52 protein-coding genes and 2 pseudogenes (2 of these 54 cut by a window edge) are annotated in these 57,671 nt (G+C 39.8%); 21 read left to right on the top strand and 33 right to left on the bottom strand.

The features are described 5' to 3' along the window. Positions 1 to 901, bottom strand: partial view of a dGTP triphosphohydrolase gene (gene dgt, locus HME9304_RS08460; protein ID WP_112378174.1) — the 5' portion only. The gene continues 458 nt to the left of window position 1, outside the view; 901 of the gene's 1,359 nt are visible here — the first part of the coding sequence; it begins with the start codon at positions 899 to 901; the stop codon falls past the left edge of the window. Positions 902 to 1,049: 148 nt separating this feature from the next. Here dgt and HME9304_RS08455 point away from each other — a divergent pair, with 148 nt between their 5' ends. Continuing rightward, complete coding sequence (locus HME9304_RS08455) at positions 1,050 to 3,329, top strand: inorganic phosphate transporter (protein ID WP_112379771.1); 2,280 nt, start codon at positions 1,050 to 1,052, stop codon at positions 3,327 to 3,329. Positions 3,330 to 3,374: 45 nt separating this feature from the next. After that, entirely contained in the window at positions 3,375 to 4,058 is a 684-nt protein-coding gene (locus tag HME9304_RS08450; protein WP_239023215.1) for a DUF6503 family protein, read from the top strand. Positions 4,059 to 4,072: 14 nt separating this feature from the next. Here HME9304_RS08450 and nadD read toward each other — a convergent pair whose 3' ends face one another. The 6 genes from nadD to HME9304_RS08420 all read right to left on the bottom strand — a co-directional run bounded on the left by nadD (position 4,073) and on the right by HME9304_RS08420 (position 8,747). Beyond that, complete coding sequence (gene nadD / locus HME9304_RS08445; protein WP_112378172.1) at positions 4,073 to 4,657, bottom strand: nicotinate (nicotinamide) nucleotide adenylyltransferase; 585 nt, start codon at positions 4,655 to 4,657, stop codon at positions 4,073 to 4,075. 3 nt (positions 4,658 to 4,660) lie between these two features. Next, positions 4,661 to 5,260, bottom strand: coding sequence for a guanylate kinase (gmk, locus tag HME9304_RS08440; protein WP_112378171.1), 600 nt, complete (start codon positions 5,258 to 5,260; stop codon positions 4,661 to 4,663). Further along, positions 5,257 to 6,114: a YicC/YloC family endoribonuclease gene (locus HME9304_RS08435; RefSeq protein WP_112378170.1), complete on the bottom strand. Its 858-nt coding sequence runs from the start codon at positions 6,112 to 6,114 to the stop codon at positions 5,257 to 5,259. The genes gmk and HME9304_RS08435 overlap by 4 nt, the downstream gene beginning before the upstream one ends. 83 nt (positions 6,115 to 6,197) lie before the next feature. Beyond that, positions 6,198 to 6,953 carry a 3-keto-disaccharide hydrolase gene (locus HME9304_RS08430; RefSeq protein ID WP_112378169.1) on the bottom strand — a complete coding sequence of 252 codons (756 nt, stop codon included), beginning with the start codon at positions 6,951 to 6,953 and terminating at the stop codon, positions 6,198 to 6,200. A 1-nt stretch (position 6,954) separates the two neighbouring features. Next, positions 6,955 to 7,698, bottom strand: coding sequence for a 3-keto-disaccharide hydrolase (locus HME9304_RS08425; RefSeq protein WP_112378168.1), 744 nt, complete (start codon positions 7,696 to 7,698; stop codon positions 6,955 to 6,957). Next, positions 7,695 to 8,747 carry a sugar phosphate isomerase/epimerase family protein gene (locus HME9304_RS08420; RefSeq protein WP_112378167.1) on the bottom strand — a complete coding sequence of 351 codons (1,053 nt, stop codon included), beginning with the start codon at positions 8,745 to 8,747 and terminating at the stop codon, positions 7,695 to 7,697. The genes HME9304_RS08425 and HME9304_RS08420 overlap by 4 nt, the downstream gene beginning before the upstream one ends. A gap of 247 nt (positions 8,748 to 8,994) precedes the next feature. On the opposite strand from HME9304_RS08420, the gene HME9304_RS08415 reads away from it, so the two are divergent. Beyond that, entirely contained in the window at positions 8,995 to 9,459 is a 465-nt protein-coding gene (locus tag HME9304_RS08415; protein ID WP_112378166.1) for an ASCH domain-containing protein, read from the top strand. Between the two features lie 6 nt (positions 9,460 to 9,465). Here HME9304_RS08415 and HME9304_RS08410 read toward each other — a convergent pair whose 3' ends face one another. The 4 genes from HME9304_RS08410 to HME9304_RS08395 are packed head-to-tail and all read right to left on the bottom strand — an operon-like array spanning position 9,466 to position 13,313. Then, positions 9,466 to 10,602, bottom strand: coding sequence for a Gfo/Idh/MocA family protein (locus HME9304_RS08410; protein WP_112378165.1), 1,137 nt, complete (start codon positions 10,600 to 10,602; stop codon positions 9,466 to 9,468). 5 nt (positions 10,603 to 10,607) lie between these two features. Then, positions 10,608 to 11,834, bottom strand: a complete 1,227-nt coding sequence (locus HME9304_RS08405) for a nucleoside permease (RefSeq protein ID WP_112378164.1) — start codon at positions 11,832 to 11,834, stop codon at positions 10,608 to 10,610. Positions 11,835 to 11,852: 18 nt separating this feature from the next. Continuing rightward, positions 11,853 to 12,296 (bottom strand): DinB family protein, encoded by a 444-nt coding sequence (locus tag HME9304_RS08400; protein WP_112378163.1) that lies wholly within the window; start codon positions 12,294 to 12,296, stop codon positions 11,853 to 11,855. Between the two features lie 12 nt (positions 12,297 to 12,308). Continuing rightward, positions 12,309 to 13,313, bottom strand: a complete 1,005-nt coding sequence (locus HME9304_RS08395) for a sugar phosphate isomerase/epimerase family protein (RefSeq protein WP_112378162.1) — start codon at positions 13,311 to 13,313, stop codon at positions 12,309 to 12,311. Positions 13,314 to 13,448: 135 nt separating this feature from the next. Between HME9304_RS08395 and HME9304_RS08390 the strand changes: the two genes are divergently transcribed. Together HME9304_RS08390 and HME9304_RS08385 are read left to right on the top strand one after the other, a co-directional pair. After that, positions 13,449 to 15,167, top strand: a complete 1,719-nt coding sequence (locus HME9304_RS08390) for a GMC oxidoreductase (protein ID WP_112378161.1) — start codon at positions 13,449 to 13,451, stop codon at positions 15,165 to 15,167. Next, positions 15,167 to 15,817, top strand: coding sequence for a gluconate 2-dehydrogenase subunit 3 family protein (locus HME9304_RS08385; protein WP_112378160.1), 651 nt, complete (start codon positions 15,167 to 15,169; stop codon positions 15,815 to 15,817). The genes HME9304_RS08390 and HME9304_RS08385 overlap by 1 nt, the downstream gene beginning before the upstream one ends. A gap of 255 nt (positions 15,818 to 16,072) precedes the next feature. On the opposite strand, the gene HME9304_RS08380 is transcribed toward HME9304_RS08385, so the two are convergent. The 5 genes and pseudogenes from HME9304_RS08380 to HME9304_RS08360 form a co-directional block, all read right to left on the bottom strand. Then, on the bottom strand, positions 16,073 to 17,179 hold the full coding sequence (locus HME9304_RS08380) for an Ig-like domain-containing protein (RefSeq protein ID WP_239023213.1): 1,107 nt from the start codon (positions 17,177 to 17,179) through the stop codon (positions 16,073 to 16,075). A 159-nt stretch (positions 17,180 to 17,338) separates the two neighbouring features. After that, positions 17,339 to 17,581, bottom strand: a pseudogene (locus tag HME9304_RS17295) (IPT/TIG domain-containing protein); the annotation flags it as partial. 1,029 nt (positions 17,582 to 18,610) lie between these two features. After that, positions 18,611 to 21,091, bottom strand: a complete 2,481-nt coding sequence (locus HME9304_RS08370; protein ID WP_112378157.1) for a ribonucleoside-diphosphate reductase subunit alpha — start codon at positions 21,089 to 21,091, stop codon at positions 18,611 to 18,613. A 166-nt stretch (positions 21,092 to 21,257) separates the two neighbouring features. Next, positions 21,258 to 21,485, bottom strand: a complete 228-nt coding sequence (locus tag HME9304_RS08365; protein WP_239023205.1) for a four helix bundle protein — start codon at positions 21,483 to 21,485, stop codon at positions 21,258 to 21,260. 187 nt (positions 21,486 to 21,672) lie between these two features. Then, positions 21,673 to 22,659 (bottom strand): ribonucleotide-diphosphate reductase subunit beta, encoded by a 987-nt coding sequence (locus HME9304_RS08360; RefSeq protein ID WP_112378156.1) that lies wholly within the window; start codon positions 22,657 to 22,659, stop codon positions 21,673 to 21,675. Between the two features lie 923 nt (positions 22,660 to 23,582). Here HME9304_RS08360 and HME9304_RS08350 point away from each other — a divergent pair. Next, on the top strand, positions 23,583 to 24,317 hold the full coding sequence (locus tag HME9304_RS08350; protein WP_112378154.1) for a LytR/AlgR family response regulator transcription factor: 735 nt from the start codon (positions 23,583 to 23,585) through the stop codon (positions 24,315 to 24,317). 15 nt (positions 24,318 to 24,332) lie between these two features. Further along, a complete protein-coding gene (locus HME9304_RS08345) occupies positions 24,333 to 26,291 on the top strand; it encodes a tetratricopeptide repeat-containing sensor histidine kinase (RefSeq protein WP_112378153.1) in 1,959 nt (652 codons plus the stop codon). On the opposite strand, the gene HME9304_RS08340 is transcribed toward HME9304_RS08345, so the two are convergent. Then, positions 26,284 to 26,853: a DUF3109 family protein gene (locus HME9304_RS08340; protein WP_112379770.1), complete on the bottom strand. Its 570-nt coding sequence runs from the start codon at positions 26,851 to 26,853 to the stop codon at positions 26,284 to 26,286. The two genes, HME9304_RS08345 and HME9304_RS08340, sit on opposite strands and share 8 nt — an antisense overlap. 118 nt (positions 26,854 to 26,971) lie before the next feature. On the opposite strand from HME9304_RS08340, the gene HME9304_RS08335 reads away from it, so the two are divergent. Together HME9304_RS08335 and HME9304_RS08330 are read left to right on the top strand one after the other, a co-directional pair. Continuing rightward, positions 26,972 to 27,550 carry a MarC family protein gene (locus tag HME9304_RS08335; protein WP_112378152.1) on the top strand — a complete coding sequence of 193 codons (579 nt, stop codon included), beginning with the start codon at positions 26,972 to 26,974 and terminating at the stop codon, positions 27,548 to 27,550. Positions 27,551 to 27,566: 16 nt separating this feature from the next. Beyond that, positions 27,567 to 27,770, top strand: a complete 204-nt coding sequence (locus HME9304_RS08330) for a hypothetical protein (RefSeq protein ID WP_112378151.1) — start codon at positions 27,567 to 27,569, stop codon at positions 27,768 to 27,770. Here the strand turns inward: HME9304_RS08330 and HME9304_RS08325 are convergent. The 4 genes from HME9304_RS08325 to HME9304_RS08310 all read right to left on the bottom strand — a co-directional run bounded on the left by HME9304_RS08325 (position 27,767) and on the right by HME9304_RS08310 (position 31,375). Next, on the bottom strand, positions 27,767 to 29,395 hold the full coding sequence (locus HME9304_RS08325; RefSeq protein ID WP_112378150.1) for a S41 family peptidase: 1,629 nt from the start codon (positions 29,393 to 29,395) through the stop codon (positions 27,767 to 27,769). The genes HME9304_RS08330 and HME9304_RS08325 overlap by 4 nt on opposite strands. Before the next feature lie 14 nt (positions 29,396 to 29,409). Next, the gene (locus tag HME9304_RS08320; protein ID WP_112378149.1) at positions 29,410 to 29,847 is read right to left on the bottom strand and encodes a deoxycytidylate deaminase; all 438 of its coding nucleotides are present in this window, start codon (positions 29,845 to 29,847) and stop codon (positions 29,410 to 29,412) included. 84 nt (positions 29,848 to 29,931) lie between these two features. Next, the gene (locus HME9304_RS08315; protein ID WP_112378148.1) at positions 29,932 to 30,516 is read right to left on the bottom strand and encodes a HupE/UreJ family protein; all 585 of its coding nucleotides are present in this window, start codon (positions 30,514 to 30,516) and stop codon (positions 29,932 to 29,934) included. 121 nt (positions 30,517 to 30,637) lie between these two features. Beyond that, on the bottom strand, positions 30,638 to 31,375 hold the full coding sequence (locus HME9304_RS08310) for a TerB family tellurite resistance protein (protein WP_112378147.1): 738 nt from the start codon (positions 31,373 to 31,375) through the stop codon (positions 30,638 to 30,640). 125 nt (positions 31,376 to 31,500) lie between these two features. Here HME9304_RS08310 and HME9304_RS08305 point away from each other — a divergent pair, with 125 nt between their 5' ends. The 3 genes from HME9304_RS08305 to HME9304_RS08295 all read left to right on the top strand — a co-directional run bounded on the left by HME9304_RS08305 (position 31,501) and on the right by HME9304_RS08295 (position 33,441). Then, positions 31,501 to 31,911 carry a BrxA/BrxB family bacilliredoxin gene (locus HME9304_RS08305; protein ID WP_112378146.1) on the top strand — a complete coding sequence of 137 codons (411 nt, stop codon included), beginning with the start codon at positions 31,501 to 31,503 and terminating at the stop codon, positions 31,909 to 31,911. A gap of 134 nt (positions 31,912 to 32,045) precedes the next feature. After that, positions 32,046 to 32,777: a lysophospholipid acyltransferase family protein gene (locus tag HME9304_RS08300; RefSeq protein ID WP_112378145.1), complete on the top strand. Its 732-nt coding sequence runs from the start codon at positions 32,046 to 32,048 to the stop codon at positions 32,775 to 32,777. Between the two features lies 1 nt (position 32,778). Beyond that, positions 32,779 to 33,441, top strand: a complete 663-nt coding sequence (locus tag HME9304_RS08295; protein ID WP_112378144.1) for an HD domain-containing protein — start codon at positions 32,779 to 32,781, stop codon at positions 33,439 to 33,441. Positions 33,442 to 33,488: 47 nt separating this feature from the next. Here the strand turns inward: HME9304_RS08295 and HME9304_RS08290 are convergent, their stop codons facing one another. After that, on the bottom strand, positions 33,489 to 34,904 hold the full coding sequence (locus HME9304_RS08290) for a glycosyltransferase family 2 protein (protein ID WP_112378143.1): 1,416 nt from the start codon (positions 34,902 to 34,904) through the stop codon (positions 33,489 to 33,491). A 239-nt stretch (positions 34,905 to 35,143) separates the two neighbouring features. On the opposite strand from HME9304_RS08290, the gene HME9304_RS08285 reads away from it, so the two are divergent. Beyond that, the gene (locus HME9304_RS08285; RefSeq protein WP_112378142.1) at positions 35,144 to 36,568 is read left to right on the top strand and encodes a Gfo/Idh/MocA family protein; all 1,425 of its coding nucleotides are present in this window, start codon (positions 35,144 to 35,146) and stop codon (positions 36,566 to 36,568) included. Between the two features lie 76 nt (positions 36,569 to 36,644). Continuing rightward, positions 36,645 to 37,103 (top strand): GNAT family N-acetyltransferase, encoded by a 459-nt coding sequence (locus tag HME9304_RS08280; protein ID WP_112378141.1) that lies wholly within the window; start codon positions 36,645 to 36,647, stop codon positions 37,101 to 37,103. Here the strand turns inward: HME9304_RS08280 and HME9304_RS08275 are convergent. From HME9304_RS08275 to HME9304_RS08235, 9 genes are all read right to left on the bottom strand, one after another. Beyond that, positions 37,070 to 38,350, bottom strand: coding sequence for an RNA polymerase sigma factor (locus HME9304_RS08275; RefSeq protein ID WP_112378140.1), 1,281 nt, complete (start codon positions 38,348 to 38,350; stop codon positions 37,070 to 37,072). The two genes, HME9304_RS08280 and HME9304_RS08275, sit on opposite strands and share 34 nt — an antisense overlap. A 49-nt stretch (positions 38,351 to 38,399) precedes the next feature. Next, entirely contained in the window at positions 38,400 to 38,759 is a 360-nt protein-coding gene (locus HME9304_RS08270; protein WP_112378139.1) for a YciI family protein, read from the bottom strand. Between the two features lie 100 nt (positions 38,760 to 38,859). Then, positions 38,860 to 39,933 carry a PA0069 family radical SAM protein gene (locus HME9304_RS08265; protein ID WP_112378138.1) on the bottom strand — a complete coding sequence of 358 codons (1,074 nt, stop codon included), beginning with the start codon at positions 39,931 to 39,933 and terminating at the stop codon, positions 38,860 to 38,862. Positions 39,934 to 40,079: 146 nt separating this feature from the next. Next, positions 40,080 to 40,772, bottom strand: coding sequence for a hypothetical protein (locus HME9304_RS08260; protein WP_112378137.1), 693 nt, complete (start codon positions 40,770 to 40,772; stop codon positions 40,080 to 40,082). Between the two features lie 321 nt (positions 40,773 to 41,093). After that, positions 41,094 to 42,647 carry a hypothetical protein gene (locus HME9304_RS08255; RefSeq protein WP_313790007.1) on the bottom strand — a complete coding sequence of 518 codons (1,554 nt, stop codon included), beginning with the start codon at positions 42,645 to 42,647 and terminating at the stop codon, positions 41,094 to 41,096. A 24-nt stretch (positions 42,648 to 42,671) separates the two neighbouring features. Next, entirely contained in the window at positions 42,672 to 43,454 is a 783-nt protein-coding gene (locus tag HME9304_RS08250) for an enoyl-CoA hydratase/isomerase family protein (RefSeq protein ID WP_112378135.1), read from the bottom strand. A 49-nt stretch (positions 43,455 to 43,503) separates the two neighbouring features. Beyond that, positions 43,504 to 44,910 carry a sensor histidine kinase gene (locus HME9304_RS08245; RefSeq protein ID WP_112378134.1) on the bottom strand — a complete coding sequence of 469 codons (1,407 nt, stop codon included), beginning with the start codon at positions 44,908 to 44,910 and terminating at the stop codon, positions 43,504 to 43,506. Between the two features lie 400 nt (positions 44,911 to 45,310). Further along, entirely contained in the window at positions 45,311 to 45,859 is a 549-nt protein-coding gene (locus HME9304_RS08240; RefSeq protein ID WP_112378133.1) for a CopD family protein, read from the bottom strand. A gap of 83 nt (positions 45,860 to 45,942) precedes the next feature. Then, on the bottom strand, positions 45,943 to 49,080 hold the full coding sequence (locus HME9304_RS08235; RefSeq protein WP_112378132.1) for a VPS10 domain-containing protein: 3,138 nt from the start codon (positions 49,078 to 49,080) through the stop codon (positions 45,943 to 45,945). A gap of 413 nt (positions 49,081 to 49,493) precedes the next feature. Between HME9304_RS08235 and HME9304_RS17290 the strand changes: the two are divergent. The 3 genes and pseudogenes from HME9304_RS17290 to HME9304_RS08225 all read left to right on the top strand — a co-directional run. Next, positions 49,494 to 49,784: pseudogene (locus HME9304_RS17290) on the top strand (IPT/TIG domain-containing protein); the annotation flags it as partial. A 159-nt stretch (positions 49,785 to 49,943) separates the two neighbouring features. After that, entirely contained in the window at positions 49,944 to 51,056 is a 1,113-nt protein-coding gene (locus HME9304_RS08230; protein ID WP_239023421.1) for an Ig-like domain-containing protein, read from the top strand. 394 nt (positions 51,057 to 51,450) lie between these two features. Then, positions 51,451 to 52,680: an FAD-dependent oxidoreductase gene (locus HME9304_RS08225; protein ID WP_112378130.1), complete on the top strand. Its 1,230-nt coding sequence runs from the start codon at positions 51,451 to 51,453 to the stop codon at positions 52,678 to 52,680. Here the strand turns inward: HME9304_RS08225 and HME9304_RS08220 are convergent. Beyond that, positions 52,677 to 53,063, bottom strand: coding sequence for a DUF2237 family protein (locus HME9304_RS08220; protein ID WP_112378129.1), 387 nt, complete (start codon positions 53,061 to 53,063; stop codon positions 52,677 to 52,679). The two genes, HME9304_RS08225 and HME9304_RS08220, sit on opposite strands and share 4 nt — an antisense overlap. Before the next feature lie 568 nt (positions 53,064 to 53,631). On the opposite strand from HME9304_RS08220, the gene HME9304_RS08210 reads away from it, so the two are divergent. The 3 genes from HME9304_RS08210 (at position 53,632) to HME9304_RS08200 (ending at position 56,401) form a co-directional block, all read left to right on the top strand. Next, positions 53,632 to 54,009, top strand: a complete 378-nt coding sequence (locus HME9304_RS08210; protein WP_112378127.1) for a DoxX family protein — start codon at positions 53,632 to 53,634, stop codon at positions 54,007 to 54,009. Positions 54,010 to 54,136: 127 nt separating this feature from the next. Next, entirely contained in the window at positions 54,137 to 55,276 is a 1,140-nt protein-coding gene (locus HME9304_RS08205) for an SPFH domain-containing protein (RefSeq protein WP_112378126.1), read from the top strand. 36 nt (positions 55,277 to 55,312) lie between these two features. After that, entirely contained in the window at positions 55,313 to 56,401 is a 1,089-nt protein-coding gene (locus HME9304_RS08200) for a TFIIB-type zinc ribbon-containing protein (RefSeq protein ID WP_112378125.1), read from the top strand. 48 nt (positions 56,402 to 56,449) lie between these two features. Here HME9304_RS08200 and HME9304_RS08195 read toward each other — a convergent pair whose 3' ends face one another. Further along, a complete protein-coding gene (locus HME9304_RS08195) occupies positions 56,450 to 57,526 on the bottom strand; it encodes a lactonase family protein (RefSeq protein WP_112378124.1) in 1,077 nt (358 codons plus the stop codon). A gap of 113 nt (positions 57,527 to 57,639) precedes the next feature. Here HME9304_RS08195 and HME9304_RS08190 point away from each other — a divergent pair, with 113 nt between their 5' ends. Further along, on the top strand, positions 57,640 to 57,671 hold the 5' end (the start) of the coding sequence (locus HME9304_RS08190) for a helix-turn-helix domain-containing protein (RefSeq protein ID WP_112378123.1). It continues 979 nt past the right edge of the window; 32 of the gene's 1,011 nt are visible here — the first part of the coding sequence; the start codon lies at positions 57,640 to 57,642; its stop codon lies off the right edge, out of view.

Here is a 57,671-nt window from a genome sequence, read left to right as displayed (position 1 = left end):
TGATTACATTGTATTTTTTGGTATTTATAGAGTGCTTTACCAAGTTTATGAGATATTCCAGAGCATATTCCTCGGGTATCAAGCCTAGATTGATGCCATCTTCAAAATCGATTATCGTATAACAGATATCATCCGCTGCCTCTACCAAATATGTTAGTGGATGTCTGTAGTATCCTGTCTGGGTATGATTAGGATTCACCGCAAGACCTATCTCATCTACAACCTCTTTAAAAAAATCTTTTTCCGATTGAAAAAAGCCAAATTTTTTATCAGCAATATGATTGGATGGTTTCTTTGGCAATGATGCTTTGGGATATTTGATGAATGCCCCCAAAGTTGCATAACTTAAGCGAAGACCGCCAGGAACGCCTTCTTTGGATTCAGTCAATAATTTGAATCCATTGGCATTTCCTTCAAAATCAACTAAATCCTGATACTCTGCACTAGAAAGAAAATCTTTATATTTTTTCCCTTTGCCCTGTTCAAAAAAACTCCCTATTGCTTTTTCTCCACTATGTCCAAAGGGCGGATTGCCTATATCGTGAGCTAATGCAGCGGCAGCCACTATAGCGCCAAAATCATTAAAATGGTAGCCGTGCACTTCGTTTAAATGTGGATTTTTATTTATGATTCTTTGACCGGCAATACGTCCCAAACTTCTGCCCACTACAGAAACTTCCAGACTGTGGGTAAGGCGCGTATGCACAAAATCCTTTTTGGAGCCCAGGCTAATAGGGAGTGGAATAACCTGTGTTTTATCTTGAAGACTCCTGAACGCTGATGAGAAAATTATCCGGTCATAATCCACCTCAAAACCCAAACGTGTTTCTTTTTGTTCTTTTCGTAGTCTTTTATGTGTGTCACCAAAACGTTTCAATGAAAGCAAACGTTCCCAATCCATAAGTATCTTGATTTTGGACGAAGATATGCCAAAAGATAAATTTCAGCTTCATGCCTTTAAAATAATCAAGATTTTCCAGTTGTATTTCGTAACATTTTATTAACCTTGGTACAGATTTATAATGGCATTTTTGCCATATTTCTTATACATGGGCGAGAACATCTATATTTTTATGGTTATTGCATTGGCAATTCTGGCAATAACAGATTTAGTGGTTGGGGTAAGCAATGATGCCGTAAACTTTTTAAACTCGGCAATCGGATCTAAGGCAATCTCTTTCAAAACCATAATGATTGTTGCAAGTGTGGGTATTGCTTTTGGTGCAGTTTCGTCTAGTGGCATGATGGAGGTTGCGCGTAAAGGCATTTTCAATCCTGGGGAATTTGTCTTTGAAGAAATCATGATCATCTTCATGGCCGTTATGATTACCGACATTTTATTGTTGGACTTTTTCAATACGCTGGGAATGCCCACATCTACCACAGTTTCTATAGTATTTGAACTTTTGGGCGCCTCTGTGGCAATTTCATTGGTAAAAATCAACAAAATGGATGGTGGATTCTCAGACTTGGCGAATTACATCAACACTGATAAAGCAACAGAAATAATCATTGGAATTTTACTATCGGTTTTTATCGCGTTTACCATTGGGGCCTTGGTCCAATTTTTTTCTAGGTTATGGATATCATTTAATTACAAAGCAAGGTCAAAATGGGTTGAAGCACTCTTTGGGGGCTTAGCGATTACTGCAATAGTTTATTTTATTCTAGTAAAGGGATTGAAAAGCGCAGAAATTTTTGGCGGTGCCTTAACTGATTTTATAGCTACACAGCCAGAACTTTTTGTGCTCATCGATATTGCTGTATGGACTTTGGTTTCATGGATTTTCGCAAAGTTTTTTAAATGGAACGTATATAGATTGGTAATTGCGTTCGGAACCTTTGCGCTGGCAATGGCATTTGCTGGTAATGATCTTGTCAATTTTATTGGAGTGCCCATTGCTGCTCTACAATCGTTCCAAGATTGGAGCGCTTCGGGTATAGCCGCTGCAGATTATAATATGAGCGGACTGTCTGCCGCCGTGCAGACCCCAACGTTACTATTATTGCTTTCTGGTGGAATTATGGTAATTACACTTTGGTTTTCATCAAAAGCAAAAAGCGTAGTAAAAACCAGTGTTGATTTGGCAAGACAGGATGAGGGCGATGAACGTTTTCAACCTAACTTTCTTTCAAGACAGGTTGTAAAGTTCAGTATTGCAACTTTTGAAAATCTCTCAAAAGTAATTCCCCCGTCCCTTCAAAGAAAAATAGACGAACGCTTTGCAGTTCCTTATACGTACATCCCTAAAAGCAAGGTTCAGGATATGCCCGCTTTTGATATGGTTAGAGCATCTGTCAACCTTATGGTGGCCAGTGTCCTTATATCGATAGCCACATCAATGAAATTGCCTTTATCGACAACTTATGTAACTTTTATGGTGACCATGGGTACATCATTGGCGGATAGGGCTTGGGGTGCGGAGAGTGCGGTTTATAGGGTTGCCGGTGTATTGAATGTAATCGGGGGCTGGTTTTTTACCGCTCTGAGTGCTTTTGTTGCAGCATCCATCATAGCATACATCCTATATCTTGGAGGATTTATTGGTTTGGTCGTATTGCTTATTGCCGCAGCGGCAATTCTTTTGCGCAATTACATGTCGCACAATAAAAAGACCAAGGTCAGTAAAGCAGAAGATAGTCTACGTAGGGCTGAAAGCAGTTCTATACAAGGAGTTATTGAAGAGAGTGCCGACAATATTGGCAACATGATCAAAAGAGGCAACAAAATCTACACCAATTGTGTAAATGGTCTGGCCAGACATGATATAGAAACATTACGAAAAAATAGAAAAGGCGTTAAAAAAATGTCTGCGGAAATCGATGATTTAAAAAACAATATTTTCTATTTTATTAAAAACCTGGATGAATCGAGTGTTGGCGGGGCCAGTAACTTTTACATAAGTCTTTTGGGCCACTTACAGGATTTTTCCCAGTCTTTGGAATACATCTCTACCCTAGGTTACAAGCATGTGCACAACAACCATAAAAAACTAAAATATACTCAAATTAAGGAGTTAAAAGAACTTGATGTCGCCCTTGAGCAACTCTTTAACGGTACGCAGGAAATTTTCCAGACCAGGACTTTTGAAAAAATCCAAACCATCTTAATACGAAGGGATGAACTTTTTGATTTGGTATCGGAGAAGATTGAAAAACAGGTAGCCCGCACCCGTACAGAAGAATCCAGCCCAAAAAACACTACCTTATACTTTTCATTTTTGACGGAAAGTAAAGATCTGGTCAAATCCACAATGAAATTATTGGAACTTTACTATTCTGAGCATGACAGTACCGTGGAACCAGCTCGGATAGAAAAACAAAATTAGTACGTTCAACCATATTCATTGCCGATGCGTTCTCTTCTTTTAATCATGATATTCTTTTCAGGAAAAGTCTTTTATGGCCAAAACATTTCTGCAAAGGAACTGTTGGATAGTACCATTGCTTTTCATGATTCCAATAATCAGTGGAATACGTTTAAAGGTAAATTTGAGGTAATTACGGAAAGACCGGAATCCAGTGAAAGATCAAGTATGATATCCATTGATAATCCCAAAGAGCAATTTAAACTAAAAGTAAAAAAAGACAAGGTGGTTTATAGTTATGGGTTTGATGGGGAAAATTGCGTGATAAGTCTAAACGGTTCGCCACAAATTACGGATGCAGACCGGAAAAAATATAAATTGACATGTGAGCGCGGCAATATGATGAAGGATTACTACACCTATCTGTACGGTCTTCCAATGAAATTAAAAGATGCCGGAACTATCCTGGATGAGAAGGTTGAGACGAAAATTTTCAAGGGGAAGGAATATTTGGTTTTAAAGGTAAATTATGAAGAAGGTGTTGGCGACGACGTTTGGTATTTCTACTTTGATCCGCAAACCTATGCCATGGAAGTTTATCAATTCTATCACGACGAGAGTAAAAATGATGGTGAATATATACTTTTAAAAGGGTTGGAGAATGTTGAAGGTATTCTTATGCCAAAAAATAGAGCCTGGTATTATAACAAGGACGACAAATACTTAGCTACCGATATTCTTAAAAGGTAAGTACGAAAATCTTTTTACCTATAAAAATTCATCTCATCCATATATTTCCAAACCGAATGGGGAAGCAAAGGCCTTATATTCTTGCCTTTTTTATGTTGATTACGTATAAATGTAGATGATATTTCCATGATAGGGGCGTTTACTTGGGTAATCTTAGGGTGATTTTTAAACTGGTTTTCCATACTGCCCTCTGAAATCCTTGGATAGACGTAAATACAGTAGTTTTCCAGAATTGCTTCGTAATTCTTCCATTTGTGAAAGCTTTTTAGATTGTCCTCACCCATAATCAACGAAAAACTAAGGTCGCTGCCATACTGCTCATCTAAATGCACTAAAGTGTCAATAGTGTAATTTGGCTTCGGAAGGTCAAACTCAATTTTATTGGGCTTCAATTTTGGGTATTCATGAACGGCTTCAGAGATCATCTGATATCTGTGATGGTTATCCAACAAGGATTGCTTCTTTTTAAATGGGCTCTGTGGCGTAATTACAAACCATACCTCATCCAAGTCCGAATACTCGACCATGTGGTTGGCAATCACTAAATGTCCTATATGAATAGGGTTAAAAGTGCCAAAGTAGAGTCCTACTTTTTTCATTTTCTATTCCTCTTCTTTATTGGAAACCTTTGCTCCAACATAATTGGCTACCAACTTATAGGATTCTGCTAAGGCTACCTCAAGGTCATAATTTTTAATGACCTTGTCAAATTGGGGTGCTGTGGCCAGTTCAACCGAAGCTTTTGCTACACGCATGTTTATTTTATCATCGCTTTCCGTACTTCGTTTTTTTAATCTGATTTTAAGCTCGTCCACGCTTGGTGGTTTTACAAATACGGCCAAAGTTTGATCTGGAAATTTCTTTTTTATCCGCAAGCCACCTACTACATCGATATCAAAAATTACGTTCTTCCCTTCTGCCCATAAACGTTCCACCTCACTTTTTAAAGTCCCATAGAAATTATCCCTGTATACTTCTTCCCATTCTAAAAAATCCCCATTCTTGATATGGTTTTTAAATGCTGAAATGGACATGAAATAATAATTGATCCCTTCTTTTTCCTTTCCCCTTCGTGGACGTGAAGTCGCTGATACAGAAAACGCCAAATTTAGTTCTGGCTGCTCCAAAAGATGCTTTACTATGGTAGTTTTACCGCTACCCGAAGGAGCTGAAAAAATGATGAGTTTCCCTCCCTTTTTCATAACACGTTTAGCATTTGCTCCTTTATCTTCTCCAACTCATCCTTCATTTGTACCACCAACTGCTGCATAGGTGCATAGTTGGCCTTTGATCCTATAGTATTGATTTCCCTACCAATTTCTTGTGCTATAAAGCCTAGTTTTTTACCATTGGAATCTTTGGATTGCAAGGTAGCTTCAAAATAATTTAAATGATTTGTCAAGCGTACCTTTTCTTCTGTAATATCATACTTCTCCAGATAGTAGATCAGTTCTTGTTCAAATCTATTGGCATCTAAATCCACTTTTAAGTCTGATACGGCTTTCTCCAAACGCTCCCTTACGGTATCCAATCGCTCGGGATCCATCTTATTTACTTCACCAAGAAGCGTTCTGAGATTTTTGAGACGGGTCATAAAATCCTTCTTCAAATCTTCACCTTCTTCATTGCGAAAAGCGATTATCTTGGTAAGTGCCTGTACCATTGCCCCTTTTATGGATTCATACTCCGTTTCGTCAATATCACCTTTATCCGTTTTCATGGTATCTGGCATACGCAATGCCATCTCCAGCAATTTTAAATCATCGCCACTGGCTATTTTGGCAAGTTGTTGCATGTATTGTTTAACAACGACTTGGTTGACCTCAGCAGTGGTTTCTTCACCGGTAATTTCTACATATAATCCAAAATCGACTTTGCCCCTCACCAAAACATTGGCTATCATTTTACGCAGTTCCAACTCTTTTTCCCTGTAAGATTGAGGTATTCTGGTATTGATATCAAGATTTTTACTATTAAGTGATTTAAGCTCGATAGTAATTTTTTTGGATGGGAGTTGCACTACATGCTTCCCAAAGCCTGTCATGGATTGAATCATACAGAATTATGAATTTTGGCAAAGGTAATTAAAATAGGTTTTTAGGGATGGTTTCCGATGATCGCAACCAAATACATGGTGATTTAATCCAGTTCCCTTACCCATATATTTCTAAAACTTACCCTACTATTATCTTTATGGTCCTGCAATACCAATGGAGCTTTCCCGTGGGCCTGATATTTGGGCCAACCAATGTATTTAATGGTCCCTTCAATCACAAAATGGTCTTGTATTAAAACACCATTGTGCAATACGGTAACCGTTGCCGGTTCAACAATATTTCCGCCCCTACTAAACTCTGGAGCATGGAAGATAATGTCATAAGTGTTCCATTCTCCCGTGGGTACAGAGGCCATGGCCAATGGTACACCTTGTTTATAGATTGAGCCCACTTGACCATTGGTATAGGTAGGGTTGTCATTGTTATCCAATACTTGAACCTCATAGCGTTGCTGGATAAATACACCACTATTTGCTCTGTTTTGCCCTTCACGTTGAACTTCTGCCGGGGATTTCCATTCAAGGTGGAGCTGCACACTGCCAAAATTCTTTTTGGTCTGAATATTCCCCGCTTTATCCTTAACCGTCATGCTACCATCTTCATTTAAGTGCCATTTTACTGCCATGCTGTCAACACTGCTTATCCATTGGTCAAAATCCTTCCCGTCAAAAAGAACGATGGCATCACTTGGGGGCGTCCCATTCGTGCCTGGAATAACCTTAGGTGGAACCGGTTCGTAAAACTCCGTGGCCTCGGGCGTTGTAGGCTCTTTTTCCTGACCAAAACCATTTGGTGCAATTACCACAAATAAGAGGAAGATTTTAATGTAATTTGGCATATTATAGTTCTTTTATTTTGATATTTCTGAAAGCGACGATGTCACCGTGATCCTGTAATCCTATTTTTCCTGTTTTGTAAATTCCAAAACCATCCCAATCTGCAAACTTGGAATCTGCAACCATTTTGTCCCATTCAGGCCCGTTAACGGGAAACTCTGCAATTTTTTTATCGTTCAAAATCACAATACCCTTATTTTCTCCATGGTTTACCATCAATTCAACCATATTCCATTCACCTACGGACTTTACCGCTTTTTCAGATGGAGCTACCATATCGTACAATGCTCCTGCTTGGTGTGTGGTGCCATTTTTTGCATCTGGGTGTTTTTCATCGTCCAAAACCTGTATCTCCGGCCCTGTTTCATAGGGCTGTCCAAATTCTTCACTTTCGTTGACTCCCCAAAATATACCACTGTTTCCACCTTCGGAAATCTTCCATTCCAATCTGAGCACAAAATTTTTATATTCTTTATCGGTAACGATATTATAACTCTCTCCTTTCGGTCTATTTTCCGGGGGATGGAAGACCATTGCTCCATTCTCTAATTTCCAAGGTTCTGCAACTGCTCCCCCCCTATAAAAATGCCAGCCATCAAAAGAAGACCCATCAAACAAAACAGTCCATTCATTGTTATCTTCTATTTGAGTCTCCCTTTCTTCTTTCATTTCGTTTTGGGTTTCCTTTGGTTTGTCCTTACAGGACATCACCGCTATCACAACTAAAAACAAAATCTTTTTTTTCATAGCCCAAGGATTTTTTTAAGCTTTTCTGTATCTGTTTCAGCACCCGCAAAATCATCAAAAGTTTTGGTAGTTGCTTCTATAATATGGTCTTGGATAAATTTAGCTCCTTCACGCGCACCCTGCTCCGGACTCTTAATACAGCATTCCCATTCCATCACTGCCCAAACATCACAACCGTATTGCGTCAACTTAGAGAAAATAGTTTTAAAATCAATCTGTCCGTCACCTAAAGAACGATACCTGCCGGCACGTTCACCCCAATCGTTGTACCCTCCAAAGGCACCTTTCTTTCCAGTAGGGTTAAATTCGGAATCCTTCACATGAAAGGATTTTATAAATTCATGATAATGGTCTATGTAAGCAATGTAATCCAGTTGTTGCAATACAAAATGACTGGGGTCATACAAAATATTGACCCTTTTATGATTTCCCGTGGCTTCCAGAAAACGTTCAAAGGTATCCCCATCGTGTAAATCTTCACCTGGATGAATTTCGTAGCAAACATCTACACCTTCCTTATCAAAGTGATTTAGAATGGGCATCCACCTTTTGGCCAATTCCTCAAAGCCCATTTCTACCAATCCCGGTGGCCTTTGCGGCCAAGGGTGTGCCGTATGCCATAACAATGCCCCGGAAAATGTGGCATGGGCATGTAAGCCCAATCGCCTGCTTGCCGTGGCAGCTTTTTTTACCGTTTCAATTGCCCACTCGGTACGCGCTTTTGGATTGTTCTTTACTTTTTCGGGGGCAAAATTATCAAACATGATATCATATGCAGGATTCACGGCAACCAACTGTCCCTGTAAATGGGTTGAAAGTTCCGTGATTTCCAATCCGTATGAATTGATCGTTCCTTTAAGTTCATCACAATAATCCTGGCTTGCCGCCGCTTCATCCAAATCTATCAAAAAAGATTCCCAAGTCGGTATTTGAATTCCTTTGTATCCCAAATTGGAAGCCCATTTGCATATTCCATCCAAGGAATTGAACGGCGCTTGACTATCAACAAATTGTGCAAGAAATACAGCCGGTCCTTTTATCGTTTTCATTTGATCAAAGTTTTAAAAATTGAAAAACCCTTATATCGTTTTGAGATTTATCCCCTATATTCAAGAAAAAGTGTCGTGTTTTTATTTTCCAAGTTAGAAAAACATAAATATAGGGATAAGCTAACAATTAAAATAAGATGTTGCTTAATGAAAATAGGGTTGGCGGTATCTATTTCTAACAGTGATCAATCGATATTTGAAAATACTTTTTACCATAAATCAATACAATTTTTCTTAATTTTCCCAAATGGAAAATGCTTCTGCCCGAAATCTATGGGGTGATTTTTTAGATGCGCACCTGGAATTTGCCTCTGAGGACGCTCCTAAAGTGATATACTTTTGCGATAATGAAAAAGATGCCAATATTTGTGCAAGTTTGGTCTGCAAGGATATTAAACGTGCTACGTCACATTCACTTTTGGGATTACAGCTACGGAAAGAGCCTTTGCCTAAAGTTGGCGATTTCGCGGTAGTGACAGATTGGTCCGGGAATGCCAAATGTATTGTAAGAACTTCTTCGGTAAAACTGGTTCCCTATTTTGCAATCCATGCTGACCATGCACGTTTGGAAGGCGAAGGGGACAAAAGTTTGGAATATTGGAAAAAGACACACTGGAATTATTATACCAGAGAGCTCTCAGAATTTGGCAAAGCCCCAAAAGAAAGCATGATCGTGGTATTTGAGCAATTTGAAAAAGTTTTTGAAAGGTAATCGCAATCAGTCCAAATTCACCCAAATATTTCCCTGCTTGTGCGATGCCACCGTACTTTCTATAAAATTTAGCCCACGAACCCCGTCCTGCATGGTTGGAAATTCACCATCATTGTATTTTTCTCCCCGAATAGCTCGTGCCATGCCCAAATAAATATTGGCCATAGCATCAAAAATACCTTCTGGGTGTCCTGGTGGCAGTTTGGTGCCATCCAAAGACAATGCTGAGTTATAAGCATGTCCCGGTCTATAGACTTGCAATGGTTCGGTATCGCTTAGTTTGTATAAAAAATTAGGTTTTTCCTGTTCCCACTTTAAAGCTCCCTTTTCACCGTAAATGGCAATGGACAGGCCATTTTCTTCCCCTGTGGCCACTTGGCTGGCGCGTATTACCCCTTTTACGTGCTTATCCATTCTAATCAGAACTGTACCATCCACATCCATTTGATTGTCCCCGTACAAATAGTTGAAATCGCATAGGAGGGATTTAATCTGCAGCCCCGTTGTGTATTCGATCATATTAAATGCATGTACCCCTATGTCGCCCATGCAGGAACTTATACCAGCTTTCTTTGGGTCCAATCGCCAAACGGAAGCGCGCTTTTTCTTGTCATGTATTATGGTATTTATCCAACCCTGATAGTATTGCGCATCCACTTTATGGATCTTTCCCAAGGCTCCTTCTTTAATCATTTCACGCATTTGGCGTACCATTGGATAGCCTGTGTACGTATGTGTGACCGCAAAAACTTTCTTGGATTTAATTTTAGCTTTTTGAAGAATCAAAGCCTCTTCATAGGTAGTTGTCATAGGTTTTTCACAGATGACATGGAATCCATTATCCAACAATTTCCTTGCCATTGGAAAATGTAGAAAGTTGGGCGTTAAAATGGAACATACTTGTATACGTTCATCTTCGGGAAGCTTTAATTCTTCTTCCACCAATGTATCAAAGTCTTTGTAGATACGGTTAACAGGTACATCGATTTCCTTTGCAAAATTTAGGCTTTCATCAAAATCGGCATTAAATACTGCACCGGCTATTTCATAATTGTCATTGATGAACGAGGCAACTCTATGGAGTACGCCGATAAGGGAATCTCCCCCACCCCCAAGTATTCCCAGTCTTATTTTTTTTGGCATAGAAGCTATTCTTTATATTCTATTTTTTCATTTTTAAACAGTAGTACGAAAAGAACGAGCACTACAAACGCAAAAATAGCGGGGAATGTCCAAATATTTTTCCATTCGTGCACGTTCTCAGAAATTAGATAAGAGTCGGTAATCATTCCTGCTATCCAAAAACCGATCAACATTCCAACTCCGTATGTAGCTAAAGTTATTAACCCTTGCGCTGCACTCTTATATCGCTCGCCAGCTTTGGAATCTGTATAAATTTGTCCCGACACAAAGAAAAAATCATAGCATATACCGTGAAGTGCAATGCCTATAAGCAACATAAATGCAAGTTCACCTGCATTTCCATAGGCGAATAGCAGGTAACGGACCGTCCATGCCAACATTCCTGCCAAGATGGTTTTTTTGAATCCAAAACGCTTGAAGAAGAACGGCAATAACAACATAAACAAAACTTCAGAGATTTGCCCAATCGTCATTTTGCCCGCTGGATTGGAAACTCCTATCTCGCCTAAAAACTGCCCTGCATGTTGGTAGTAGAAGGCCAACGGAATACAAATCAATACGGATGCTATAAAAAAGATAAGAAAGTTTCGGTCTTTTAATAATTTCAAAGCTTCAAGACCCAATATATCGGAGATTGAAATTTTTTCGTCCTTGGACACTTTTGGTGGAGTTTTGGGCAGTGTAAAACTAAATAGGCCAAGCACTGCCGAGGCCGCACCGACCATTAAAAAGGTGTTCTTGAGCAAACCTTCCTGTACGCCCACTTCACTGTCCCATCCAAAAAAACTAATTGATAGCCCTGCCACGATCCAACCTATGGTCCCAAAGACACGCACAAAAGAAAATTCCTTTGCGGGATCCTTCATCTGATTGAACGAAACTGAATTCACCAGTGCCAGCGTGGGCATATATACGATCATATAACCCAAGACATAGGGATAAAATGTTCCAAAATCTGTTGCGTTGGCCAATTGGTACATTAAGACGGCGCCTATCAAATGGGAAATGCCCAGGATTTTTTCTGCATTAAAATAACGGTCCGCAATCAATCCTATAATAAATGGTGCAATGATAGCTCCCCAAGATTGTGTGGAATAAGCCACGGCAATATCGGCGCCACTGGCCTGTAGCGTATTTGGCAAATAAATGCCCATGGTAACAAACCATCCTCCCCAGATAAAAAATTCAAGGAACATCATAAAGGATAGTTGAAACTTCGTCTTAAGGTTCATAAGTAAATAATAGTAAGGTTATCTTTTATAAAATATATAGTCCAAAGATTCTGGTTCTATGCCGCTAGTTCTAAAATCTGCCAAAATCTGTCCTCTGTGGTGTGTGGAATGGTTGATGATGTGGAAGAGTATATCCTTTAATTCATTGGCAAAGGTTCTTCCCTCGCTGCTTTCATAGTCTATCCGCGTACTAAAGTCTTCGGTATTGGTAATGATCTCAAAAGATGTCCGTTGATTTTCATAGTGGACATCCTCCCAATTCTCCAGTAAATGTTGATGGGAAATATCGAATTCTTTAGGTTTTCCCATAATTCTTTTGTTCCACGTATGGTGCGCATTTAGGATATGGTTGAAAAGCTCCAAACTCTTTTCAGGAACTTCTTTCATACCCATACATTGCTCAATAAGCTTTCTATTCGAGTAAAAATTATAGTCAAAGAGCTGATGTAAAAATCCCTTCATGGGCCAAGTGTTTTATATGGATAAATTTAAGGAATTGGCCACTAATTTTTTGGTCGCCAGAATTCCCTCTTCCTCACTCAACGTATCTCCTTCGTACTCTACACCAATATACCCTCTGTAACCGGAGTCTTTAACAATTTTCAGCATCCGGCCATAGTCTGTATGGATTTCGTTTCCCTCGGCATCAAAATCATGTGATTTTGCGCTGACCGCCTTTGCATAGGGCATTAGTTCTTCTATTCCCTTATATCTATCGTATTCTTCTATGCAGGCTGTATCAAAATAGGAACCATCTTCGCGTTTAACACAGAAATTGCCAAAATCAGGGAGTGTCCCACAATTGGGGAGATCAACCTTTTCCATCACCTCCACCAACATTTGTGCATTGGAAGAGAATCCGCCATGGTTTTCTACAATGACATTGATATTTTTATCTTTTGCATAGTTGGCCAATTGCGTTAGCCCATCTACGGATGCTGGGGTCCATTCTTCGGCGACCTTGCTCCCCATAAGGTTGACCCGCACGGAGTGACATCCAAGTGCTGCTGCGGCATCTACCCATTTATAATGATTTTCTACCGCTGTTTTTCGTTCTTGTTCATCTGCAGCTGACAAATCCCCTTCATGATCGATCATTATGATGAGGTTCTCCAGTCCATGCTTTTCACTTTCCATTTTGGATTTACGAACAAAGTCTTCCATAGCTTCTTTTGAAGATTCAAAAGCCTTCAACTCGTCCTCGTACAATTGGTTTACATATTCCAAGCCTGAAAACCCCAAACTCTTTGCTTTTTCAGCAAAAAGATAAGGATTCATTCCCTCGTCGTTGATCATTTTATGAATGGACCATTGTGCAAGCGAAAGTTTGAACAACTGTTCCTCTTTTTCAGGGACTTCTTCGGTCATTTCAGTTTTTTGCGATTCTTTTTTACGGTTTTGATTACAGGCGTAAAACCCCAATAATGTAAGCGCTGCTCCGGTTTGGGCACTATTTTGAATGAAATCTCTTCTTTTCATATAGTTGATGGTCTATCATTGACAAGAATCAAAAAACTACAACGTTATAGTGATACATTCTCAATAAACATAGGGATTAAATGTAGAAAATTAATTTAATAATTAATACATTTAGGAAATAAACAATCCTATTAAATGAGTAAATTTTATTACAACGATGAGCAGGAGTCATACGATGCCATAGTAGTAGGAACGGGCATTAGTGGTGGTTGGGCCGCAAAAGAACTTTGTGAAAAGGGCTTAAAGACCTTGGTTTTGGAACGTGGCCGTATGGTCAACCATATTACAGACTACCCAACTGCCAACAAAGACCTCTGGGATTTTCCAAACAATGGTGAACTTTCACCGGAACAGCTCAAAAGACAAGAAAAGCAAAACCGAACGGGCTATACCATAAAAGCACCGCACCATTTTTGGTTTGTGGATGACATAGAGCATCCTTATAATGAGACAAAACGATTTGATTGGATCCGCGGATACCACGTTGGGGGACGTTCCTTAATGTGGGGCCGCCATAGTTATCGCTGGAGCGATATTGATTTTGAGGCCAATAAAAAGGAAGGCGTAGCCATAGATTGGCCCGTGCGTTATAAAGATATTGCCCCTTGGTACGATAAAGTTGAAAGCTACATCGGTGTTTCTGGGGAATTGTTGAACTTGCCCCAATTACCCGATGGCCAATTTGAACCCATGATGGAACTTAACTGTGTTGAGCAGCACGTTCGCGAAAAGGTTTCGGATAATTTTGATGGGCGCGTGGTTACCGCAGGAAGGGTCGCCCACATCAACAGCGATAAAAAATTTGACGGTTTAAACCGCAGTTCCTGTAAGTTTAGGAACAGGTGCGTAAGAGGTTGCCCATTTGGCGCCTACTTTAGCAGCAATTCCTCTACATTGCCCGCAGCCGAAAGAACCGGCAATATGACCTTACGGCCAGATTCCATTGTACATGAAATCATGTATGATTCCAATACAAAGAAAGCAACAGGGGTAAAAGTGATAGACCGGGTAACCAAAGAAACCTATGAGTTCAAGGCCAAAGTTATTTTCCTTTGTGCCTCGGCCATCGCCTCTACCTCAATTTTGATGCAGTCCAAATCCGATAGGTTCCCAAATGGTATGGGGAACGATTCCGGGGAATTGGGACATAATATTATGGACCATCATTTTAAGACCGGTGCAAGAGGCAAAATGGACGGTTTTGACGATAAATATTATAAGGGAAGAAAGCCCAACGGAATCTACATTCCACGGTTCCGTAACCTGGGCGGCGACAGTAACATGAAAGATTTCACCCGGGGCTATGGGTACCAAGGTGGTGCAGGTAGGGGCGATTATGAAGATGCCGCAGCAGAGCTTTCGCACGGAAAAGCGTTTAAAGATGCCATTCTAAAACCGGGCGGTTGGACCATGAACATGTTGGCATTTGGCGAAATACTGCCCTATCACGACAATAAAATGACGCTGGATTATGATAAAGTGGACCAATGGGGACTGCCTACCGTTACTTTTGATGCCGAAATAAAGGAAAACGAGCTCAACATGCGCAAAGATATGCAGGAACAGGCTGCTACAATGTTGGAGAAATCAGGGGTAAGGGATATTGAAATCTACGATGATGAATATGCCCTTGGTTTGGGAATCCATGAAATGGGAACGGCACGGATGGGCAAGAATCCAAAAACATCGGTGGTGAACGCGAACAACCAACTGCACTCGGTCAAGAATGTCTATGTTACCGATGGTTCTTTTATGACCTCGGCAAGTTGCGTAAACCCCTCTTTGACCTATATGGCATTTACCGCCAGAGCCGTGGACCACGCGGCAAAAGAACTTAAAAAAGGATCAATATAATGGAAAGAAGAATAGCACTCAAAAATATGGGGCTTGTCTTTGGGTACACCGTTGCTGCCCCTAGCCTTTTGGGAATTTTACAAAGTTGCGAAGGCAAAAAAGTATTGGATTGGACCCCAAGCTTTTTTACCAAAGACGAAGGTATGGTTCTACATACCCTCTTGGACATGATACTCCCCAAAACCGACACCCCTTCTGCCACTGAAATGAACGTGCACGTATTTATAGATACTTTTGCAAAAGAGGCATTGCCCAAAGAACACCAAGACTTTCTTAAGTTGGGAATGGGTCTATTTACGGATGAAGTTTTAGAGACCGCACAAAAGGAAACACTAGCAGAACTCAACGAAGAGGATTTGGAGCCCGTTCTGGCCAAATACCTAAAGAAAAGAACCGCTACTGTTGAAGAAGCACATCTGGAAGCCGTTGATGCTTATTTTAACGATGTTGAAAAAGGGATGGTGGCCAAACTTGATGACGAGATTTCGCGTTACAGCTTTGCCGGCTCCCTCCGTGAAATGGCCATTTGGTCCTATAAAAATACAGAATATATAGGGGAAGAGGTTTTGGCCTATTTGCCCATACCTGGAGAATACATTGCCTGCGAGGATGAGCAAACTTTGACTGACGGCAGGGCGTGGTCTTTATAGGCCGCTACATAATTGGCTAGTTGGATCATTGAATGCCTCAGAGTACGGGTTTTGGGTACTTTTTTGTCTCCGCATACCTAAGCCTGCTAAAACAGTGTTTTCTATGTTAGTTTCTGAACAGTGGCTCCAACACGATGCCTGTACGCTACCGATCACGTTGATCCGTTATTCCTTGAATAGGACAACCAAAAAGAAAAAGGCCGCCCATTGGGCGGCCCTTTGTATGTTATAAATAAGTTTGTTTGATCGTAACCATTAATCGACAAAGACCGAAAAGGCGCTACTTTCAGAAAAATCTTCCGGAAAAAATATTGTTGGTTCCCCATTTTTCCATAAAATCGCCTTTTGCAAATTTTGCGACACAGCTCCACAGCTATATACATCTGTACCATACACAAATACGGATTCGAGAAAGGAGGTGCTATCGTCGATGTTAAGCAATGTGCCAACAACACCATTCTTCCAGACTAATGAATTGTCACTATCATTTCCCGTCGCATATATATCCGTGCCCGTTACGAACAGTGAAGTGGCAATTGAGTTACTGGTCCCGTCGGTCAGGTCGGTCCCCGCACCGTTCTTCCATGTTGTTGCCACTCTTGTTCCATCCACCACTCTATATCCCGATACATGGACATCGTTCCCCACCACTTGGATATCGTAAGCACGGGCATCATTTTCGAGAATTTCGGGATTTGCAGCCGTTCCTGCCGTCCAATAACAGGCCTCGTCATCGAAACCCGCATCTGGCCTTATATAGCCGGATACGTACCAGTTGTTCTGGTCGTCCATGGATATCGCTCTAGGAAAGTTTGTTTCGTAACCTGGTTCGACTAGTACTACGTCATTGGCATTGGATATCCAAACTCGCCCTGACGATCCTTCATTGGTAGACTGATGCCCCACTACATAATACCCCGACTCGTTGACAACAACGTCACGTGCAATTGAAGAGGTAATACCAAGGCTGTTCGACAAAGCTATCTGATCTCCGTTGATCCATAGCATGGCCCTTCTATTATTGTCTTGATCTTTTTCATGGCCCGCAACATAGACGTCCTCGCCATATACGAACACCGCATTTGCCGTTGCTTCCTTGGTGCCGTCGGTCAGCTCGGTCATCACCCCGTTCTTCCAGATCACAGCTTGAGGTAAACCAGAAGATTGTACATACCCTGCCATATATACGTTGGGGTCCACGGTGACCGTAACGCTTGCGGAGGCTTCTTCCACGGTGGCGGTAATGGTGGCGGTCCCCACCTTGAGGCCCTTTACCGTTCCGTTCTCGTCCACGGTGGCGATCTCCTCGTCGTCGCTGCTCCACGCAACGGGGCTATCCCCGTCCACGTCCACCTTGTCCACTACGGCCAGCTCGGCCGTATCGTAGCGGAACAGCTGGAAATCCTCTTTGTCCAGCCCTATTGACGGGTTCTTTTCCTCCTCCGTTACGGTAACGGTAAAGTCCTTGGTACTGGCGGCGGTCTTGCCGCCAACGGCAACGCCCACCTTGCCGGTCGCAGCGCCCGATGGCACGCTGGCCACGATCTTGGTAGCCGTGGCACTGGCCACGGTGGCGGCAACGGTGCCGAAGGTCACGGTATTGTTGGCCGCGGTGGTGCTGAAGTTGGTCCCCTCTATGGTGACCGCCGTTCCAACGGGCCCGCTGATCGGGCTGAAATCGGAAATGGTCGGCGCCGCGATCGGCTCTGGCTCGGGCTCTGGTGTCGTTGTTGGGGCATCGTCCTTGCCGCATGCCCATACCATAAGGCAGAGTGCCATTGACAGCATGCCCAAATAGTTGATTCTTTTCATGATAAAAAATATTTTAAAGTTTGCGGTACAAGTAAGGAAAATCCCATGGGCCACGGGGCGGTGGATTGACGGATGGCCTTTTTGGGTTGATGGATGGGGGTTTTGAAGGGAAAGGTGACGGATGACGGATGACGGATGACGGATGACGGATGACGGGTGGAAGGGTGACGGGTAACGGATGATGGGTGATGGATGACGGGTGACGGGTGACGGATGATGGATGATGGATGAAGGGTGACGGGCGAAGGATGACGGGCGAAGGATGACGGATGATGGATGAAGGGTGAAGGGTGAAAGGTGAAGGATGACGGATGACGGATGACGGATGACGGATGACGGATGATGGATGAAGGGTGATGGGTGAAGGATCATGGGTGACGGGTGAAAGGTGACGGGTGACGGGTGAAGGGTGACCGATGACGGGTGAAGGGGGATGGGTGAAGGATCATGGGTGACGGGTGACGGGGGATGGGCGAAAGGTGACGGGCGAAAGGGGAAAGGTGACGGGTGAAAGGTGACGGGTGACGGGTGACGGGTGACGGGTGACGGGTGACGGGTGACGGGTGACGGATGATGGGTGACGGGTGACGGGTGAAAGGGGATGGGTGATGGGTGACGGATGACGGATGATGGATGAAGGGTGAAGGATGAAGGGTGATGGATGAAGGGTGATGGATGAAGGGTGACGGGTGAAGGATGAAAAACTTGAATTTTGGGTTATTGGAAGCAACTTGAAGCTGACCCCTCATTTCTCATATCCCATTTCTCACTACTCAAATCTAACATCTCAAATCCAACATCTCATATCCCATTTCTCACTACTCAAATCTAACATCTCACTACTCAAATCCAACATCTCATATCTGACAACGGTCAACATAAAACCAATAAAAACACCCCGAAAATAATCTGCTATCCTACAAATTTTCCCGAGGTGTCTATTTAATAAACACTATCACATACTGATAAGTACAGTATAAACTATGAGCCGCACATTAAACAGTCATCGTCTGCCTGCCCTTCTTTTGCGCGCGCGATCATTTGTTTCATTTCCTCAGCGGTCATTGGCTGTACGTCCATTTCTTGCTGGTCCACAGGTGTTACTTCAACTTTGAGTCCTTCGGCGGTTTTGGTCGGTTTTGCAGCAATAACCTCTGCCTCTGCAGCTACACTAACGGGAACTTCTTTCTTCTTTGTGTTGTCCAACGTAAATTTAATGGCATCCACTGCCGCTTTCGTTCTCAAGTAGTACATTCCTGTTTTAAGCCCGCTTTTCCAAGCATAAAAATGCATGGAGGTCAGTTTGGAGTAATTGGCATTTTCCATGAACAGGTTCAAGGACTGGCTCTGGTCGATAAAGTAGCCTCGCTGTCTGCTCATATCAATGATATCTTTCATGCTAAGTTCCCAAACGGTCTTGTACAATTCTCTAATATCCTGTGGAATTGTTTCAATATGTTGGATCGATCCGTTTGCACGCATCAGTTCCTGTTTCATGTTTTCGTTCCATAGGCCCAAGTTTACCAAATCTTCCAAGAGGTGTTTATTTACTACAATAAACTCGCCTGATAGTACTCTTCGGGTATAAATGTTAGAGGTATATGGCTCAAAACATTCGTTATTACCAAGTATCTGGGACGTTGAAGCTGTTGGCATTGGCGCGACCAACAAAGAGTTGCGCACACCATTTTTCTTTACGTCTTTTCTTAATTTGGCCCAATCCCATCGTCCAGAAAGTTCTTCGTCCTTAATGCCCCAAAGGTTATGTTGAAACTCTCCTTGTTCTATTGGAGAGCCTTTGTACGATGAGTAGGGTCCTTCGTCTTTTGCCTGTTCCATAGAGGCAGTGACCGCTGCATAGTAAAGGGTCTCGAATATCTCTTGGTTCAATTTTTTGGCCTCATCGCTTGTAAAGGGCAAACGCAGCATGATAAAGGCATCTGCCAGACCCTGTACTCCAAGACCAATGGGTCTGTGGCGCATGTTGGAATTTTCGGCTTCTTTAACGGGGTAATAGTTTCTATCTATTACCTTGTTCAGGTTCTTGGTTACTCTTTTTGTAACCTTGAACAGTTCTTTATGGTCAAATTCCCCATTTTTTATAAACATTGGCAGTGCAATGGAAGCAAGGTTACATACCGCAACTTCATCCGGGGAGGTGTATTCCAAAATTTCCGTGCATAGATTTGAAGAGCGGATCGTACCTAAATTCTTTTGATTGCTCTTGCGATTGGCAGCATCCTTGTACAGCATGTAAGGTGTACCGGTCTCAATTTGGGATTCGAGTATTTTTTCCCAAAGCTCACGTGCTCTTACAGTTTTACGACCTTTTCCTTCGGCTTCATATTGTAAATACAGTTTTTCGAACTCTTCGCTGTGATTTGTAAAAAGCCCCGGACATTCGTTAGGGCACATCAAAGTCCAATTTTCATTGGCCTCTACTCTTTTCATGAAAAGATCTGAAATCCACATGGCATAGAACAAATCCCGGGCCCGCATCTCTTCTTTACCGTGATTCTTTTTTAAATCCAGAAATTCGTAAATGTCGGCATGCCAAGGTTCCATGTAGATCGCAAAACTTCCTTTGCGCTTTCCTCCTCCTTGGTCTACGTATCTGGCCGTATCGTTAAACACCTGAAGCATTGGAACAATTCCGTTAGAAGTGCCATTGGTCCCGGCTATGTAAGAACCCGTAGCCCTTACGTTATGGATGGAAAGGCCTATACCCCCGGCAGATTGTGAAATCTTTGCAGTTTGTTTTAAGGTATCATAAATACCATCAATACTGTCATCCTTCATGGCCAAGAGAAAACAAGAGGACATTTGTGGTTTGGGTGTACCGGAATTGAACAAGGTAGGGGTAGCGTGAGTGAAATACTTTTTGGACATCAACTCGTACGTTTCCATAGCAGCGGCAAGGTCATCTAAATGGATACCAATGGAAACCCGCATTAGCATGTGTTGTGGGCGTTCTGCTATTTTGCCGTTCAATTTTAATAAATATGAACGTTCCAATGTTTTAAAACCGAAGTAATCGTAACCAAAATCACGGTTATAAATAATTGTTGAATCCAGCTTTTCCGAATTTTCGGCAATTACCTTATAGACCTCATCGGATAATAGGGGGGCTTTTTTACCGGTCCTGGGGTTTACATATTCGTACAGGTCCTTCATGGTTTCCGAGAAGGATTTTTTGGTATTCTTATGCAGGTTGGAAACTGAGATACGAGCGGCCAATTTTGCGTAATCCGGATGTGTAGTAGTCATGGTAGCGGCAATCTCTGCTGCCAGATTATCCAGTTCAGAAGTGCTTACGCCATCATAAAGGCCTTCTATTACGCGCATGGCCACTTTTAACGGATCTACCAGACCGTTAAGGCCATAACACAATTTTCTTACTCTGGCCGTGATCTTGTCGAACATGATCAGCTCTTTTCTTCCATCTCTTTTTACTACATACATAATTTAATTTACGATTTTTGGATTTTAGATTTACTACTTATCAATTTCAGTTTTCGTAATTCTAATAGTTAATAGTTAATTTTTATATTTTTTTCGGTTTTGGATTGACGGTTTAGGATTTGAGCAGTCATAAATTTCATCTTATGTTTCTAAAATCCTATTTACTTTAATTCAACTTTTTGCGCATTGTATTTATGGATGCAACAACAATGGATAATAATTCGTTCGCTTCTTTTAGCAATCTTTTTATCTCTTGATGCTCTTTTTCGGATATTACAAGAAATATTTCTAAAAAGTACATGCTATCGTCAGCTTCTTCTTCTACAATTTTCAACTTATTGATAAAGTCAGCATTGGATTTAGCCCTACATGCAGCTCTATAGTTTGCACCCACTGAACTTGAACATCGAATCAATTATCTGCAAAAGGCATCATATTCCTTAGTGGTCGGAAATTTTGAACATAGTTCCCAACAGTCTATGGCAAATCTTTGAGTTCTTTTTTAAGTTGTTCTTTCATGGGACCAACGATTTTTGAGTCACTACCGTCGTATTTCAAAAATCGTAAATCCAAAAATCAATTTAAAAGTCTGCGTCGAAACTGATTTTCTGCGCATCCTCGTCCTTTTCTTTGTTCAAGACACCTGCTTTTTGGTATTCAGAAACTCGTTTTTCAAAGAAATTGGTTTTTCCCTGTAATGAGATCATGTCCATAAAGTCAAATGGATTGGTTGAATTGTATACTTTTTCGCATTCCAATTCTACCAAGAGTCTATCTGTTACAAACTCTAGATATTGTGTCATCAGTTTAGAGTTCATCCCTATTAAACTGACAGGAAGCGACTCTGTAATAAACTCTCTTTCTATATTGAGTGCGTCTGTCAAAATTTGGGTAATCCTTTCTTTTGGCACCTTGTTAACAAGATGTTTATTGTGCAAATGAACTGCATAGTCGCAGTGCATGCCTTCGTCCCTAGAAATCAATTCGTTTGAAAATGTAAGTCCTGGCATTAGGCCTCTTTTTTTCAACCAGAAGATGGAACAGAACGCACCTGAAAAGAAAATACCTTCTACAGCTGCAAAGGCAATCAACCTCTCTGCGAAACTGGGGGATTCTATCCAGTTTAAAGCCCAATCCGCTTTCTTTTTAATTGCAGGGAAATTTTCAATGGCCTTAAAAAGAATTCCTTTTTCCTTCTCGTCCTTTACATAGGTGTCTATTAGCAATGAATAAGTTTCAGAATGAATGTTCTCCATCATGATCTGGAATCCATAGAAAAATTTAGCTTCGGCATACTGTACCTCACTAACAAAATTCTCTGCCAAGTTTTCGTTCACGATTCCATCAGAAGCAGCAAAAAAGGCCAATATATGTTTTACAAAGTAGCGTTCATCGTCATTGAGCTTATTGTTCCAGTCTGTCAAATCTTGATGAAGATCTATCTCTTCTGCCGTCCAAAAACAAGCTTCGCATTTTTTGTACCATTCCCAAAGATCATGATGTTTGATCGGAAAAATTACAAATCTATCTTCGTTCTCTTCTAAAATTGGCTCAACAGCTACTGACATATATTTTTTGTTAAAATTTATAATGAGGAAGAAATATTCCTTGTGAATAGGGCTAACAAAGATTCAAAAATGTTGGCGAACTGTAAAGTCTGTTTTACCAAAACCGAGGCAAAGTTTTTAACACAACATGTTGAAATCTAGGTTCACAAGTGATGTTCGTTAGGGTTTTAAAAATAAAAACGTGAAGAACTTTTTTGAAGAGATTCAACAATAAAAGAAAAGACCAAAGAGTATAAAGTTTTATACTTTCCGGTCTTAAATTATATAAAGGATTGGATTTAGAGGCTTTCAAATAAAATATCACTACCAAACAGTACGGCCACCCTTAATTTTATCCGTGGGTCGCATTCAATTTTAGGTAGTTCCCCCGAAACCTAAAAATTAAACTCAACTACCAGGGTTCAACAAAGAGGTATGTTTTGCAAGCAGTTTCTACAATTAAGAGGTTGGTTGCTCTGGCCGTACGCTTATTTGGTAATGTATAAGAACTTTTTATTGGGATCGGTTAGTTTTCAGCAACTACGTTTTCCCAATCTGACTGCATTTTTAATTCTTTGTTCTCTAATATAGCAGCGAAAATTAGAGCAAATATTAAAAGCACAAATAATACAACACATTTTCTCATTTGGAATGGTTTAATAGGTTGTCTTCTAATTTTTGACTTCGCTAAACTAAGAAACAAAAGGCCTGTACACTGCGCCATATGTATAAACGGTAACCTTTTGTGTGTAATTGGTTTTTAGGGTTTTAGCATTATTCCCTTACTGTTCGAAAAAAGAAAATGAGCTTTAGGAAAAATTTTACAATGTACCTGTAGCCTTGGTTTTTTTACCGGTTATAAGCCTAAAATACCCATTAGCACATATTTTTAGATAGCTTGTGTAGAATAATCCTAAATTTGAATTAGTTTTTTTATATAGCAAATGTTAGAAGCGGTTATTGTAGATGATGAAATAAAAGCGCTCCAAAGTCTAAGTTGGGAGTTGACCAATTTGAGCGATGAGGTTGATATAATTGCGTCTTTTACCGATGCCAACGAAGCTCTTGACTATCTTGAAAAAAATACTCCCGATTGTCTTTTCTTGGATATAGAAATGCCCGCAATGGACGGATTTCAATTTATCAAAAACCTAAAGAACAAGGATTTTCCCGTTGTCATTACCACAGCATATAACCAATACGCCCTAAAAGCCTTAAAGAACGAGGCCATAGACTATTTGTTAAAACCAATAGATACTGATGATCTTAGGGAAACCCTAACCAAGATAAAAAAGTACAACACCAAGAATTTGACCATGGATAAGCTGGAAAAAATTCTTTTGAACTTCAATGCTGAATCACACAGCAAAAAAATTACCATCAATACAGATGGTAAATTATTGTTTCTGAACAGTGATGATATCCTCTACGCAGAGTCAGATGGAAACTATAGTACCATCTTTTTAAATGATGGCCAAAAAATACTGCTCACCAAAAAACTGAAAGAGGTAAATACCCTATTGCCCGATAATAGCTTTTTCAGAATCCACAATTCATACATCATCAATCTCAATAAGATAAAAGAGTTTCTAAAAACGGACGGTTATGTAGTTTTGGAATCCAACCATAAAATTCCCGTCTCCCGGCAAAAAAAATCCGATTTTTTGGATATGCTGTAACTTCCCAAAACGCCTGTGTTCAAAATACTATCGATAAAGACCAAAAACCTACGTTCACAAAAAAAAATCACTGTCCTGTTTTTTTTGGTTCTTCACGCGCTGACGGCACAGGAAATTCCAAGAGAATTTAAGGACAAGGCAGAAAAGCTTGTGCAGATGAGACCCAAAACGTATCTGTCACTGGATACAGAACTACAAATTGAAAAAAGGGACACTACACTACTACGTTATTTCGCCAATCTGTGCAAAGAAGAAAATTACCTAGAAGGGGAATCTTACGCTCTAGATCAAATTGGGGCAAAATACAGGAACATTTCCCAATTTAAAAAGGCGGCAGATCTTCATCAAGAAGCTTTGCGTATTGCCGAGGAAGCCAATAATACGGAGTTGAAAGTGCGAAGCTTAAATATGCTGGGCGTGGTTTACAGACGCACAGATGCCATAAAGACCGCATTGGACTACAACCAGAAGGCGCTTGAGCTCGCAGAAGAGGTCGAAAACCCTTCCCACCATATAAAGAGGAGTATAAATGTCTCCTTAAACTGTATTGGAAACCTTTACCAGACATTGGAACAATATGATTTGGCCATTATGCAGTTTAAAAGAGCACTGAAGTTTGAGAAAGAATTGGACAATAAGCTTGGTCTGGCCATAAACCACCAGAACATTGGTGATTGCCTTGAACAAAAAGGGGATTTGGAGGGCGCTTTGGAAAACTATAGAAAATCTTTGGCATACAATGAAGAAATAAATTCTGATTACGGACGTGTAATCTGCAAAAATAGCCTTGCCCAAATTTACCTTAAGCAAGATATGCCACATGCAGCTCTTGTACTTTTAGAGCCACTGTACGAACAATCGAAGGCAATAGGGGACTTTTTTGTAACCTCATCGGTGTTTATCAATACAGGTTGGGCACACACAGAGCTGGGAAACTATGACACGGCAGAGCAATTTATACAAGATGGTCTTACTATGGCAAGAACGCATAGTATGCCAAGCAATATACTTTACGGCTATAAAAAACTTTCCGATTTTGAACGAGCAAGGGGCAACTATGAAAAAGCCTACGAATTTTACAAGAAGGCCGATGAATATGATGAAGAGATTTCCAGTGCCACCAATTTTAGGTACATGAACGATATCATAGTTCGTTATGAGGCTGATAAAAAGAACAACCAGATTTCCGTTCTTGCCAAGGAAAATGAGATAGTTAGGCTACGCCTTAGAAAAAACCAGACAACATTATTGGTAAGCACCCTTATTGTTGGTCTGTTCGCTTCCATTCTCTACATTCTTTATAGACAGTACCAAAGTAAAAATGAAAAAAGGATGCTAAGCTTGGAACAAAACTTGCTCCGCAGTCAAATGAACCCGCATTTTTTGTTCAACTCCTTAAATTCCATCAAGCTTTATATCATTAACAACGAACAAAAAAATGCTGTCCATTATCTGAACAAATTTTCCAAATTGGTGCGTAAAATTCTGGAGGCATCCTCATTGAAAGAAATCTCATTGGCAGAGGAACTGGAAACTGTAGAACTGTATATGAACATTGAAAACATACGTTTTTCAAACGAAATAGACTTTAAGATCACAGTTGATCATGATATCAATACGGAAAACATAAAAGTTCCTTCATTGGCACTACAGCCCTTTTTAGAAAATTCGCTCTGGCACGGACTTTCACCAAAAGAGGGTGAAAAACGCATACATGTAAACATTAAAAAGAAAAATGGAAGCCATATTTCCATTGAAATTTGCGATAACGGGGTAGGAAGAGGTGTTGCACAGATCAACAAGGAAAACAGAGTCCTAAAAAGAAAGTCTGTCGGTATCCGTATTACAAAAGAGCGCTTGGCAAATTTTTCTAAAGATTATCAGCATAAATTTGATGTAGACATCATTGATTTATTTGATGATGATGGAAATCCCAAAGGTACCAAGGTAATCTTGGACATACCTACTATTTAGAATTTTCTAGCACCACTTGTTCCAATTCTTGATACCAGGCCTCACCAAATTTTTTAATCAAGGCCTCTTTCACAAACTTGTATATTGGAACTTTTAATTCTTTCCCCAAACTGCATGCAGGATCACAAATTTCCCATTTATGATAGTTTACCGCCGTAAATTCTGAATATTTCCGTGTCCGTACGGGGTATAAATGACATGATATAGGTTTCTTCCAAGTTGTGGCGCCATCAGTATACGCGGCCTCCAGACCACATTTTGCAATTCCTTGTTCAGAAAAAACAACATAGGCACATTCACTATTGTTTACCAAAGGTGTTTCCCACTCCCCATCTTCTCCTTTGATGAAAGCCCCTTGTTTCATAATAGCATCAATGCCCTCTGGTCTTAGGTAAGGTTTTACATCGCTAAAAATATCGACCAGTATTTCTGTTTCAGCATCTTCAAGGGGAGCACCGTATTCTCCACCCACACAGCAAGCACCCTTGCAAGCAGTTAAATTACAAACAAAGTCATTTTCTATAAGCTCTTCGGAAACTATTGTATTTCCTATTTGGAACATGGTACTACCGGTTTTTGGACAAAGGTAGTCCAAAACCAAAAAAATGATGTTTTCCATACATTAATATATAATCCAAAAGCCTTTTTTACACGTAACTTTGCAGGCTTAATATTGAAATATGAATTTTAATTTGAAGGAAATAATTACGGCCAGTATGATACTTTTTGCCGTAATCGATATCCTTGGGAGTATTCCCATAATTATATCTTTAAGGAACAAAGTTGGCCATATTCAATCTGAAAAAGCATCGATCGTTGCAGCTTGTCTAATGACCGCTTTTCTTTTTGTAGGTGAAAGTATTCTTGGTCTAATAGGGATAGACGTAAACTCTTTTGCAGTTGCGGGAGCTCTTGTAATTTTCTTTTTAGCGATAGAAATGATTCTGGGAATAACACTTTTTAGGGATGATATACCTGAAACTGCTTCCATTGTGCCCATAGCTTTTCCCCTTATTGCCGGAGCGGGAACGTTGACATCCATTTTAACCTTGCGTGCCGAATACTATGTTGAAAATATTATAGTCGCGATAATCGTAAACATTATCTTTGTATATCTTGTTTTAAAATCCAGTGCCAAAATAGAAAGAGTGCTCGGCAAAAACGGACTAAGTGTTATCCGTAAAGTTTTTGGAGTTATATTATTGGCCATTGCCGTAAAGCTTTTTGCCACAAACCTCAACCAGATGTTTTTGCATTGACATCAAATTAACAGCTATGAAAAAGACGTTTATCTTTATTTTGATTTTTTTGGCTTTGGCACTTATAGCCTATAATGTAACCTTAGTGGACTTTAGCAACCCTTTTGAGGGAGATAGTACCATAGCGCTCATAGGAATTGTCGCTTCTTTATGTGCCATTGTTTTGCTTCTTATTTTTATAACTTCCAAAAAAATTGATAAGAAGCTCAAGAAAAATTAATTACGGGCTTTTATTCCGGTGATTTCAGGCTCACCCAAAAAAGTTGTGTCCAACTCTTTTACTTTTTCCAACATGGAATCATAAGAACCTTTGATCTGTGCGGCCAAATTAGGTGAGAATAGCTGTTCGGCTATATTTGCTTTTAAGTATGTTTTTATTCTTTCTTCCTGTGCATAAAAATCTAGCTTTATTTTTCTATTGAGCACAAATTCTATGAACTCATCAAAAAGAATATCATCTACACGGAATTCATCCAAAAATTGATTTTTTGTAAACCTCAAATATTGCATTCTATCTTTTTCCAGATGTTCAAAGATAAATCTTGAGAAGAATTCATAGGTACCGTCCATACTGTCAATAGCTTCTTCCTCATTGCTTCCTATGGGGACAAATACATCTGGAATGATACCGCCGCCGCCATATACAATTTTACCTTTAGGTGTTTCAAACTTCAATGAATCTGCAACTTTGATACTATCAACAGAAATCAATTCGCCACTTCTATAGCGTTCCAAGAACTTTTGGTAGTAATCCTTATGCCCTTTTTTATAGGATTTTTGAATGGAACGACCTGTTGGGGTATAATACCTTGAAACGGTAAGCCTTACAGCAGACCCGTCTCCCAAATCCATTTCGCGCTGTACAAGTCCTTTACCAAAAGACCTTCTACCTACAATGGTACCTATATCATTGTCCTGCAAAGCTCCAGCAATTATTTCACTTGCAGAAGCCGACCGTTCGTTGATCAATACGTAAACAGGTTTGTCCTCGAAATTACCTTTTCTGGTAGCGAAGGCTTTTTTTATTCTCCCTTTTTTGTTCTTTGTATAAAGTATGAGTTTATTATCTTCTAGAAATTCATCTGCCAATTTTTCGGCGATTCCCAAATAACCTCCCGGGTTATCCCTGAGATCCAGAACCAATTTCTGAGCACCCCTTAGTTTCAATTTTCGTAGGGCATCTTTAAACTCTCCAAAAGTAGATTCGGCAAAACGATTAATTTTAATGTACCCCATATCCTTTTTGAGCATATAGTAAGATTCCACACTTTTAATGGGTACCCTATCTCTGGTAACGGTGATATTTAAGGTTTTGTTCTTGGACTTTCGGTAAATTTTTAAATCTACTTTCGTGCCTATCTTTCCCTTAAGTTTGGAAACCACTTCATTATTCGGCATTCGTTGTCCAAAAAGGGTATCCTTGTCCGCAATCAATATTCGATCACCTGGTTTGATGCCGCTCATATAGCTTGGACCATTTTTTATGGTTCTAATAACGGTAATGGTATCCTTGTACATATAAAAGCTGACACCTATACCCACAAAATCCCCTTTCATATTTTCAGAAACCTGTTCCATTTCGCTTTTGGGAATATATACGGAATGGGGATCCAGTTTTCCAAGGATATTGTTTACGGTCACATCAACTATGCTATCGGTGTCAATTTCATCAACATATTCATAGTCGATATAATCAATAAGTCTGTTCAGCTTATCTTTTTTGGAATTGGTTGAGAATAATTTCTCCGGGGTATCATCAAAATGGAGTTTCCCTCCTATAAAAATTCCAATAGCCACCGCAAGGGCAAACAGGGTAGGCCATATATAATTATTTTTCTTTTCCATATTTTTAATGGGGATTAGACCATTTCTTCTAAAATTGGCAAGTGATGTGTTATCACACCCGCACGTTCCAAAAATTGTAAACCAGAATTATCTTTGTACGCTGTTTGGTATACTACACGTTTTATGCCAGATTGATGAATGAGTTTGCTACATTCCTTACAAGGGGATAGCGTTATGTATAAAGTAGCCCCTTCACATGATTGTGTGGATGATGCAACTTTAGAAATTGCATTGGCCTCCGCATGTAGTACGTACCACTTTGTATACCCTTCCTCATCTTCGCATATATTTTCAAAACCTGTAGGTGTACCGTTATAACCATCGGAGATTATCATTCTGTCCTTTACGATAATGGCACCGACCTGTTTCCTTTGGCAATAAGAGAGTTTTCCCCATTCTTTGGCCATCCGCAGATATGCTTTATCATACTTCTCTTGTTTACGCTCCTTCATATAGCTAAAATAGCCGATTGTTAAATAAATATACCTGCTTTGGAAGACCCCTACAACCTTATTCCATTAATTTTAACGAGGGTCTTAGTTTGGAAACGTGGCAATCAGCAAAGGTATTGTAATGCAGATGATTAAAATGGATGCAACTGCAATAAAAATGGGCGGTTTTATTTTTATTAAATCCTGAAGCAAAAATGCAATCCCAAGGATTGAGAGTATAATGGCTACTTGTGAAAATTCGATACCCGTTGCAAATCCCAAAAGAGGCATTACCTTATTTTCCTCCTCGGCCATGAGCATTTTAAAATAGTTGGAAAATCCGAATCCATGTATAAGACCAAAAAAAGCGGTCACCAATATGTGAAGGAACATGCCAACATCCATGGTCCCCCTCCTCATATAAATCAAATTGAACAATGCGGTCAGTAGAATAGTTACAGGTATAAAAAATTCTATCAATCCAACATCTACCGTAAACACATCAAAAGCGGACAAAGCCAATGAGATACAATGGGCAATAGTAAAAATCGTGGCCAGAATCACCACCCTTTTCCAGTATTTAAATGTAAACGGTATCGCTAGGGCCGATAAAAAAAGTATATGGTCATAAGCACCAAAATCCAATACATGGTTCAATCCCAATTTTACGTAAAACCAAAATTCTTGCATCACTTTTTTGTTCGTTGTCCGTTAAATCAAAATAAGATATAGGTATTTGGTTTTTTGGCTTGTTTTTTAAATTTGGCCATGTATTTAAGTTTAGAGTTCGTATTTGAGCTTAACCACTAAATTAAACAATCCCGCGTTCTTTTTGAATGGTTTCATAAGCCTTTTGTACTTCCTTAAACTTTTCCTCTGCTCCTTTTTTGATAGCTTCATTTTCTGTTACAACACGGTCTGGATGATATTTTTTTGCCATGGTTCTATAAGCTTTTTTTACCTCATCGTCAGAAACTGATTTTTCTATCTCGAGAATTTTGTAAGCATTGTCAGCGGATTTAATGAACATTGCCATAATACTCTCAAAATCATATCTACCCACTCTTAGGTAGCCCGCAATCTCTTTTAGCTTATCGACCTCAGCATTACTGACCCGTCCATCTGCCTGTGCAATTCCAAAAAGAAAATGTAGCAATTGCAATCGTACTTCATATCGGGTCCTTTGTACCAAATAAGAACAAATACGCTGTGCAGAGATCTCTCTTTTTTTGATTACCTCATTAAATGTTCTAAAGATAGCGTTTGCCTTTTCTTTTCCATAGGTACTCAAAAAATATTGGCGAACGTAGTCCAGTTCTTTCTGACTTACCTGTCCATCCGCTTTGATCACTATAGAGCATAATGAAAGTAAATTCAATTCAAAATCCGCGGGGGAAACCGTTTGCTCGGTAAAGTCCCTAAAAATCCTTCTTGAATTTCCTTTAGGACCTCCCAAGTTATCTAATAGGCTACCAACAATAAATCCAAGAACAGCACCTGGAAATCTAAATATAAAATAGCCCAAAAATGCAGCTACCCACTTAATCATCCTTAAAATTATTAAAGCTCAAATATAGGACTTTGCATAGGAAGAAAAACCATTCTAACCTATTAAGGGTCATGAAAAAAATTCAACAAAAACTGTATCTTTGATAGCTAATTAAAAATAAGACTATGTATCCTGAAGAATTGGTAAAACCTATGAGAGACGACTTGGCCTCTGCCGGGTTTGAAGAATTATATACAAGTGAGGCCGTTAACAATGCACTCAAACAAGAAGGAACTACATTAGTAGTAGTAAATTCAGTATGTGGATGTGCCGCTGCGAATGCAAGACCGGCGGCAAAACTAAGCTTGCAGAACAGCAAAAAGCCAAATAATCTGGTAACCGTATTTGCCGGAGTCGATACCGATGCCGTCAATACCGCACGGAATCATATGGTTCCGTTTCCTCCATCTTCGCCAAGTATGGCTTTATTTAAAAATGGAGAATTGGTTCACATGATCGAAAGACATCATATTGAAGGTAGACCAGCCGAACTGATCGCTGAAAATTTAATGGAGGCCTACAACGAATTCTGTTAAGCCTTGAATGCAAAGATTGGAAAGCCACCTCGTAACAAGGTGGCTTTTATTTTTTCATATTGGAAAAGAAAGATGGTGATTAAATATCATAATTGTCAAAATTTTACCAAATTGGTTATTTATAAAATGTAGTAATGCAAAAGTTGCTCTCTTATCCATTGACCATACTCTTTTTCATCTTCTTTGGATTGGCATTGGTTATTTTCCATCCTATTCAAATATTTTGTTATCATATTTTGGGCTATGACGCACATAAAAGGAGCGTGAGTATATTGAATTGGTTTTTAATGCGCTGTACCAATATTTTGGGTACACGTTACAAATTTGAAAATGAACATAAGATTCCAACAGATAGACCGCTTATTATTATTTCCAATCATCAAAGCATGTATGATATCCCACCTATTATATGGTACATGCGAAAACACCACCCAAAGTTTGTAAGCAAAATTGAATTGGGGAAAGGAATACCCAGCGTATCGTACAACTTAAGAAAAGGAGGTTCGGTACTCATTAACAGGAAAGACCATAAACAATCCATTCAAGCACTCCAAAAACTAGGTGCCTATATAGAAAACCATCATAGGAGCGCAGTTATCTTCCCTGAAGGTACACGTAGCCGAAATGGAATCCCCAAGGAATTTAGAACAACAGGACTGAAAATACTTTTAAAGAATTCACCATCCGCCCTTATAGTTCCAATTAGCATAAACAACTCATGGAAACTAGTTCGGTATGGAAAATTCCCCATGGGATTAGGTTCTCACTTGAAATTTAAAGTACACCAACCTATCGAAAATACGGGTGATTTAAACGTTCTTATCAATCAGGTTGAAAGAACAATTGTACAAGGCGTAACCGTTTAAGATGACCAAAACCCAACTCGTTAATGAAACGATTGTTTTTGTAAAAAAAACTTTGCAGGATGCCGAGGGCGGACATGATTGGTTTCATATTGAACGTGTTTTCAAAACATCCAATTATATAGCCAAATTCGAAAATGTAAATATCTTGGTTGTGCAACTGGCGGCATTGTTACATGATATAGCAGATCCAAAATTTCATGATGGTAACGAAAACATCGGTCCTAAAATAGCTCTGGATTTTTTAAGTTCAAAAGGGGTTGAAGCTTCTAAAATTGACCATGTTGTAACTATTATAAAACACATATCGTTCAAAAATAGTTTAGAGAAAAATAAAAAGCCATTTTCATCAAAAGAACTCCAAGTGGTGCAAGATGCTGACCGTTTGGATGCCATTGGTGCAATTGGGATTGCCAGAGCTTTTAATTACGGTGGTTTTAAAAACAGGGAACTCTACAATCCCGATATTCCTCCAAAACTCAACATGACCAAAGAGGAATATAAAAAATCGAATACCCCTACCATCAATCATTTTTACGAAAAGTTATTGCTTCTCAAAGATAAAATGAACACAGAAACCGGTAAAAAATTAGCTGAAGAACGACACCTGTATATGCTCAAATTCCTAGAACAATTTTATATAGAATGGAATCCTCAAAAAAATTAGCCAGTTGAATTATTTTCAATTGGCCAGCTAATATTTTCTAAGCTAAATTATTTCTTTTCTGGAAGACCACGCGTTAACCATCCTCTTCTATTTGCCGTTGCAATGGCATAGGGAGTAATCCAAAACAGTCCAAAAGTATATAGAATACTATAAGAATATGCCCAGACGGATTCTGACAATTCATATCGTTTTGCATAAAAAATGACAGGAAATGTTGATAGCACCAGAATACTAAAAAGTGTTGAGCTTAAAAATAATAGCGGGTGGGTCACGATGAAAAACAGCATAAAAAATAAAAAAGGATAGCTCATGATTATTTTCAATGATTGGCTTATGAATAAAAGTCTAGTCCCTACTTTAGAACCTTTTCTAAAATTTTTAAATACATATTTTGACATTTCTATGTTCTCACGCACATTGCTTCTGCCCCATCTAATAAACATTTTGTAAAGACCTCGGTACTTTTCTGGAACGTTGGTGTAAGCATAAGCATTCCTTTGAAACAAGACATGATACCCCTGTTTTAATATCATGTTTGTCATAGCGCGATCTTCACCAATGTCCGAAGGTTGGCCCATAAAAGTTTGATTGATCCAATCTTCAAGGCAGGCAAAAACTGCAGTTTTACGATAAGCCGCCAAGGCTCCTGGAGTACAAAGGACTGAATTAAGGCTGCTCTCTGCCGAACGTACAAATTCAAAACTCAAAACAAAACTTACGTCCAACATTTTAGGCAGCAATGCTTTTTCGTTGTTCAAAACTCGAATATTCCCTGCTACTGCGCCACATTGTTCATTTGTGATAAATGGGCTGACCAAGTTCCGTAGGGTGTCTTTTTTTACGATGGAATCACTATCGACGGTTACAAAAACCTCACCTGTTCCTTCATTAAAGCCGCGATACAAGGCGTGACGTTTCCCCATATTTTTAGGTTGTTTGTATATAGCCAAATAATCCCCCAATTCATTCTTTGCTTCTTGGATCCAATGCCATGTATCATCTTGGCTGCCATCATCAATAGCAATTAACTGTAATTTTTGCTTTGGAAAATCGCTATCCGCCAAGCTCATCAACGTATCCCAAACCTGTTTGCCCTCGTTATAGGCAGGAACGATTACTGTACAAGTAGGAAGTTCTTCATTGGTAACAGATGCAATGGGTTTATATCGAAAATATCTATATAATGTATAAAGAAAAAAGCCTGCCTTATATAAGAACAGACTACTGGCTATGACCATAAAAACCAATCCAAGAGTAGAGTCCATGCGTTCCAAATTAAACTGGGTAAAATCGTTTTGCAAAATATAAACCAAATAAGCAGCGCCTAACATAAGTACAAAAGTGCTTCCCATAACAAACACACCCCATGCGTCTGCAGTTTCAAAAAAGAATTGAACCTTCCTTTTTATATTCCATGTATTGGGTTTCTTTATGGGGTTAGAAGTAATATTTTCGGTTTTCATATAGTACGTTGAATAAGATTTCATAGTGTTATACGGTGCACATCCTGTTTTAGACTCGCTTTTATATTTTTTTAACGTTAAATCTGCAACTAGTTCTATTTTCAATAGGTTTTGGTCATTTTACGACAGACGATGATCCAAACTTAGAGCTGTCTATAATCAACCATACATAATCCATATTCCACTACAAAGTGACTACCCTTTTTTTGTATATTGAAGGCTATAATAAATCCCGTAAAATGCAAAGAAGAAAGTTCCTTAAAAATGCTGCGGCGGCCTCGGCAGTTTTTTCAATTGTTCCCAGCCATGTTTTGGGCAAGACCCATGTTCCTCCAAGTGATACCCTTTATGTGGGGGCATTTGGTGTAGGTGGAAGGGGCAATGGTGTCATACAGGGTTTGGCCAATACGGGAAAAGTAAAGTTCGTTGCATTTTGCGATGTTGATGAAAGGCGTGCCCAACCAACGTATGAACTTTTTCCAGATGTAAAACGTTTTAAGGACTTTAGAAAAGTCTACGATAAGCATTTAGATGATATCGATGCGGTTATGATTGCTACGCCAGACCATACCCATGCTACAATTGCACTCCCTTTTATGTGCGAAAAAAAGCATGCCTATGTTGAAAAACCGCTAACACACAATATTCACGAAGCAAGATTGATGACCAAAGTTGCTGCTGAAAACGGAATAATTACCCAAATGGGAAACCAAGGAGCTTCCAGTGATGATAGCCGTATTGCACGCGAATGGGTAGAATCCGGAATTATAGGAAAAGTACACACCATTGATTGTTGGACCAATCGCCCCGTTTGGCCTCAGGGAGTTCCAATTCCTTCTGAAAAGCAAAAAGTACCCAAAGAACTGGATTGGGATTTATGGTTGGGGCCCGCTTCAGTGCGGGACTACAATGCTGCGTATCTGCCTTTTAAATGGCGTGGCTGGTGGGATTTTGGCACAGGCGCTCTTGGAGACATGGGGTGCCATATTATGGAAACTCCTTTTAGTGTTTTGGACTTGGGTTATCCTACAGAGGCAGAAGCGAGTTGCACCACGGTTTGGGTCGGTGATTTTATAGAAGCGGATTATAGCCCTTCCTGCCCTCCGTCCTCTAAAATACATTTGAAATTTGAGCATGATTTCCATGGAGATATTGCTTTGAATTGGTACGACGGTGGTATTAAACCAGACTTGCCCGATGAACTCAAAGATGATGAAACCATTGGTGATGGAGGTGGTGGTACAGTAATGTATGGCGACAAAGGAATTTTGGTCTGCGATACCTATTCCAAAAATGCACGTTTATTGCCTTCCAAAATGATGAGTCTCTTTAAATCTCCTCAACCAAAATACCCAAGAGTCACTGGTGGAATTGACGGCCATATTTCCAATTTTGTCGACGGTTGTATGAACGGAACCTCTACTTCTTCAGATTTTGCCAAAGCAGGACCACTGACCGAAACTGTCCTCATGGGAAATCTCGCTGTAAAGGCATACCAATACAAGGTTTTGAAAGAAGGAAAAAATATAGGGGATTGGGCACCCTATGACTATCCTGGCAGAAGAAAGCTTCTGTGGGATGGAGAAAATATGAAAATCATCAATTATGACGAAGCAAATGCATGGGTCTCGCGAGAGTATCGCAAGGGTTGGGAATTGAGTTAGTATGCTCGGTTAATGAAAAGTTCCTGAAAAAAGCATCCCAAGAAAGAAACACGACATCTAGTTCAAAGGCTAAAACATGAAGGAAAAAATACAAACCATCAGGTTGTCGAGAACAGACTCTTCTCTTTTTAAAAAACTCATTACACTATTAAATGAAGTTTTTGAGGAAAACATTACAATTGCATCGGATAATCATTTGCAAAACCTAATCGCCAAACCTGAATTTTATGCTATAGTCGCTATTGCCAACGATATAATTTTAGGTGGACTTACGGCCTATGAACTACAAAGCTATTATAATGACAAAAGTGAATTGTACATCTACGATATTGCCGTAAAGAGCGAATTTCAAAATAAGGGAATCGGGAAAAAACTAATTCAATATCTTCAAGAATTATGTTCTAAAAATAATGTTTCAACAATTTTTGTTGATGCGCATTCTGAGGATAAACAAGCTATCACATTTTACGAATCGGTATTTGGAGGGTGTGAAAAAGTAGATCATTTTAATTTTGAGATTAAACCCAGTTCATAACATCCCCTTTTCAATTTTTTTCCAAGGTGTTTTTTTATCAAATCATTATCTGTTAAATCAATGGCTTTATTAAGGGTGGGAATATAATTCTCAAGATTGTTGGTTTCAAACATCAACTCGGCCTTAATGGCAAAATATAGGGCAGTAGTACTAAAATCATTTTCATTAGAGGTTCTTTGTAATTCTATAAGCCCCTCTTCTGCACCATGGATTTTTGCAAACGGCACAATTCTGTTCAAGGCTAGCATGGGGGTATAGTGCATGCGCAATTGTACATCGTACAAGTACAAGATACTTTTCCAATCTGTATTTTGAAATGTTTTGGCAGTGCAATGATAGTAGGAACGTGCAGCTTCCAAGTGGTAGCTTGAAGGTTTTTTATCCGCAGTACCCGAGTTTTCCAAATGGTAAATCCCGATTTGTATCAATTCTTCATTGTAGCGGGACCTGTTTTGATGCTCTAGCGTAACCAACTCCCTTTTATCATTCATACGTGCATCAAAGCGGGACGCATGAAAACACATTAATGCAATAAGTGCTTCAAGATTGGGATGCTTGCAATATTTATTTTTTTGTAGCAGCAATGCCAGTCGCAAAGATTCATAACAGATATCTTTTTTCAATATTAGAGATCCCGTAGTTGCCGAGTAACCTTCGGAAAACAATAAATAAATGACCTGTAGTACCATGAAGAGTCTGGACTGTAGTCCCATTTGCACGGGGATCTGCAAAAACTGAACTTCTTCCCTAAATTTCTTTTTGGCGCGTGTAAATGATTTTGCAACAGTTTCTTCTTTTTTTAATAAGGCTTCGGCCAATTCCCTATTGCTGAAACCGCCAATCAATTTTAAACTGAGTATTATTTGATGTTCTTGGGATAGCGAGGGATGGCAACACGCAAAAATCATCTTCAATTGACTGTCCGTAATAGTATCATCAAGAGAAACTATGTTCTCTGAAGTAGTTTTTTCACTGAGTATAGTATCCCCAAGGAAATCCATCTTCTTTTCCCTGCGCAAAAAGTCTATTAAAGAATTTTGGGCAACACGATACAACCAAGCTGTGGGATTATCCGGAACAGATTTATAGGCCCATACCTGCATGGCCTTCAGAAAAGTATCTTGGGCAGCGTCTTCAATCTGCTCCAAATGGGAAATTCCGAATTTGTTGGTCAATACAGCGACCACCTTCCCATATTCGTTTCGGAAAAGGTGGTCAAGCGTATTGGTCAGGTTTTTTTCTTGCATACAAATACAAAGGCCCGATCAGCACCGAGCTTTAAAAACTTCAATAATCCTAGTGCTGGTCATGGTCCATGGTAATTATCTCCCGTACCTCTACAAAACTGCCATCATAATCAAAGATGGGACATGCTTTGGACATTTCCACAGCTTCATCTATGTCCTTGGCCGAAACTATTAGATAACCGCCAACGACTTCTGCTCCTTCTGCAAAAGGCCCATTGGTGACCAGCTCCCCTTTTTTATGAACCACTTTTCCATCCTCTGCCAAGGGGAGACCGTCCAAAAGTTGGCCTTTTTCTTTTAGTCCCCCCATCCACTTTCCCCACACTTGCATGTGAGCTTGTTTTTCTTCTTGGGATAATTTTTGATACGCTTTTTCTCCCCCTCTAAATAAATACAAAAAATTACTCATCGATTTTGGTTTTATGCCTGCAGCACAGACTGATTTATACTTTGTTTACATTTTTAATGACGAAAACAAAATACTGCATTGGACAATCTTTCTAAATTTATTAAAACAATTTCATTTGACCATCCTTATACTGCTCGTGCATGTTCTTATTTAGTTTGGGAAAACTCTTATCCTTAAAATAAAGATGTCTTGCCAATTTTGCCATATCATGAATTTGGGTCGCTATTTTACCTTCGCCCCTATTGCGTATTCCAAAACGACTGTCATTGATTGAGCCCCCGTGGCAATCTTGGATAAGATGCAATACCTTTTCGGCTCTATCGGGCATTGCTTTTTTAATCCAATCTGTAAATATTTGGCCTATGGCGCCATTGAGGCGAACTACGGTGAAAGCAAAGGATAATGCGCCATTGTCAGCAACCGTTTTGGCCAGTTTTAACAATTCGTGGCTATTGATTCCGGGAATCATCGGAGCCAGCATAGCATTAACAGGAATTTTATTTTCTGATAATACGTTAATGGTCTTCAATCGCTTTTGGATTGATGCCGTTCTTGGTTCTAATTTCCTTCTTGTCTTTTCTGAAAGTGACGTTACCGAAATGTTCACGCCAACCAATTGATGGGCGTTCAGTTCTTTTAAAATATCCAGATCCCGAAGCACTAAGGCATTTTTGGTGATGATGCCTACTGGGTGTCTATACTTTAAAAATACTTCAAGACATTTTCTTGTAATTTCAAATTTTTTCTCGGCGGGTTGGTAACAATCGGTATTTCCGGACATTACTATGGTCTGCGCTTTCCAGTTCTTATGCTTTATTTTAGCTTCCAATAATTTGGGAGCAGATTTTTTCACAAGAATTTTCCGTTCAAAATCCAATCCTGCACTATATCCCCAATATTCGTGGGCGTTGCGGGCATAACAGTAGATACATCCATGCTCACAACCTTGGTATGGGTTCATGGAATAGGCCATCCCAACATCTGGGCTATCGACTTTGTTAACTATGGTTTTTGGAAATATGGGAATATATTGGGTCTTATTGCTCTCGGCTTCTTCACCTTCCAAATGGCAGAATTCCAAAAAATCCTCGCGCATTTCATATATATGTTGAAGGAACTTATTGGATGTATTTTTTTGGGCTCCACGACCTTTGAGGAATTCTTTATATTTCATTTATTGGATTTATTCCAAATTTATGGATAATTTCCAATATTAGATTTTGTTTGAGCGTTATTCCATAAAAAAAAGCTGGGCGAATGCCCAGCTTTTCAATTGATTAATTTAAAAATGATATAAAATTAGTTAGCTAAATCTATTTATTACAATCCAAAGTAATTGGCTACTGCGTTATAATCGTTGGTGTCTACTCCTGCAGCTTTCAGTGTTGACTCAAGACTCGTTTTATTGGCTTTGGCTCCCAGGCCACTATACTCTATGGCCACTATTCTGAACAATGAATATTCTCCATCTTGTACTATATGTTCACTATCATCCTCAGTATTGTAAAAATTTACCTCAATATCGTAATCGAAATCGAAATCTGCCTTATTAGCAAAATAGTATACTCTTGCATATATTTCGTTACCTCGCAAGTGGCCTGGCACTGTATACCATAATTGTGTCTGTGTATCAAAATCAATATATTTAATGTAAAAGAAAAAAGCGTAGTTATCCTGCTCCTCTAGGGGAATAGGCATTGTAAGTCGTAATTCGGACCCAGAAAAACCGTCCAGCAGCGTATCGAACTTTTGAACATTGGCATTGCCATCTTGACCAGATGTACCAGTATCCCCTTGACAGTCAAGAGCATCATAATTGCCATCTTCGTTCACGTCTTCTTTACCGTCACCTAGACCATTGCCGTTAAGATCCCAACAACTGATTCCATCTGCGCCAGGATCTCCTGTTATACTTTCTCCAGGATCACCGTCAGTACCATCTTCACCAGAACATGAAACCAATATCATTGCAATGCACAAAAAGAAAGTTTTAAATAATTTAATAGTTTTCATAAATAATTGTTTAATGGGTTAAGTTCAAAAGTATACCGCTCCATTAATTTATTTATAGGTGAATTGACCAAATAAGTATATGATTTGATGAATGCTCTTATTGAATTGATGTGTTACATTTATTGAAAGTGTTTTCTTATAGTTATTTGGATATATTATCATCATGACCTGTTTATTCTTATTGAAACCTGAACTTATAATACCATACAATTAAATGGATGGGCCTTAAATAGAATCTGCTAACTTTATATAATGAAGAAGACCTCCAATTGGAGGTCTTCTTCATTGTTCTGAAACTTCAGATGTTGTAAATTGTTTTCCCTATTTAAAGTTCACCTTTACCAATTGTTTTTTGTTGCCTCTTTTGGCGTAAAAAAGCATTTTATTCTCTTCTTCGTCCTTAAGTGGTTTTGAGACCATTAATGGAAGTCTCGCTTCTTGGTTATCAATAATTTTCTCATAGTCCATTTTGCCATTTTCATCCAAAGAAATCATAAAAACGTTCCTGTTCCTACTGAGACCTTGTTTGAAGATAAGACGTTCATTATTGATCAATTGTGGATTTTCCGAAGCAGTACAAATAAAGAAATAGGTGTTTCCATCCTTGGCATAAGAACTGTATGAGGCATAAGCACCATCTCCTTGGGTTACCTCAGCTTTATTTATGTTTCTGGCCCACTCCATGTCACCATTGGTCGTTAACTTTACACTGACAATATCGTTGTGATGATATCTTTCCACTTTTACACGCTGTCCAGCTCCTGTAACTTCCAGGCTGTTGGTCACAAAATATTCTTCGGCATTAAAAAAGATTTCTCCCTGTGACGCAACTTCAACCCCTTTAAAAACAAGATTTTTTATTTCCTTGTCTTCATCCCTACCAAATTTATCTTCCATAAACTGTTGCGAAAATGGATTGTATTTTTTTATATTGATATCCAAGGATAGTGGGTTAACATCAAAATAAGCAATTCCATTATATCGATTATCCTTTCTATCCGCATAGAAACCTGTACAGACCAGTCTGTCTTTAATCAAAACAGGAAATAATCCTTCTGAATACTTTTCTGGGTCATCAAACGACTGTGTTTGGCTTCCATTGCTCGAAACCTTTATCAATTCGTACTGAAATTTTCTTTCATCAACCCTAAAACGTTTCTTTTTAAAATAAGCTTTGCCAATAATGTATGCCGTTTGCAAATCCTTTGCTATAGCGATATTTTCAAAGGCATAGTTCTTTTCTTCTATCTCGTATGAAAAGTCATGTTCAAACTTTTTGTTTAGGGCCGTATCGTATAGATGGATAATATGCTTATTGTTCTTTCCCTTTTTATGATGAGTACTGATAACAAATCCTGTTTTTTCTTGATCAAAAAGTATAGCTGTTGAAAAACCAGTTGAAAAATTTCGGTTATAATAGTTCTTCCCCACAGGGTCCCTGACCTCTTCAGAAGCTATTGAAAGCAATCTTTTGGGTTTAAAATCAAATGCTGTGATGGGACTGCTGTGAACCCAATATTCATACTGGCCACGCTCATAGTCATAGTTGAGAAACAAAAGATTTAACTGTCCGTTTTTTAAGAAACCCTCAACAAAATCAAGTCCTTTGAGCTTATAATTATACTCGGAGACCAGTTCTAAGTTACTATTGTAGCGTTCTATCAAATAGCCTTTTGGCTTCAAGATGATTCCTTGAAAGTATCCCCGCACCAATATATAGCCACCTTCTCCGTCTTCTGCAATAGTCAACAAATTTGAATAGCGATGCCGATCGTTGAATTTTTCTCCAAAATCATAGGATACAGGCATTTTTTGGGTAGTTCCCATGATCCAGTATAAAAAAAGGATCAACATTAAAAATCTTTGTTTCATCATAGTCTGGTTTGGTTAGACCAACAGCTATGAACCGGGAAAATCTGCTTTTCGTTTGTCCAAAAAAGCGGTAGTGCCTTCTTTAAAGTCATTGGTGCCGAAGCATTTTCCAAAAGCGTCGATTTCCGTGGCATAGCCATTTTCATCATACTTAAAACCAGCATTTACGGCATTTATTGCATATTTTATGGCAACTGAGGAGTTATTCGATATCCTGCTCGCAATTTTAAGAGAAAGAGGCAATAATTCCTCTTGGGGCACTACATGGTTGACCAATCCGTAGGCTAAAGCTTTGTCTGCATCGATCATTCCCGCAGTCATAATTAGCTCCATGGCCCTACCTTTTCCAATCAACTGTGGTAGACGCTGTGTACCCCCATAACCGGGTATTACTCCCAAAGAAACTTCTGGCAATCCCATTTTGGCATTGGAACTTGCGAGTCTAAAATGGCACGACATGGCCAATTCCAATCCACCGCCCAATGCAAATCCGTTAATTGCAGCAATAACGGGCGTGGAGAGATTTTCCACAAAATCAAAAAGTATGCTTTGCCCTTCTGCAGCCAATCGCCCTCCATCTTTTACTGAAAAATCCGCAAACTCTGAAATATCGGCACCTGCTACAAAAGCCTTTTCCCCAGTACCGGTTATGACAATAACCTTGATCTTTTCGTCAGCATCAAGTTCCTTAAATGCTACGTGCAATTCTTCTATGGTTCTTTTGTTAAGGGCGTTCAGTTTTTTTGGGCGGTTAATTAGTATTGTTGCGATAGCATTCTCTTCTTCGATATAGATATTTTCGTAATTCATTTGAAACTGTTTTTATTGAACCTGACCTTAATTCTTTTTTTGGTGTTTTTTATTCTTTTGGGAACTTTACGGTAAATACAGTTCCTTTATTGACCTGCGATGTAAAGCGTATAGATCCATTATAATTCTCAACAATATTTTTTACCATTCCCAAACCAAGACCCATCCCGCTTGTTTTGGAAGTGAACTTGGGCTCAAAAATCTTTTCCTTGAACTCATCAGCTATTCCTATACCGTTATCGGCCACTGAAATCTTAACTTGGTTTCCTTCGGAAGCAACTGTAACCAATATCCTTGGTGATGCTATCTCCGGTAATGCTTGAATGGCGTTTTTAACCAAATTTGTGACTACACGTATCAATTGTGTTCGGTCCAATTTTGCTATAATTTCCTCTTCGTCCGAAATAAAGTGAATGTAGTCTTCATTGAAAATATCCAATGCCAGCTTAACGATTTTGACAACGTTTAACGTTTCGTTCTGTTGAGCGGGCATCTTTGCAAAATTTGAAAAAGCCGAGGCAATACTGCTCATAGTGTCAATTTGTTGTATCAACGTTTTGGAAAATTCCTTGATCTTGGATTCGGCTTCAGGGTCGTTTGGGTTAAACTTTCTTTCAAAACTTTGCACGGTCAAGCGTAACGGGGTCAATGGATTCTTGATTTCGTGCGCTACTTGTTTGGCCATTTCCCGCCAGGCTTGTTCTCGCTCACTACGTGCCAGCTTTACAGCGCTTTCTTCTAGCTCATCAATCATTCCGTTGTAAGAATCCACCAGTTTTCCAATTTCCTCACTAGTATCTTTTATAAAGATTTTTTTATTTCTTCTTGTCAAATCGGTCTGCGTCATCATATCTGAAACCGTCTGTAATGAACGTGTAATATATTTTGAAATGAAGTACGCCAGGATTACTGCAGAAAGCAACATCAATAGATATACCCCTGCCAGTCTAAAAAGAAACTCCCTCAGTTCCATATTATTAAATGTATTGTCTTCAAAATAAGGAAGGTTCATTATACCAATGGGCTTAAATTTGGTATCGTTTATATAGGTGTAAGAAGCCTTGTAATTATCCCCTGCAGCAGATTTTTCCTCCACATATCTTTTATCGGGGTTTGCCAAAAGGTTGTTCAAGATATTGGCATCAAGACAATTGGAAATAGAGTCGATTTCAAAACTGGGACGGGAACTACGAATCAGCCCTCCTTCAAGGTCATAAATATTAAAGGGGACATTTTGTACATCTGATATTTTATAGATTTCATCCTTGAAAATATATTGGAGATTTTCTGTAGTTTCAGGATATGTGGTCTCTTTTAAGACATAGTTAATGCTTTGAAGAATCTGTTCTTCCTTGCGCTCCAATCGATCCTCATGGTAATCCTTGCTCTGTTCCCTATACTGGTAAATGGTCACTCCTGCAATTAATACGGAAGCTATGAGCACCAACAGTATCATAGTGAAGAAAATGCGAGATCTTAGGGAGAGCTTTCTGAACAAGTTTATTCTTATTTGAGCATAAATTTACGCAATTATCGAACCAGGCTCAAAAAGCAAACTCAAACTCAAAGTTCAAACTCAAATACAAAGCTCAAACCCAAACTCAAACTCAAATGCAAATGCAAATGCAAAGTTCAAACTCAGATATTGGGGTTGAGCAAGTTCAATTTCAAATCTGAGTCCAATTTTATAGAAACGATTCCGGTCTATAAATTTTCCCAAAACTTCAAGTGCTGCGCTAAAGGATGTCGTTGGTCCAAAGAATTGATTGGATGCATAGAAACGCTCCAGTGCTCAACTGCAGTTCCAACATATTTATAAAATTGCACTTGAGTTTAACTTTGAGCTTTATATTTTATCAGGCATTTGGGTTCTTATCCCTAATTCTTTTGTAAAGACGGATTCCAAGCATTAACAGAATTGCCAGAACGAAAATACCGATCACTCCATAAATCCAATTGAAAGCGTTTTTTAAGACAACCAAAAAAACTATCGCAAAAAGAATAAGCGTAGCCCCCTCGTTCCAAATCCGCATGAAGCGCGGAGTATAGCTGATTTCATCCTTTTGTAGCTGTCTAAAAATTTTATGGCACTTTAAATGGTATCCAATTAGCAGTACTACAAATACAAGTTTTACATGCATCCATGGTTGTTGCAGCCAAGCTGGCATTATTATGAGCAACCAAACGGCGAATACTGTACATAAGACCGCAGAAGGCCATGTAATAATGTACCATAAGCGCTTGGTCATCAGTCTAAGTTGGTCCGATAATATTTCTTTCTCCGGTGACGGCTTTTGTGATGCTTCAATATGATAAATGAACAGTCTGGGAATATAAAACAAGCCCGCAAACCATGTGACAACAAAAATAAGATGAAGTGATTTTATATACGGATAAAGTTCCACTACGGCATTAGGTTAGATAAAGGGCTAAAGGTAGCAAGTACTTTTTAAAGAACCTTTATCCTTAACCCTAAACCTAACGCATTCTATTCCTCGATGAACAAATAATTTAAACTTAGATTATTAAAAGCTTCGTTGAATTCTTTTATCTCTTTATCGACCAAGGCATCAAATGCCGTAAGCTCTGATTTAATTTTGGCCGAGAGTTCATTTTTTACTGCAATATCTTGGTCGGTTGGTGGAAAATCATCAATAGAGACCAAACTGTTCAAATGCCCAAGTTTATTGGTCAATCGAATGGGGAAGTTCAGCGGATCTTGATTGCTCCTATTTTTAGTCTGATAAAGTGCCTTTTCAATCTCTTCAAAGTCTTCCTTCATCTTGTTCGCTTTTTCGACCAAATCCTTAGTTTGTTCATTGTCCTTGTATTGCTTTGCAAAAGCGTCTAGTTGCGTGTTTATTTTTCTGATTTTCTTTATAGATTTATGTGCCCGGTCAATGGTATTGTTTATGTCCGAAATAAAATCGTGCTGTTTTTGCATATCAGCAACGGAGACTTCAGCTCGTGGGTCAGGAAGAATCTCGAACTGTTCCGATTGTTCCGCACCATTTACGTTAAGGGAAACTTTATAGGTGCCCGGAACGGCTTTTGCACCATTAAAATTGGCCCACCAAAAAATCATTCCTTTCAATTTTTCAGCTCCTTTACCACGCGTATCCCAAACATGGGTATTTCCGCCTTTTTCCACTTTGAGTTTTTTGTCCTCATCCTCGGCAAAAGTGCTGTACGTAGACAAGGTGTCCCCACTTTTTGAAAAGTATGTTAGACTGATGCTATCCTTCTCGGCGACTTCATTTAAATAGAAATGGGTAATTATACCATTAGGATGGTTTTCACCTTCGGTCTTGGATGGTTCTTTAGCTACACTACCTTTGGTACGATAAGCTTTTTTTGGTTTAAAAAGGATTGTTTCTTTAGTTTTTTTAGCATTGTCCATTTGATGAAGGACCGTTAAATCATCTATAATCCACAAGCTTCTTCCTTGTGTGGCTACAATTAGATTATCGTCTTTGAGTGCCAAATCTGTAATAGGAACAATAGGAAGATTCAATTGAAACGGACTCCAATTGCTTCCATCATCAAAGGAAATATACATTCCGGTTTCTGTCCCTGCATAGAGTAATCCCTTTCTTTTGGGATCTTCCCTAACTACTCTGGTAAAATGTTCATTAGGAATACCATTGGTGATTTTTGACCACGTGTTGCCATAATCTGTTGTTTTGTATAAATAAGGTTGAAAATCCCCGAGTTTATACCTGGTAGCTGCCACATAACAGGTTCCTTCATCAAAAGCTGAAGGTTCAATACTATTGATCATGTTCCATTCCGGCATACCTGATGGAGTTACATTTTCCCAATTCTGTCCACCATCTCTGGTAACGTGAATTAAACCATCATCACTACCAACCCAAATCAATCCTTCTTTTAAAGGGCTTTCGTTGGCCGCGAAAATGGTACAATAATACTCAACACCTGTATTGTCCTGTGTAATCGGGCCCCCACTCGAAACCAGTTTTGTTGGGTCATTTCTGGTTAAATCGTCACTGAGCAATGACCAGCTTTGACCTTCGTTTGTGCTCATGTGCACATGATTGGAAAAAGTATAGAGTTTTTTGGGATCGTGCTTGCTGAACATTATGGGAAAATTCCATTGAAAACGATATTTCATTCCTTCTGCACCGTATCCCATGGGATTGTCCGGCCACACATTAATTCCTCTTACAGTTTTTTTATCATGATTCACCCGGGTTAAAAATCCTCCGTAACTACCTCCATAAACAATATCATTATTGGTGGGGTCAACAGCTATATGTGCAGATTCTCCACCTGCAGTGGGTTCCCAGTCGTCTTCGCCAATACTGCCATCATCGCTACGATGGTTTACCCGCAAGGTAGAATTGTCCTGTTGTGCCACATAAATACGATATGGAAAAGCATTATCCGTTGTTACCCTATAATATTGGGCCGTAGGCTGGTTGTAGTAGGTACTCCACGTTTCACCACCATCATAGCTTACCTGCGCCCCACCATCATCACCAATAATCATGCGCTTTGAATTTTCAGGGGCTATCCAAAGGTCGTGATGGTCACCATGTGGCGCATTGAACGTATTGAAGGTTTTTCCTCCGTCAGTTGATTTATGGTAGCGAACATTTAAAACGTACACCACATCCTCATCTTCCGTATCAGCATAAACTCTGGTATAATACCATGCCCGTTGGCGTAATTTACGCTCACTGTTCACTTGTGTCCATTCCTTGCCTCCATTTTCTGAACGATAGAGTCCTCCTTTTTTCTTGTTCTCAACGATTGCCCAAACGCGCTCACTATTTTTTGGGGAAACAGCAACTCCAATAATGCCCAAAGTATCTTTTGGGAAGCCTTTATTTTTGGAAATTTCCGTCCAAGTTTCACCGCTATCGGTACTTTTCCATAAGCCTGAGCCTTCGCCACCACTGCTCAAACTATATGGGGTTCGTTTTGCCCGCCATGAAGAAGCGTACAATATACGGGGGTTATTGGGATCCAAGGTAAGGTCAACAAAACCTGATTGATCGTTGACAAACAATTTTTTGCTCCAAGTCTGGCCACCATCCGTGCTCTTATAAATGCCCCGGTCTTGTGTAGGCTTGTAGATGTTGCCCAACACGGCAGCATATACTATATTATGGTCTTTTGGATGGATACGGATACGTGGTACATGACGACTGTTCTCTAGCCCTGCAAACTTCCAGGTTTTTCCTGCGTCTTCAGTTTTCCAGATACCATAGCCGGATGATACGTTGCCACGAAGCGTTTTTTCACCACCGCCAACATAAAGCACATTAGGGTCGCTTTGGGCCACTTCGACAGCTCCAATGCTTCCTCCAAAATATCCATCGGAAATATTTTCCCAAGAACGTCCACCATCCAACGTTTTCCAGACCCCCCCACCGGCAGCTCCAAAATAGAAAAGATTGGGTTTGCCAGGTACGCCGGTTACCGCAGCAGAACGACCGCCCCTATGTGGTCCAATTGACCTATACTCCAAACTGGAATACAGCTCTTGTGGAAACATTGTCGTAGCGGTCGATGTTTTCTTTTTTCTTTGGGATTGTACAGATACGGAGAGAAATGATAAAGCAAGCAGCAATAGGCCAGCTTTGGAAAGTAATTGTTTCATTTTTTTGGTGTTGAATTAGTCAATTCTAAAAGTAAGGAAAAACACAGAAATGTATACTGTTAAGTTGTAACTAAAAAGAGATTGGGACTCAGAAAATAGAAAAAAGACACCGACCCATAGTCCCCAACAATAATTAAACTCTCAACTTTCGCCCTTCACCCATCACCCATCACCCGTCACCCGTCACCCGTCACCCGTCACCCGTCATCGGTCACTCGTCATCCGTCATCCGTCATCCGTCACCCTTCACCCTTCACCCGTCACCTTTCACCCTTCACCCGTCACCTTTCACCCATTCCCCCTTCACCCTTCATCCCCCATCCATCAACCCAAAAAGGCCATCCGTCAATCCACCGACCCGTGGCCCATGGGATTTTCCTTACTTGTACCGCAAACTTTAAAATATTCTTATCATGAAAAGAATCAACTATCTGGGCATGCTGTCAATGGCACTCTGCCTTATGGTATGGGCATGCGGCAAGGACGATGCCCCAACAACGACGCCCGAGCCAGAGCCAGAGCCGACCGCGGCGCCGACCATTTCCGGTTTCAGCCCGATCAGCGGGCCCGTTGGAACGGCGGTCACCATAGAGGGGACCAACTTCAGCACCACCGCGGCCAACAATACCGTGACCTTCGGCACCGTTGCCGCCACCGTGGCCAGTGCCACGGCTACCAAGATCGTGGCCAGCGTGCCATCGGGCGCTGTGACCGGCAAGGTGGGCGTTGCCGTTGGCGGCAAGACCGCCGCCAGTACCAAGGACTTTACCGTTACCGTAACGGAGGAGGAAAAGAACCCGTCCATAGGGCTGGACAAAGAGGATTTCCAGCTGTTCCGCTACGATACGGCCGAGCTGGCCGTAGTGGACAAGGTGGACGTGGACGGGGATAGCCCCGTTGCGTGGAGCAGCGACGACGAGCAGATCGCCACCGTGGACGAGAACGGAACGGTAAAGGGCCTCAAGGTGGGGACCGCCACCATTACCGCCACCGTGGAAGAAGCCTCCGCAAGCGTTACGGTCACCGTGGACCCCAACATATATGTGGCAGGGTATGTACAATCTTCTGGTTCCCGACAAGCTGTGGTCTGGAAGAACGGGGTGGTGACCGAGCTGACCGACGGCACCAAGGAAGCACAGGCAAATGCGGTGTTCGTATATGGCGAGGACGTCTACGTTGTGGGCCATGAAAGAGATCAAGACAATAATAGAAGGGCCATGTTGTGGATCAACGGAGATCAGATAGCTTTGTCGAACAGCCTTGGTATTACCTCTTCAACTGCATATGACGTTGTTGTCAACGAGTCGGGGTATTATGTAGTGGGGGAACAGTCTGCCAATGCAGCATCGATAGGGCGAGTTTGGATATCCAATGCCAATGACGCAACACTAGTCGAACCAGGTTACGAAACAAACGTTCCTAGAGCGATATCCATGGACGACCAGAACAACTGGTATGTATCCGGCTATATAAGGCAAGATGTGGACCTCGATTACAAGGCCTGTTATTGGACGGCAGGAACGGCTGCAAATCCCGAAATTCTCGAAAATGATGCCCGTGCTTACGATATCCAAGTGGTAGGGGACGATGTCCATGTATCGGGATTTAGAAATGTGGATGGAATAAGTGCGGCAACAACATGGAAGAACGGTGCGGGGACCGACCTGACCGACGGGACCAGTAACTCAATTGCCTATTCACTGTTCGTAACGGGCACGGATATATATGCGGCGGGAAATGATGGTAACAATTCAACAGTCTGGAAGAATGGTGTTGTTGCCACATTGCTTAACATCGACGGTAACACCTCCTTTGCCGAATCCGTATTTGTCTATGGTACAGATGTATATATCTGTGGTGGATCTTTGCAAGGAGATTTGATAAAGGCGGTTTTATGGAAAAACGGGGAACCAACGGTATTTTTTCCGGAAGATTCACCTACGAACAACAAAGCCTTTTCGGTCTTTGTCGATTAATGGTTACGGTCAAATAAACTTATTTATAACATACAAAGGGCCGCCCAATGGGCGGCCTTTTTCTTTTTGGTTGTCCTATATGTGGGACGGAGAGCAATCCGTAAGAAAGGTACCTGGCCGGTGGTAAGGGGCAGGTTTTAGGCTCCCAGTGAGGTTTAGGGTTTAGAGAAAAAATACAGTAATATCCAGCAATCCAGCAATCCAGCAATCCAGCAATCCAGCAATCCAGCAATCTAAAATTCAGACTTTACACTTCAAAAAATCCAGCATAAAAGTTCGGAATGACAAAAGGGACGTAATTTAAACCCCTGCATAACGGATAGCCTATATTGTTTTCGTTGCTTTTTATTCGAAATTGAAATTCCTAATTTTACGTAGAAATGCAATCAATAGTATGGTAAAGAAATCAACTAAAATATATATTGTAGGTGCGGGCATAAGCGGATTGGTCGCCGCAAAAACATTGGAGGCACAAGGATATTGCCCCGTATTATTGGAAACGACTGACGCAGCAGGAGGGCGTGTTAAAACGGATATTGCAAATGGAGTTTTCTTCGACCACGGCTTTCAGGTTTTGTTGTCAGCTTATCCACAAGCTCAAAAGCATTTAAACTATACCAATTTAAAATTAAATCGATTCAAACCGGGGGCCTTGATATTCAAAGAAGGTAAAACCCAACGTATCGGTGATCCGCTTCGGGATATTTCAGCATTGTTCCCCACAATTTTTTCTTCAATAGGCTCCCTTTCGGATAAAATCAAAATTTTTACCCTGACCCAAACGCTTAAAAATAAATCAATTGATGAAATCTTTGCTTCTGCAGAAATCTCCACCTTGAATTATCTAAAAAATTATGGGTTTTCGGACCGCATCATTGAAAACTTCTTTAGGCCATTCTTTACTGGGATTTTTTTGGAAGAGGAGTTGCGAACGCCCTCAAGAATGTTCGAGTTTGTCTTTAAGATGTTCGGGGAGGGTTATGCTACGCTTCCCGAAAACGGAATAGGAGCGATTTCAGAACAGTTGGCGAATCAACTAAAAAATAGTGAAATCAAATTTGGGCATCGCGTCTCTAAAATAAGTTCAAATAAAATTCATTTGGAAAATGGTGAAGTACTGCAAAGTGACGCCATTTTGGTGACTACGCCTATTACCATTGAAACTGGAGAGCACGATTTGAACAACCTTGGATGGAAAAGCTGCGACAACCTGTATTTTACCGTTGAAAAGAAGACCTTTGATGAAGGAATTATAGGATTGGTTGCAGATAAAGACGCTTTTACAAATAACCTTTATTATCCTTTCGATCAAACTGTTTCTGGCGACCCAATATTATCAGTAACCATTGTTAAGAATCACACGCTAAACGAAAAAGATTTAGTGGAAACCGTTAGTTCCGAATTATTGAAACATTGTAAAATCGCCACTAAAAGTTTTCTTAGGAAATATACCATAAAACAAGCGCTACCCGATATTGATAATTTAAAAAAGGAGCTTTCACCCAATAAAATTAAAGTGTCCGAGAATGTCTATGTGGCAGGTGATTATGTATTGAACGGTTCGTTGAATGCAGCAATGGCTTCTGGAGAGTCTGCGGCCATAAAACTTATGGAAGAACTTTAGGCATTACTATATTTATGTTCCAATAACAGTTCAAAATCAATAATCTGTAAGGCTTTTTCATGGGTAGCTTCCAGAACTACTACAGGGGCTTTTCCAGCCTTCTGAGCCTGTTTCCAGCGTGATGCGCACAAACACCATTTGTTACCAGGTTGAAGACCGGGAAAATCATACATCGGCATTGGGCTGCTCAAGTCGTTGCCCTGAGCTTTTGTATAAATTAAAAACTCTTCGGTCATGATGGCACATACCACGTGGGTTCCTACATCTTCGGGTCCCGTTCTGCAAAATCCATCGCGATAAAACCCCGTTTTAGGAGTATGACAACAAGCTTGTAGCTCAGTACCCAACACATTTTTATTCCTTGATTTTGTTTGTGTTTTCAATATTTGGTTTTTATTGTTTTAGCCTTTAAGCAATCTTTTGGTCAAAGTGAGTTTTATCATTATGCTTGTTCAACAATAGGGATTCTATTTTCTTTCTTCTTCAAAATCTTTATACTTTTTGTTTATCATTGTAATTAAATAACTAAACATTGTAAAATTCCCACAATTTTATGAATATTCCCAAATTAAGTAACATATAAAATAGAGCTGGAAACGATTTTATAAGACCATCTTTTATTTTTATTCTCACTATAAATCCACACATCATCAATAAGCAAAGACAAAAACTTGAAATTAGGGCCAGTGGAAGGTAATAAATACCTGCCAAAAGACTAGTCCCTCCTAGGATTTGAAGATATCCATTGGCAATTCTAAATTTTTCCAGACCGTAGCGCTTAAATTCCAACCTCATATATTTTGAAATTAAACAGCTTATCCCAAATACGATAAACGACACGCCAGAAAAAATCATTGTGACCAGCAATAAATTGGAGACACCTACCGGTAAAAGTTGTAAATTCAATATTTAAAATATTTTGTTTAAATTTACTTATAAATCATTAAACAAATGGAATATATTGTCATTGCCGCTAAAATTATAATTTTTATCAGCATTATAAATGTTTGGTTTTTTCGTTTTAATAAGTCTACAGAGTGGCGCGCAGGCAATGCAAAAAGTATGAAAGCTGAATTTGAAGCTTATGGTTTAAACGATACGATAATGTATATTGTTGGAGGACTTAAAATCATTAGTGCCACATTATTGCTAATTTCTATATGGATTCCAATTCTAGCAGTCCCTGCAGCAGCAATTATGGCATTGCTTATGTTAGGAGCTATCGGTATGCACATAAAGGTAAGTGATGCATTAAAAAAATCATTGCCCGCTTTATTTTTTCTACTCCTTTCTTTGTTGATCCTTGCCAACTCTTACGGAATTTTCTAAGCATCCTTGATTATTTCACAAGTTTTTCGCTTTAGAGAAAACTCTTATATTCTTTAAATCAGGATTTTTCTTCCTTCCTTTCATCCTTTTTTATAGTTTTAGAAAATTAATACTGAAACACGTTATCATGGATATTTTTGGCAAAATAAAGGAGAAACTAACCAATGAATTTATTGATATTGTCGAGTGGCTCGACTATACAGACGATACCATAGCACATCGGTTTGAACGCTACCAAAACGAAATTAAAAATGGAGCTAAGCTCATTGTACGCGAAGGGCAGACCGCGGTCTTTGTGAATGAAGGACAATTGGCGGATGTCTTTACTCCTGGAACTTACGACCTTACCACACAAAATTTACCTATTCTCACTACGTTGAAAGGTTGGAAATATGGTTTTAACTCTCCGTTTAAAGCTGAGGTATATTTTGTGAATACCCATCTCTTTACGGATGAAAAGTGGGGAACAAAAAACCCAATAACCTTAAGCGATGATCGTTTTGGATTGGTAGAAATTCGTGCTTTTGGGACCTACGCTTTTAAAATCTCCGATGCTGGAAAATTTATCGTTGACATTGTGAGCACGGATAGCAATTTCACAAATTTTGAAATTAATGAACATCTAAAGAGTTTGATAGCCACTCGCTTTACGGACACCGTTGGCGAAGCCAATTTACCCATTGAGCTATATGCCGCGAACACTTCGGAGCTTTCTGAGACTTGCCGGGAAGTCATGAAGCCCGAATTTCTTTCCGTAGGTATTTCACTTGAAAAATTCTATATCGAAAATGTTTCCATGCCCGAAGACCTTAAAAAAGAAATCTTCGAGTATAGCCGTATCGACAAACTGGATTTGGATAAGTTGACCAAATTTAAGACTGCCAAAGCAATAGAAGCTGCCGCTAAAAACGAAGGCGGTACGGCAGGCGCAGGAATGGGAATGGGAATGGGCTTTGTATTGGCCCAACAAATGGGTGGAATGATGACTGGAGCCCCGCAAGCAAATATTCAAATGGGAAACCAACAACAGGCAGGCAGTTTTCCTCCACCAATGCCAGCTTCTGTTCAATATTTTTACGCTGTTAACGGAACACAACAAGGCCCGGTTTCTTTTGAGCAACTGCAAGCTCTTTTTGCAGGGCGTACCATCAATAGGGACAGTTTGGTTTGGAAGCAAGGGATGACTTCATGGACCGCGCTAAAAGAGGTCGAGGAATTGAAGTCATTTTTAGGAGGAAGCACTCCACCGCCACTCCCTACAGAATAAGTTTTCTACTTGGCAATCCATAAATAAGAAAAGTCATTGGAGAAACCTATCCAAAAAACTGAGCTTAAAAAATCCTGTGCTAATTGTGGAGCAGAGCTCAAGTACAAGCCGGGCACAACCAATATCACTTGTGAATATTGCGGCCATGAAGAGGTCATAACCATTGATGAACGTGGTTTTAAGGAGTTAGAACTTTCTCCTTATCTAAAAAAAATGGGGGCACAAAAGCATAGCGAGGAAATTTCTATGCTTCATTGCAAAAATTGTGGTGCCAACCAGCATGTCGAGGAAAATTACAAATCGTTGCATTGTATATACTGTAGTATGCCCTTGGTTATTGAGGACGCTTATAAAGAAGAATGGATTTTACCAGGTGCAGTTCTGCCTTTTCAGATTGAAAAAGAAAAATCGTTTGCTATTTTTCAGAAGTGGGTCGGTAAATTATGGTGGGCCCCCAATAAATTGAAAAAAGCAGCGCTAGACCCACAATTTACCAAAGGCCTATATCTTCCCTATTGGACTTTTGATGCGCAACTTTCCGCTTCGTATACTGGACAACGTGGAGAATATTATTACGAAAACCAAAGCTACCGGGACAGTAAGGGTAAAAAACAGACCCGAAGGGTTCGTAAAACTAGATGGTACCCAGCTTCGGGTAATGTTTCAGGCTTTGTAGATGATACATTGATCGAGGCATCCCAACAAAAAACAGGCAGAATCCCAAAAAAAATCGCTTATTGGAACTTAAAAAAATTACAACCCTTTAACAGTGGTTTTTTATCCGGTTTTGTTACTGAAAAATATACAATTCCTTTAAAAGAAGGTCATTTGCTTTCCAAAGATGTGGCTCGCAATATTGCGACCCGCTGGTGCAAACAAGACATTGGTGGGGATACACAACAGGTTAGCAGTATGAACATGAGTTTATCAGAAGAGACTTTTAAGCACATTTTATTGCCTATTTATATTAGTGCCTATCGTTTTAAAGGAAAAGAGTACAATTTTTTTATCAATGGTGAAAATGGACAGATTTCAGGAACCAGACCCTACAGTTTTTGGAAAATATTCTTTGCGGTACTCTTAGGAGTGATCATTTTAGGGGTAATCGTTTACTTTGCAAAGTAACCGTATAATAATTTTATTTATTAGAATAATGCAGTTGATTAAATGAGTTTACTCTAGAAACTCTAAGCAAACAGGTGCCGGCAAAGATGTTTCATTGAGATAAGTTAGTGTTCCCAGTTCCGTATTCCTCTGAAAAACCACAATATTTTCGCTTCTTTGATTTGCAACCAATACAAAATTTCCAGAAGGATCAATCGTAAAGTTCCGAGGCAAATCACCATATACAGAAGTTCTTCCCATTAAGCTAATTTGACCATTTTTTGTATCAACCGAAAAAACCACAATAGTATTTTCACCACGGTTTGAACCATATAAAAATTTACCATCTGGAGATAAATGTATATCGGCACATGCATTTTGTCCATTATAATCGGCCGCTAAAGTGTTTTCGGTCTGGATTTTATTAAAATTGCCTTCATCATCTCTTTTAAAAACAGAGATGGTAGAGTTCAATTCATTGATTACATAAAGATAATTTCCGTTGGAATCAAAGACGAAGTGCCTGGGTCCTGCACCATCGGGCAAATCCAATGAAGATTGATGTGCAGGTTTCCAATTTCCATCTTGCTTACGGTATCTTTTCAAAGCGTCCAATCCTAGATCAGACGCAAAAAGACCTTCTGCATTAAAATTTGCTTTATGAACGTGTGCCTTTTTTAATGTGTCCAGCACACTGTGATTTATCATCTGTGGATTTTGTTTTAAGGCTCCATCGTTTTTCAAATCGAAAATCGATAGGTTACCTCCAGTATAATTTGACACTGCCAAATGCCCATCGTCAGATAATGCAACGTGGCAAGGGTGTGCCCCGCCCGTTCCCATACTGTTTTGAAGCTCTAGAATACCGTCTTTTAATTTAAAAGCGGAAACGGCGCCACCTAAACTATCAAAATCAGCGGTCTCTTGGACTGCATATAGATTGTTTCCATCTTTTGAGATTGTCAAAAATGAAGGATTTTCCAATGCTGCAGCTAAAGTTAAATCTGATAATTTACCCGTATTGGGGTCAAAAACAAGCTTATATATGCCCTTGCTTTCACCATCCGTATACGTGCTCACAAATAATGTGTGCGCTTTCATGTCCACTTCATTTTTTTTACAGTTAAAGGCAACTATTGCCATCATGAATATTATTGTCCATTTTTTCAAAACAGCTATCGTTTCTGGCGAAAATAAGAAATCGTTCTTTTTCTGGCTTCATTATAAATAGTAAACCGATCAATCAGTAATTTTAGGGCGTGAAACAAGATACCGTAATTTTAGTTTTAAG

The organism is Flagellimonas maritima (genome assembly GCF_003269425.1).
GTDB lineage: Bacteria > Bacteroidota > Bacteroidia > Flavobacteriales > Flavobacteriaceae > Flagellimonas > Flagellimonas maritima.
Note: the sequence above shows the minus strand (reverse complement) of the source record. Positions and strands in the feature narration are given on the sequence as shown.

Bases quoted from the DNA above. Each gene is read 5' to 3' on its own strand.
- HME9304_RS08265 (WP_112378138.1), bottom strand. From the start codon at position 39,933: ATGAAATATAAAGAATTCCTCAAAGGTCGTGGAGCCCAAAAAAATACA.
- HME9304_RS08245 (WP_112378134.1), bottom strand. From the start codon at position 44,910: ATGATACTGTTGGTGCTCATAGCTTCCGTATTAATTGCAGGAGTGACC.
- HME9304_RS08430 (WP_112378169.1), bottom strand. From the start codon at position 6,953: ATGCCAAATTACATTAAAATCTTCCTCTTATTTGTGGTAATTGCACCA.
- nadD (WP_112378172.1), bottom strand. From the start codon at position 4,657: ATGAAAAAAGTAGGACTCTACTTTGGCACTTTTAACCCTATTCATATA.
- HME9304_RS08435 (WP_112378170.1), bottom strand. From the start codon at position 6,114: ATGATTCAATCCATGACAGGCTTTGGGAAGCATGTAGTGCAACTCCCA.
- HME9304_RS08280 (WP_112378141.1), top strand. From the start codon at position 36,645: ATGAAGGAAAAAATACAAACCATCAGGTTGTCGAGAACAGACTCTTCT.
- HME9304_RS08260 (WP_112378137.1), bottom strand. From the start codon at position 40,772: ATGAAAACTATTAAATTATTTAAAACTTTCTTTTTGTGCATTGCAATG.
- HME9304_RS08310 (WP_112378147.1), bottom strand. From the start codon at position 31,375: ATGATTAAGTGGGTAGCTGCATTTTTGGGCTATTTTATATTTAGATTT.
- HME9304_RS08385 (WP_112378160.1), top strand. From the start codon at position 15,167: ATGGAAAGAAGAATAGCACTCAAAAATATGGGGCTTGTCTTTGGGTAC.
- HME9304_RS08320 (WP_112378149.1), bottom strand. From the start codon at position 29,847: ATGAAGGAGCGTAAACAAGAGAAGTATGATAAAGCATATCTGCGGATG.
- HME9304_RS08455 (WP_112379771.1), top strand. From the start codon at position 1,050: ATGGGCGAGAACATCTATATTTTTATGGTTATTGCATTGGCAATTCTG.
- HME9304_RS08225 (WP_112378130.1), top strand. From the start codon at position 51,451: ATGGTAAAGAAATCAACTAAAATATATATTGTAGGTGCGGGCATAAGC.
- HME9304_RS08295 (WP_112378144.1), top strand. From the start codon at position 32,779: ATGACCAAAACCCAACTCGTTAATGAAACGATTGTTTTTGTAAAAAAA.
- HME9304_RS08405 (WP_112378164.1), bottom strand. From the start codon at position 11,834: ATGAACCTTAAGACGAAGTTTCAACTATCCTTTATGATGTTCCTTGAA.
- HME9304_RS08290 (WP_112378143.1), bottom strand. From the start codon at position 34,904: ATGAAAACCGAAAATATTACTTCTAACCCCATAAAGAAACCCAATACA.
- HME9304_RS08210 (WP_112378127.1), top strand. From the start codon at position 53,632: ATGGAATATATTGTCATTGCCGCTAAAATTATAATTTTTATCAGCATT.
- HME9304_RS08335 (WP_112378152.1), top strand. From the start codon at position 26,972: ATGAATTTTAATTTGAAGGAAATAATTACGGCCAGTATGATACTTTTT.
- gmk (WP_112378171.1), bottom strand. From the start codon at position 5,260: ATGAAAAAGGGAGGGAAACTCATCATTTTTTCAGCTCCTTCGGGTAGC.
- HME9304_RS08235 (WP_112378132.1), bottom strand. From the start codon at position 49,080: ATGAAACAATTACTTTCCAAAGCTGGCCTATTGCTGCTTGCTTTATCA.
- HME9304_RS08410 (WP_112378165.1), bottom strand. From the start codon at position 10,602: ATGCCAAAAAAAATAAGACTGGGAATACTTGGGGGTGGGGGAGATTCC.
- HME9304_RS08300 (WP_112378145.1), top strand. From the start codon at position 32,046: ATGCAAAAGTTGCTCTCTTATCCATTGACCATACTCTTTTTCATCTTC.
- HME9304_RS08315 (WP_112378148.1), bottom strand. From the start codon at position 30,516: ATGCAAGAATTTTGGTTTTACGTAAAATTGGGATTGAACCATGTATTG.
- HME9304_RS08350 (WP_112378154.1), top strand. From the start codon at position 23,583: ATGTTAGAAGCGGTTATTGTAGATGATGAAATAAAAGCGCTCCAAAGT.
- HME9304_RS08420 (WP_112378167.1), bottom strand. From the start codon at position 8,747: ATGAAAACGATAAAAGGACCGGCTGTATTTCTTGCACAATTTGTTGAT.
- HME9304_RS08425 (WP_112378168.1), bottom strand. From the start codon at position 7,698: ATGAAAAAAAAGATTTTGTTTTTAGTTGTGATAGCGGTGATGTCCTGT.
- HME9304_RS08390 (WP_112378161.1), top strand. From the start codon at position 13,449: ATGAGTAAATTTTATTACAACGATGAGCAGGAGTCATACGATGCCATA.
- HME9304_RS08415 (WP_112378166.1), top strand. From the start codon at position 8,995: ATGGAAAATGCTTCTGCCCGAAATCTATGGGGTGATTTTTTAGATGCG.
- HME9304_RS08325 (WP_112378150.1), bottom strand. From the start codon at position 29,395: ATGGAAAAGAAAAATAATTATATATGGCCTACCCTGTTTGCCCTTGCG.
- HME9304_RS08360 (WP_112378156.1), bottom strand. From the start codon at position 22,659: ATGTCAGTAGCTGTTGAGCCAATTTTAGAAGAGAACGAAGATAGATTT.
- HME9304_RS08285 (WP_112378142.1), top strand. From the start codon at position 35,144: ATGCAAAGAAGAAAGTTCCTTAAAAATGCTGCGGCGGCCTCGGCAGTT.
- HME9304_RS08205 (WP_112378126.1), top strand. From the start codon at position 54,137: ATGGATATTTTTGGCAAAATAAAGGAGAAACTAACCAATGAATTTATT.
- HME9304_RS08255 (WP_313790007.1), bottom strand. From the start codon at position 42,647: ATGATGAAACAAAGATTTTTAATGTTGATCCTTTTTTTATACTGGATC.
- HME9304_RS08250 (WP_112378135.1), bottom strand. From the start codon at position 43,454: ATGAATTACGAAAATATCTATATCGAAGAAGAGAATGCTATCGCAACA.
- HME9304_RS08395 (WP_112378162.1), bottom strand. From the start codon at position 13,313: ATGAAAAGAAGAGATTTCATTCAAAATAGTGCCCAAACCGGAGCAGCG.
- HME9304_RS08400 (WP_112378163.1), bottom strand. From the start codon at position 12,296: ATGAAGGGATTTTTACATCAGCTCTTTGACTATAATTTTTACTCGAAT.
- HME9304_RS08305 (WP_112378146.1), top strand. From the start codon at position 31,501: ATGTATCCTGAAGAATTGGTAAAACCTATGAGAGACGACTTGGCCTCT.
- HME9304_RS08370 (WP_112378157.1), bottom strand. From the start codon at position 21,091: ATGTATGTAGTAAAAAGAGATGGAAGAAAAGAGCTGATCATGTTCGAC.
- HME9304_RS08450 (WP_239023215.1), top strand. From the start codon at position 3,375: ATGATATTCTTTTCAGGAAAAGTCTTTTATGGCCAAAACATTTCTGCA.
- HME9304_RS08195 (WP_112378124.1), bottom strand. From the start codon at position 57,526: ATGATGGCAATAGTTGCCTTTAACTGTAAAAAAAATGAAGTGGACATG.
- HME9304_RS08330 (WP_112378151.1), top strand. From the start codon at position 27,567: ATGAAAAAGACGTTTATCTTTATTTTGATTTTTTTGGCTTTGGCACTT.
- HME9304_RS08270 (WP_112378139.1), bottom strand. From the start codon at position 38,759: ATGAGTAATTTTTTGTATTTATTTAGAGGGGGAGAAAAAGCGTATCAA.
- HME9304_RS08340 (WP_112379770.1), bottom strand. From the start codon at position 26,853: ATGTTCCAAATAGGAAATACAATAGTTTCCGAAGAGCTTATAGAAAAT.
- HME9304_RS08275 (WP_112378140.1), bottom strand. From the start codon at position 38,350: ATGCAAGAAAAAAACCTGACCAATACGCTTGACCACCTTTTCCGAAAC.